The organism is Massilia sp. NP310 (assembly GCF_019443485.1).
Taxonomy (GTDB): domain Bacteria; phylum Pseudomonadota; class Gammaproteobacteria; order Burkholderiales; family Burkholderiaceae_D; genus Telluria; species Telluria timonae.
Window position 1 is genome coordinate 3609524 of sequence record NZ_CP080379.1, and the last position, 56775, is coordinate 3666298.

55 protein-coding genes (2 of these 55 only partly in view) are annotated in these 56775 nt (G+C 65.9%); 25 read left to right on the forward strand and 30 right to left on the reverse strand.

Features of this window, described 5'->3' with window-relative positions; all coding sequences use genetic code 11:
* A protein-coding gene (locus tag KY496_RS15850) for an oxygenase MpaB family protein (RefSeq protein WP_229520288.1) crosses the window boundary here: on the reverse strand, positions 1-557 show its 5' portion. Its footprint begins 268 nt before the window's first position; only the first 557 of its 825 coding nucleotides appear in the window; the start codon lies at positions 555-557; the stop codon falls past the left edge of the window.
* Positions 558-684: 127 nt separating this feature from the next.
* On the opposite strand from KY496_RS15850, the gene KY496_RS15855 reads away from it, so the two are divergent.
* A complete protein-coding gene (locus tag KY496_RS15855) occupies positions 685-2643 on the forward strand; it encodes a phosphatase PAP2 family protein (protein ID WP_219861477.1) in 1959 nt (652 codons plus the stop codon).
* 73 nt (positions 2644-2716) lie between these two features.
* Here the strand turns inward: KY496_RS15855 and KY496_RS15860 are convergent, their stop codons facing one another.
* From KY496_RS15860 to KY496_RS15870, 3 genes are all read right to left on the reverse strand, one after another.
* Positions 2717-3064: a hypothetical protein gene (locus KY496_RS15860; protein WP_005665014.1), complete on the reverse strand. Its 348-nt coding sequence runs from the start codon at positions 3062-3064 to the stop codon at positions 2717-2719.
* A 35-nt stretch (positions 3065-3099) separates the two neighbouring features.
* Positions 3100-3534: a nuclear transport factor 2 family protein gene (locus tag KY496_RS15865; RefSeq protein WP_219861479.1), complete on the reverse strand. Its 435-nt coding sequence runs from the start codon at positions 3532-3534 to the stop codon at positions 3100-3102.
* 152 nt (positions 3535-3686) lie between these two features.
* A complete protein-coding gene (locus KY496_RS15870) occupies positions 3687-5966 on the reverse strand; it encodes a carbohydrate binding family 9 domain-containing protein (RefSeq protein WP_219861481.1) in 2280 nt (759 codons plus the stop codon).
* Positions 5967-6261: 295 nt separating this feature from the next.
* Between KY496_RS15870 and KY496_RS15875 the strand changes: the two genes are divergently transcribed.
* Positions 6262-8349, forward strand: a complete 2088-nt coding sequence (locus KY496_RS15875) for a bifunctional diguanylate cyclase/phosphodiesterase (RefSeq protein ID WP_229520289.1) — start codon at positions 6262-6264, stop codon at positions 8347-8349.
* Between the two features lie 50 nt (positions 8350-8399).
* Here the strand turns inward: KY496_RS15875 and KY496_RS15880 are convergent, their stop codons facing one another.
* The 11 genes from KY496_RS15880 to KY496_RS15930 all read right to left on the reverse strand — a co-directional run bounded on the left by KY496_RS15880 (position 8400) and on the right by KY496_RS15930 (position 19534).
* The gene (locus KY496_RS15880; RefSeq protein WP_219861484.1) at positions 8400-9083 is read right to left on the reverse strand and encodes an OmpW family protein; all 684 of its coding nucleotides are present in this window, start codon (positions 9081-9083) and stop codon (positions 8400-8402) included.
* Between the two features lie 54 nt (positions 9084-9137).
* Positions 9138-10499: an SGNH/GDSL hydrolase family protein gene (locus tag KY496_RS15885; RefSeq protein ID WP_219861486.1), complete on the reverse strand. Its 1362-nt coding sequence runs from the start codon at positions 10497-10499 to the stop codon at positions 9138-9140.
* Positions 10500-10758: 259 nt separating this feature from the next.
* Positions 10759-11790 carry an L-threonylcarbamoyladenylate synthase gene (locus KY496_RS15890; RefSeq protein WP_005665005.1) on the reverse strand — a complete coding sequence of 344 codons (1032 nt, stop codon included), beginning with the start codon at positions 11788-11790 and terminating at the stop codon, positions 10759-10761.
* A 1-nt stretch (position 11791) separates the two neighbouring features.
* Positions 11792-12976 (reverse strand): 5-(carboxyamino)imidazole ribonucleotide synthase, encoded by a 1185-nt coding sequence (locus tag KY496_RS15895; protein WP_219861488.1) that lies wholly within the window; start codon positions 12974-12976, stop codon positions 11792-11794.
* A 5-nt stretch (positions 12977-12981) separates the two neighbouring features.
* The gene (gene purE / locus KY496_RS15900) at positions 12982-13479 is read right to left on the reverse strand and encodes a 5-(carboxyamino)imidazole ribonucleotide mutase (RefSeq protein WP_184236645.1); all 498 of its coding nucleotides are present in this window, start codon (positions 13477-13479) and stop codon (positions 12982-12984) included.
* Positions 13480-13483: 4 nt separating this feature from the next.
* Positions 13484-14380, reverse strand: coding sequence for a phosphoribosylaminoimidazolesuccinocarboxamide synthase (locus KY496_RS15905; RefSeq protein WP_005664999.1), 897 nt, complete (start codon positions 14378-14380; stop codon positions 13484-13486).
* Positions 14381-14493: 113 nt separating this feature from the next.
* Positions 14494-15558, reverse strand: a complete 1065-nt coding sequence (gene fba / locus KY496_RS15910) for a class II fructose-bisphosphate aldolase (RefSeq protein ID WP_005664998.1) — start codon at positions 15556-15558, stop codon at positions 14494-14496.
* Positions 15559-15682: 124 nt separating this feature from the next.
* A complete protein-coding gene (gene pyk / locus KY496_RS15915) occupies positions 15683-17131 on the reverse strand; it encodes a pyruvate kinase (RefSeq protein WP_071361259.1) in 1449 nt (482 codons plus the stop codon).
* Positions 17132-17190: 59 nt separating this feature from the next.
* Positions 17191-18393, reverse strand: coding sequence for a phosphoglycerate kinase (locus tag KY496_RS15920; protein WP_219861490.1), 1203 nt, complete (start codon positions 18391-18393; stop codon positions 17191-17193).
* A gap of 51 nt (positions 18394-18444) precedes the next feature.
* On the reverse strand, positions 18445-18789 hold the full coding sequence (locus KY496_RS15925) for an AzlD domain-containing protein (protein WP_005664992.1): 345 nt from the start codon (positions 18787-18789) through the stop codon (positions 18445-18447).
* On the reverse strand, positions 18782-19534 hold the full coding sequence (locus KY496_RS15930) for an AzlC family ABC transporter permease (protein ID WP_005664991.1): 753 nt from the start codon (positions 19532-19534) through the stop codon (positions 18782-18784). Before KY496_RS15930 ends, KY496_RS15925 begins: the two co-directional genes overlap by 8 nt.
* Positions 19535-19791: 257 nt before the next feature.
* Here KY496_RS15930 and KY496_RS15935 point away from each other — a divergent pair, with 257 nt between their 5' ends.
* From KY496_RS15935 to KY496_RS15945, 3 genes are all read left to right on the forward strand, one after another.
* On the forward strand, positions 19792-19986 hold the full coding sequence (locus KY496_RS15935) for a zinc-finger domain-containing protein (protein WP_005664989.1): 195 nt from the start codon (positions 19792-19794) through the stop codon (positions 19984-19986).
* 83 nt (positions 19987-20069) lie between these two features.
* The gene (locus KY496_RS15940) at positions 20070-21062 is read left to right on the forward strand and encodes a YheT family hydrolase (RefSeq protein WP_219861492.1); all 993 of its coding nucleotides are present in this window, start codon (positions 20070-20072) and stop codon (positions 21060-21062) included.
* Positions 21063-21650 (forward strand): DUF2946 family protein, encoded by a 588-nt coding sequence (locus tag KY496_RS15945; RefSeq protein WP_184236639.1) that lies wholly within the window; start codon positions 21063-21065, stop codon positions 21648-21650. It abuts the gene before it with no gap.
* A gap of 1 nt (position 21651) precedes the next feature.
* Here KY496_RS15945 and KY496_RS15950 read toward each other — a convergent pair whose 3' ends face one another.
* Entirely contained in the window at positions 21652-23223 is a 1572-nt protein-coding gene (locus KY496_RS15950) for a M48 family metalloprotease (protein WP_219865125.1), read from the reverse strand.
* Between the two features lie 101 nt (positions 23224-23324).
* On the opposite strand from KY496_RS15950, the gene moaC reads away from it, so the two are divergent.
* From moaC to KY496_RS15970, 4 genes are all read left to right on the forward strand, one after another.
* Positions 23325-23831: a cyclic pyranopterin monophosphate synthase MoaC gene (gene moaC, locus KY496_RS15955; RefSeq protein ID WP_005664981.1), complete on the forward strand. Its 507-nt coding sequence runs from the start codon at positions 23325-23327 to the stop codon at positions 23829-23831.
* A 117-nt stretch (positions 23832-23948) separates the two neighbouring features.
* The gene (locus KY496_RS15960) at positions 23949-24284 is read left to right on the forward strand and encodes a hypothetical protein (RefSeq protein WP_005664979.1); all 336 of its coding nucleotides are present in this window, start codon (positions 23949-23951) and stop codon (positions 24282-24284) included.
* A 33-nt stretch (positions 24285-24317) separates the two neighbouring features.
* Complete coding sequence (locus KY496_RS15965) at positions 24318-24713, forward strand: VOC family protein (RefSeq protein ID WP_005664977.1); 396 nt, start codon at positions 24318-24320, stop codon at positions 24711-24713.
* 182 nt (positions 24714-24895) lie between these two features.
* Positions 24896-25606 carry a flagellar brake protein gene (locus tag KY496_RS15970; protein WP_184236636.1) on the forward strand — a complete coding sequence of 237 codons (711 nt, stop codon included), beginning with the start codon at positions 24896-24898 and terminating at the stop codon, positions 25604-25606.
* Here the strand turns inward: KY496_RS15970 and KY496_RS15975 are convergent.
* Positions 25603-26535 (reverse strand): MerR family transcriptional regulator, encoded by a 933-nt coding sequence (locus KY496_RS15975; protein WP_157225439.1) that lies wholly within the window; start codon positions 26533-26535, stop codon positions 25603-25605. The genes KY496_RS15970 and KY496_RS15975 overlap by 4 nt on opposite strands.
* Positions 26536-26759: 224 nt before the next feature.
* Here KY496_RS15975 and KY496_RS15980 point away from each other — a divergent pair, with 224 nt between their 5' ends.
* Positions 26760-28829, forward strand: a complete 2070-nt coding sequence (locus KY496_RS15980; RefSeq protein ID WP_219861496.1) for a S9 family peptidase — start codon at positions 26760-26762, stop codon at positions 28827-28829.
* 70 nt (positions 28830-28899) lie between these two features.
* Here the strand turns inward: KY496_RS15980 and KY496_RS27300 are convergent, their stop codons facing one another.
* From KY496_RS27300 to recA, 6 genes are all read right to left on the reverse strand, one after another.
* Positions 28900-29391 (reverse strand): prepilin-type N-terminal cleavage/methylation domain-containing protein, encoded by a 492-nt coding sequence (locus KY496_RS27300; protein ID WP_219861498.1) that lies wholly within the window; start codon positions 29389-29391, stop codon positions 28900-28902.
* 292 nt (positions 29392-29683) lie between these two features.
* On the reverse strand, positions 29684-30565 hold the full coding sequence (gene sucD / locus KY496_RS15990; RefSeq protein ID WP_005664967.1) for a succinate--CoA ligase subunit alpha: 882 nt from the start codon (positions 30563-30565) through the stop codon (positions 29684-29686).
* Positions 30566-30583: 18 nt separating this feature from the next.
* Entirely contained in the window at positions 30584-31753 is a 1170-nt protein-coding gene (sucC, locus tag KY496_RS15995; protein ID WP_219861500.1) for an ADP-forming succinate--CoA ligase subunit beta, read from the reverse strand.
* Positions 31754-31821: 68 nt separating this feature from the next.
* Positions 31822-32385 (reverse strand): DUF2889 domain-containing protein, encoded by a 564-nt coding sequence (locus KY496_RS16000; RefSeq protein ID WP_005664964.1) that lies wholly within the window; start codon positions 32383-32385, stop codon positions 31822-31824.
* Positions 32386-32926: 541 nt separating this feature from the next.
* A complete protein-coding gene (gene recX / locus KY496_RS16005; RefSeq protein WP_005664963.1) occupies positions 32927-33388 on the reverse strand; it encodes a recombination regulator RecX in 462 nt (153 codons plus the stop codon).
* Between the two features lie 72 nt (positions 33389-33460).
* The gene (gene recA, locus KY496_RS16010) at positions 33461-34537 is read right to left on the reverse strand and encodes a recombinase RecA (protein WP_005664962.1); all 1077 of its coding nucleotides are present in this window, start codon (positions 34535-34537) and stop codon (positions 33461-33463) included.
* Between the two features lie 202 nt (positions 34538-34739).
* Between recA and KY496_RS16015 the strand changes: the two genes are divergently transcribed.
* The 5 genes from KY496_RS16015 (at position 34740) to KY496_RS16035 (ending at position 41553) form a co-directional block, all read left to right on the forward strand.
* Positions 34740-35474 (forward strand): response regulator transcription factor, encoded by a 735-nt coding sequence (locus tag KY496_RS16015; protein ID WP_005664960.1) that lies wholly within the window; start codon positions 34740-34742, stop codon positions 35472-35474.
* Positions 35471-37054, forward strand: coding sequence for a sensor histidine kinase (locus tag KY496_RS16020; protein ID WP_083415269.1), 1584 nt, complete (start codon positions 35471-35473; stop codon positions 37052-37054). The genes KY496_RS16015 and KY496_RS16020 overlap by 4 nt, the downstream gene beginning before the upstream one ends.
* Positions 37032-37355, forward strand: coding sequence for a DUF4212 domain-containing protein (locus tag KY496_RS16025; protein WP_071361243.1), 324 nt, complete (start codon positions 37032-37034; stop codon positions 37353-37355). Before KY496_RS16020 ends, KY496_RS16025 begins: the two co-directional genes overlap by 23 nt.
* Complete coding sequence (locus KY496_RS16030; RefSeq protein WP_219861502.1) at positions 37352-39412, forward strand: sodium:solute symporter family protein; 2061 nt, start codon at positions 37352-37354, stop codon at positions 39410-39412. Before KY496_RS16025 ends, KY496_RS16030 begins: the two co-directional genes overlap by 4 nt.
* 110 nt (positions 39413-39522) lie before the next feature.
* Positions 39523-41553, forward strand: a complete 2031-nt coding sequence (locus KY496_RS16035; RefSeq protein WP_005664952.1) for a S9 family peptidase — start codon at positions 39523-39525, stop codon at positions 41551-41553.
* A 59-nt stretch (positions 41554-41612) separates the two neighbouring features.
* Here KY496_RS16035 and purM read toward each other — a convergent pair whose 3' ends face one another.
* Positions 41613-42656 (reverse strand): phosphoribosylformylglycinamidine cyclo-ligase, encoded by a 1044-nt coding sequence (purM, locus tag KY496_RS16040; RefSeq protein ID WP_184236618.1) that lies wholly within the window; start codon positions 42654-42656, stop codon positions 41613-41615.
* Positions 42657-42835: 179 nt separating this feature from the next.
* Between purM and hda the strand changes: the two genes are divergently transcribed.
* The 7 genes from hda to thpR all read left to right on the forward strand — a co-directional run bounded on the left by hda (position 42836) and on the right by thpR (position 47870).
* Positions 42836-43519 carry a DnaA regulatory inactivator Hda gene (hda, locus tag KY496_RS16045; protein WP_219861503.1) on the forward strand — a complete coding sequence of 228 codons (684 nt, stop codon included), beginning with the start codon at positions 42836-42838 and terminating at the stop codon, positions 43517-43519.
* Positions 43516-44190 carry an HAD family phosphatase gene (locus tag KY496_RS16050; RefSeq protein WP_184236615.1) on the forward strand — a complete coding sequence of 225 codons (675 nt, stop codon included), beginning with the start codon at positions 43516-43518 and terminating at the stop codon, positions 44188-44190. Before hda ends, KY496_RS16050 begins: the two co-directional genes overlap by 4 nt.
* Entirely contained in the window at positions 44183-45574 is a 1392-nt protein-coding gene (pcnB, locus tag KY496_RS16055; RefSeq protein WP_005664946.1) for a polynucleotide adenylyltransferase PcnB, read from the forward strand. Before KY496_RS16050 ends, pcnB begins: the two co-directional genes overlap by 8 nt.
* Positions 45571-46044 carry a 2-amino-4-hydroxy-6-hydroxymethyldihydropteridine diphosphokinase gene (gene folK, locus KY496_RS16060; protein WP_219861505.1) on the forward strand — a complete coding sequence of 158 codons (474 nt, stop codon included), beginning with the start codon at positions 45571-45573 and terminating at the stop codon, positions 46042-46044. Before pcnB ends, folK begins: the two co-directional genes overlap by 4 nt.
* 12 nt (positions 46045-46056) lie before the next feature.
* Positions 46057-46404, forward strand: a complete 348-nt coding sequence (locus tag KY496_RS16065; RefSeq protein ID WP_005664942.1) for a DMT family protein — start codon at positions 46057-46059, stop codon at positions 46402-46404.
* Positions 46405-46480: 76 nt separating this feature from the next.
* The gene (gene panB / locus KY496_RS16070; RefSeq protein WP_370659819.1) at positions 46481-47347 is read left to right on the forward strand and encodes a 3-methyl-2-oxobutanoate hydroxymethyltransferase; all 867 of its coding nucleotides are present in this window, start codon (positions 46481-46483) and stop codon (positions 47345-47347) included.
* Between the two features lie 10 nt (positions 47348-47357).
* Entirely contained in the window at positions 47358-47870 is a 513-nt protein-coding gene (gene thpR, locus KY496_RS16075; protein WP_219861506.1) for an RNA 2',3'-cyclic phosphodiesterase, read from the forward strand.
* Here thpR and KY496_RS16080 read toward each other — a convergent pair.
* Together KY496_RS16080 and KY496_RS16085 are read right to left on the reverse strand one after the other, a co-directional pair.
* Positions 47860-49008, reverse strand: coding sequence for an MFS transporter (locus tag KY496_RS16080; protein WP_005664937.1), 1149 nt, complete (start codon positions 49006-49008; stop codon positions 47860-47862). The genes thpR and KY496_RS16080 overlap by 11 nt on opposite strands.
* Positions 49005-49781, reverse strand: a complete 777-nt coding sequence (locus KY496_RS16085) for a DeoR/GlpR family DNA-binding transcription regulator (RefSeq protein ID WP_219861508.1) — start codon at positions 49779-49781, stop codon at positions 49005-49007. Before KY496_RS16085 ends, KY496_RS16080 begins: the two co-directional genes overlap by 4 nt.
* Before the next feature lie 177 nt (positions 49782-49958).
* On the opposite strand from KY496_RS16085, the gene KY496_RS16090 reads away from it, so the two are divergent.
* From KY496_RS16090 to KY496_RS16100, 3 genes are all read left to right on the forward strand, one after another.
* On the forward strand, positions 49959-51017 hold the full coding sequence (locus KY496_RS16090; protein ID WP_219861510.1) for a sensor histidine kinase: 1059 nt from the start codon (positions 49959-49961) through the stop codon (positions 51015-51017).
* A 3-nt stretch (positions 51018-51020) separates the two neighbouring features.
* Entirely contained in the window at positions 51021-51767 is a 747-nt protein-coding gene (locus KY496_RS16095; protein ID WP_005664932.1) for a LytTR family DNA-binding domain-containing protein, read from the forward strand.
* A gap of 128 nt (positions 51768-51895) precedes the next feature.
* Complete coding sequence (locus tag KY496_RS16100) at positions 51896-53356, forward strand: sodium:solute symporter family protein (RefSeq protein WP_005664929.1); 1461 nt, start codon at positions 51896-51898, stop codon at positions 53354-53356.
* A gap of 33 nt (positions 53357-53389) precedes the next feature.
* On the opposite strand, the gene KY496_RS16105 is transcribed toward KY496_RS16100, so the two are convergent.
* The 4 genes from KY496_RS16105 to can form a co-directional block, all read right to left on the reverse strand.
* Positions 53390-54760 carry a glutamine synthetase family protein gene (locus KY496_RS16105; protein ID WP_005664927.1) on the reverse strand — a complete coding sequence of 457 codons (1371 nt, stop codon included), beginning with the start codon at positions 54758-54760 and terminating at the stop codon, positions 53390-53392.
* Positions 54761-54840: 80 nt separating this feature from the next.
* Entirely contained in the window at positions 54841-55620 is a 780-nt protein-coding gene (locus KY496_RS16110; protein WP_005664925.1) for a gamma-glutamyl-gamma-aminobutyrate hydrolase family protein, read from the reverse strand.
* 328 nt (positions 55621-55948) lie between these two features.
* On the reverse strand, positions 55949-56317 hold the full coding sequence (locus KY496_RS16115; protein ID WP_071361229.1) for a nucleotide pyrophosphohydrolase: 369 nt from the start codon (positions 56315-56317) through the stop codon (positions 55949-55951).
* Positions 56295-56775: the 3' portion of a carbonate dehydratase gene (gene can, locus KY496_RS16120; protein WP_184236592.1), read on the reverse strand. It continues 218 nt past the right edge of the window; 481 of the gene's 699 nt are visible here — the last part of the coding sequence; its start codon lies off the right edge, out of view; the stop codon is at positions 56295-56297. The genes KY496_RS16115 and can overlap by 23 nt, the downstream gene beginning before the upstream one ends.

Below are 56775 nucleotides of genomic sequence, written 5' to 3' on the forward strand. Positions count from 1 at the left end.
AGCCCTGGCGCGGCCTGCGCCAGCATCGTCTCCCATTCCAGCCATGAACGCGGTGCGCCGGTCGCGCCATACAGGCGCGCTGCCGGCTCCGATTCGGCGAAGGCGGCGTCCTTCTCGACAGCGGACAACGATCGGACGTAGCGGTGATAGGCCTCGGTGAACCCGAACGAGGCGGTCGCCTGCACCCAGTCGAGCAGGCGCGGATCGTTGGCGTGGTAGGCGCGGCCGTCGGGCGTGCGGCCCTCGACCCGCCCGTGCATGCGCACCACGCGCGCGATCATCTTCTCGGCCTCTGAGCGGGGGCCATACACCGTCATCATCGCCGCGAAGCCGGTACGGCGCAGGCGCGTGCCCGGATCGCGCTGGAAGCTGCTGTGGTCCCATACGCCCGAGCGCACCGACGGTTCGGCCAGTTCGAGCAGCACCGCCGTCACCCCGCCCACGAACAGGGCGACCGGGTTGGCGAAGACCTGCCACGCAATGCCGTCATGCGGCGCCAGCGCCGGCTCGCCCGCGGGCTGGCTGAAATCGCAGGCCATGCCCGCAGGCGGTTTCATCAAGTCCCGTACCACATTCAACATCGCTGCCTCTCCTCTGATGCCCAGGTTCGTCACGAAGACGTCACACGGCATTCATATCATCCCTTCACTTTTTCTGCCTCACAATCCATTGAAGGGTTAGCCCATGCATTACGCCAGTCCACTGCGCCGCCTTCCGCTCGCCATCGCCATCGGCGCCATCCTCGCCCTGAGCGCCTGCGGCGGTTCCGATCACCATGACGATGCCGACGTCGTCGTCGTGCTTCCGCCGGCGCCGGCCGACCAGGGCGCGGCCGATACCGCGCCGGTCCCTGCCGTCACGGCCTTCGTGGACACCGTCGCCACCAACCAGCGCGGCGACGCCCGCTACGCCACCCTGGCCACGAATGCCGGCGTGCGCGTGCTTGGCGGCATGCTCGACGTCTGGAAGCCGCTCACCGAGATCGTCGACGCCGGCCAGGCAGCCCCGGCCGTGGAAGGCTTCCCCGCCGTCGTCGCCTCGAGCTGGACCGGCTTGCCGAACGACGGCACGCCCGGCGGCACGGTCGTCAACGCACAAGTCCACAACGCGAACATCGACTACGTGGTCAGGGCCACTGCGAGCCGCACGCCCGAACAGGCCTTGCTGGCCTACCTCGACGACCGGCGCGGCAAGGGCTACAGCACCGCCAGCGGCATGGGCCCACTCACCGACGCCTGGCGCAGCGCCGCGCGCCAGACCACCACCATCAACGACATGCCGCAGGACGCCGTCAGCGTCAAATACGAGGACGGCGGCAACAACAACGGCGTCGGCGGCGACGCCAATCCCGAGTTCGGCAAGGTGATCGACCTGGTCAACGCGATGGGCGCAAACGGCTCGACCGAGCCGGCCAAGCGCTTCTACAAGTACGCGCGGCCATACCGCTGGAGCAGCGCGGTGCAGGTGGTGCCGCAGCTGGAGCCGGCCAAGAGCTCCACGCCGGGCACCGACGGCGGCTTCACCAGCGGCCATTCGGCGGAAGCGACCCGCAACGCCGTCGCCATGGCCTATGTGGTGCCGGAACGCTTCCAGGAACTGGTCGGCCGCGGCCTGGAGCTCGGCGAAAGCCGCATCCTGGCCGGCATGCACTCGCCGCTGGACGTGATCAGCGGCCGCGTGCAGGCGCAGGCCGTCGCCGCGGCCAACCTGATCGCCGCCGGCGCCACCACCCGCGCCGCCGCCCGCGCCCAGGCGCAGACGACGCTGATGAAGCTGACCAGCACGACGCCGGCCACCTTCGCGAACTACGCCGCCTCGGGCCTGCCTGCCAATGACCGCTTCGCCGACTACGCGACCAGCAAGGCCAATTACCTGCGCCGCATGACCTATGGCCTGCCGCAGATCGGCTCGGCCACCGCGCCGGCGGTGGTGCCGAAAGGCGCCGAGGTGATGCTGGAAACCCGCCTGCCCTACCTGAGCGAAGCGCAGCGCCGGGTGGTGCTCAAGACGACGGCGATCCCTTCCGGCCACCCGGTGCTGGACGATCCTGAAGGCTGGGGCCGCCTCAATCTGTTTGCCGCAGCCGAGGGTTATGCCGTCTTCACCGGCAACGTGGTGGTGAACATGGACGCAAGCAAGGGCGGCTTCCATGCCGTCGACCGCTGGCGCAACGACATCTCGGGTAGCGGCAAACTGGTCAAGCAAGGCAGCGGCGTGCTGAAGCTGGGCGGCAGGAACAGCTGGAGCGGCGGCGCCCAGGTCGAGGGCGGCACGCTCGAAGCGCTGTCGATGACCGCCTTCGGCACCGGCGAGGTGTATGTCGCCGGCGGCGCCACGGTGGTCAACAATACGGCGGGCACGCTGGCGCTGGCGAAGGGGTACACCCAGCTCGCGGGCGCCGCGCTCGAAATGCGCGTCGGCGCGGTGACCCACGGCCACCTGAGCGTCAGCGGCGCGGTGACGATCGGCGGCGGCACGCTGCGCATCGTGTTCCAGAACGGCTACAAGCCGGCGGCCGGCGCGACGCTGAAGGTCATCACCGCGGGCAGCCTGAAGGGCAAGTTCGAGACCATCACCGTCGAGGGCTACACGGTGACGCCGACCTATACCGACACCGGGTTGGAACTGCGCCTGGGCGCATGATGGCGTGGGCGCGTGAGATCGTGACGCCGATGTAGAAAGGGCCGGGAGCGATCCCGGCCCTTTTCAGTCTGGCTTATTCGTCGAAGTCTTCGGCCAGGTTCTTCCAGCCGCGGCTCTTGGCGAAGGCCGCGAATTCCTCGGGCGCTTCGAGCACGATCAGGCGGCTTTCCTGCAGGCCCGGATCGCTGTGGCCGAAGTCCGGCCCCTTGTAGCCGACTGCGCGCAGGCGGTCGATGATCTGGCGCACCAGGACCGTGTCCTTGTAGGCGCCCGGTTCGAGCTTGGCCGCGAACTTCACGTACACGTCAATGATCCCGTAGCCCTCGTCGAAGATGGTGATGTTCTTCACGTCGAGGGTACGGCCTTGCCCATCCTTGGCCTGGAAGGCGCCGGACAGTTCGATATCGGATTCGGTAGTCATGGCGCCAGCATATCACCGGCGCGCACGGCGCGGCGTCAGTGATCGTAGCTGAGCACGCGCAGCAGCTTCCACGCGCCCTCTTCGCGCGCCCAGACCATCGAGAAACGGTAGACGCTGCAGCTTTCGGGCTCGCTGGGCGAGGGCTTGTTGCAGAAGCGGTGCTTGCCGATATGCATGGCATGCTCCGGCCCGGACGGGAAGATCTCGAAGGTGTCGAGCAAGGCTTCGCGCCGGATCCGGTTCGGCGCCGCGAAGTTCCTTTCGAAGACGGCGATATTCTCGTCGTACCCGGTCACGCCGCTGCGATCGTGATAGAACTCGAGGCGCCGGCTGAAGCCTTCCTTCATCGGCCCGATATCACGCACGTTCAGGCCGCCGAACAGGCGCGCGTCGGCGGCCGTGATCTCGGCCGCCAGGCGCGCCCGGTCCGGGCTCTCGTCGGCGCCCACCGCCATGGCGCTTGCCGCCATCAGGCATGCCGTAATCCATCCCTTGTTCATGTTCACCCCCGCTCCCTGGATGAGTGCACTATGCCAGCCGGAACTGCGAAGCGCCTGGCGGTTCCGATGGAACGACGAGGCGCGGGGTCGAATGGCTGCGTAGCCCGATGAACGGTCGATGCTCAGACTTCCCACTGCAGCTTGAAGGTGAGCGACCTGCTGCGCTCATCCACCAGCGGCAACTTGTCGTCGACGACCCCGAGCGATACCGTCCTGCCGACCCGCCACTGGTAGCGATACAGCAGCGAACGATGGACCTGGCGGTCGTTCCACGCCTCGAGCTGGGTCACGCCATCGTCGCGCCGCGCGGCCCAGGTGTTCTGGGCCAGCAGGCGCAGCGAATCGCGCGCGCTGAAATGCAGCATCGCCAGCCAGCGCCAGGCGGTGTCCGAGAAAGCCGGCTGGCCCAGCGTGCCCTGCACCCAGGCCCGGTTCACGTGATGGTCCAGCTCCAGCGACCAGCCGCGGCGCAAGGGGAAACGCAGTCCCACGTCCAGGATCACGTTGCCGCCCGGCCCCACGCGATCGGCGTCGACGTCGAGCTGGCGCCCCAGCGCGGCCTCCAGCGCGATCTTCGAGATCCATGGGGCCGGCGTGGTCTCGACGCCGAAGTTGACGACCCGGGTGTCGTGCAGGCGCCCGCCCGGCCCGGCGCGCTGGCGGTCGAAGCCCAGTTCGACCCACAGGCCGGTCTGCAGCGGCGCCGCCATCCACACGCCGGGACGGAGCTTCCTCTCGACGGTCTCGCCGCCGCGCTGGCCGGTCGTGGAGTCGGCCAGGGTGCGCATCTCGTGCACGATCAGATAGGTCTCGAACTCGTACAGCTCGAGCGAGCCGAGGGACTGCGGGCCCAGGATCCGGTTCATCGATCCCGTGATGCGGGCGATGCCGGCCTGCGGCACGAAGCCGTTGTCGTTCACGAAGCCGGGCGCGATCGCTTCCACCTCGGCCTCGTGCCACCAGCGCGCCGTCTTGTGCAGGTACTTGCCCCACAGGTAGCCGCCGGAGCGCTGGTCCACCTGCGCCGGCAAGTCATCTTCCGTGAAGCCGGCCGTGGTGCGCGAGGCCATCGCCACCCCGGACAGCTGGTGCTGCACGCCGCCGTCGGTCTCGCCGCGCCATTGCGCGTCGACGCCCAGCACCTCGTTGCTGCCGAAGCGGTGGTAGTCGCGCTGCGAGACGAAGGCGCCCAGCAGCAGGCCTTCCTGGTGCCAGCGCGCACGCGCCAGGCTGGCCATCGTGCGCCGGGTCTGTGCGTATTCCAGCGTTTCATAAGGACGCCCGCGCAGCACCAGGCCGCCCGGCTCGTCGCGCAGGCTCATCGCGGTGGCGTCCATGTGCGCGCCGCGCCAGGTCGCGCGCAGGCCATATTCGGGATCGTTCACGGTGCGTGAATAAAAGGCCGGCAGTGGCAGGCCCAGCACGTCGGCGCTCTCCAGGAAGAAGCCGCGCTTCTCGGGCAGGCTGAGCGCCACGTTGCTGGCGCCCTGCGACAACGGCTCGTCGATCTCGACCTGGGAAAAATCGGGATTGATGGTGGCGTTGAACACCCAGTCGGCGCGCGGCCGGGCATTGATCTCCAGGCCCAGCTCGGCCTGCTGGCCGCGCAAGCGCTGGCCCGGTGTCGCCGCGCGTTCGCTGCGCACGGTCAGCTCGGGCCGCAGCTCGACGAAGCCGCGGTCGCGTACCGTTTCGACGGTGGCGTCCATACCCGCGATCTCCTGCAGGAAGCTCAGGTGGCTCAGTGCGTCGATCCGGAACGGCGCGCTCACCAGCAACGCGCCGTCGGCGTGCGGGACGCTGCGCTCGACCATCATGCGCCAGTTGCGTCCATCCGCATACGGGAAACGCAGGTTCGACAGCGGCCAGCGCACTTCCATACTGTAGCCGTCGGGCAGGATCCTGACGGCAGTCTCGACCGGGAAATCCGGCCCAAGGTCGGATTCGTCGTCGTCGGCGCGGTGCATGCCGTCGCTGACCACGCCCAGGGTATTGATGCGCACGAACTGGGCCGAGCGGCCATGCCCGGCCGGGTCGATCCAGATGCCGATGAAGTCCTGGTCGGGGGCGACCTTGTCGCGCCGCGCCAGCTGGCCGCGGCGCAGCTCGGGCGCCGGATCCCAGGCGCGGATGCCGAATACCAGCGCGCCATCGTCGACCAGCAGCTGCACCGTGGTGCGCAAGCCCGCCGGAACAGGCTGCCCGTCGCGCGGCACATGTTTGTGGAAATCGTCGTATCGCGGCGCGCGCTGCCAGGCCGCCTCGTCGAGCACGCCGTCGATGGCCGGCGCCTCGGGCGCGGCGATACGCAGCGCGCGCAAGCCGTCGTGGTCGGCGGAAGCATGCGCGATGCCGGCAGCAAGGAGGACGGGGAGCAGGACAAGAAATCGGCGCAGGATCACGTAAGGGAATCGCTCGGGATGGGGGCCGGGCAGTCTAGCATGCGGGTTGTTAAAAAGAAAATGCAACCGACAGTCCATGCACCTTGGGTTGCGAGTGTGAAAGTGATTATTAGCCATGTCACATTCCGTGGTATGGCGTTCTCATTTGACAATCTTTAGCGCTATCGGCCTCGCGTCCACTCTGTGCGCGTGGATATTTACGCTACCATCAAATGCGCGATGCATGACGATCGTTTCGGTCTCTACTTCTTGAGCGTGAGAACAGATGAGTGCGCAGATGAGTACGACGCAGCCCATGCTTGATCCTTCCCTGCCCGAGCAGGCGGGCGCCCTGTCGCTCGACCTGCTGCTGAGTAACTTGCCGGGCGCGGTGTATCGCTGTCATAACGACCCTGACTGGACCATCGAATTCATCAGCGAAGGCGTCGAAAAGCTGACCGGCTACTCGCCGGCCGCCTTCACCGCGCGGCCCGGCCTGCCGTTCGGCTCCATCATCCTTCCCGAAGACCGCGTCCTGGTCGATGGTGCGATTGCCCTCGCGCTGGCCCAGGGCCGCGCCTACCAGGTGACCTACCGGATCCGCACCGCGAGCGGCGACGTGCGCTGGATCTGCGAACAGGGCTCGCTCAACCTGACAGGCGGCCCGCCCGGCATGCTGGAAGGGTTTCTCTCCGACTTCACGCGCCTGAAGAAGGCCGACCTCAAGATGCAGGAGCAGGCCTCGTTCCTGCAACGGGCGCGCGACGCCATCATCGCGATGGACATGCATTCCGTGATCACCTACTGGAACCATGGCGCCGAGCGCCTGTATGGCTGGAGCGCCCGGGAAGCGCTGGGCAAGCGCTTCTGCGACCTGTTGTGCGACAAGCCCGCGCTCTACGAGGCCGCCTTCAGGCAGACGCTCGAGTCAGGCGAGTGGGCGGGCGAGCTGGCCCATATCCGGAGCGACGGCTCGACGATCGACACCGATACCAGCTGGACCTTGCTGGGCCCGGACCAGGCCCTGGACGCCTGCCAGAAGATCCTGGTGATCGGCACCGACATCAGCGAGCGCAAGAGCAACGAAGCCAGGATCTTCCACCTGGCCTTCTTCGACCACCTGACCGACCTGCCCAACCGCGCCAACCTGCTCGACCACCTGCGCCGCGCCCTGCTCACCAGCACCCGCACGCGCAAGTGGGGAGCGCTGATGTTCTGCGACCTCGACAACTTCAAATTCCTCAACGACAGCCAGGGCCACGCGGCCGGCGACCAGCTGCTGCAGGCGGTGGCGCGCCGTCTCGAGCACTGCGTGCGCGAGGCCGACATGGTGGCGCGCCTGGGCGGCGACGAGTTCGTGGTGCTGATCCAGCCGGTGGAAGACGCGCGCGAACTGGCCGCGAACCAGGCCGAAATCGTCGCCGTCAAGGTCGTGGCGGCCCTGGCCGCGCCGTTCCAGCTGGGCGAGCTGAGTTACTCGGTGTCGGTCAGCATCGGCGTGGTCACGCTGTGCGGCGTCCATGACACGGTGGAGTCGACCCTGCGCCAGGCCGACGCCGCGATGTACCAGGCCAAGGCCGCGGGCCGCAACACCTTCCGCTTCCACGATCCGGCGGCGCAGGCCGCTTGGTCGGCGCGCGCCGAGCTCGAAGGCAGCCTGCGGCGCGCGCTGCAGCACGACGAGTTCGTGCTGCACTACCAGCCCCAGCTCGACCGCTCAGGCCGGGTGCTCGGGGCCGAGGCGCTGCTGCGCTGGCGCCTGCCCAATGGCCGGGTGCTCTATCCGGGCGAGTTCATCCGCGCCGCCGAGGAAAGCGGGATCATCGTCGAGATCGGCAAATGGGTGCTGCGCACCGCCTGCGCCGAGCTGGCGCGCTGGCAGCGCGTGCCCGAGACGGCCGGCCTGACCTTGTCGGTCAACGTCAGCGCGCGCCAGTTCAACCAGCCGGATTTCGTGCCCATGCTGCAGGGGATCTTCGAGCACAGCGGGGTGCAGCCCTCGAGCCTGAAACTGGAGTTGACCGAAAGCCTGGTCATCACCGACTTCACCCAGACCGCGCACACCATGGCCACGCTCAAGCGGCGCGGCCTGAGCTTTTCGCTGGACGACTTCGGCACCGGATATTCATCGCTGGCCACCCTGCGCAAGCTGCCGCTCGACCAGCTCAAGATCGACCACTCCTTCATGCGCGACGTGCTGACCGACCAGAACGACGCCTCGATCGTGCGCTCCATCATCGCGCTGGGCGACAGCCTGGGATTGCAGGTGATTGCCGAAGGGGTGGAGACGCCGGGGCAGCGCCAGTTCCTGTCGGATGCCGGCTGCCATCTCTACCAGGGGTTTCTTTACCAGAGCGCGCTCAGCGCCGAGCATTTCACGCAGTACGCGCGCGGCGTCCATTAATTGAAAAAGCCCGCACGCGGCGGGCCTTGGTCACGTGGCAAACGCCGCGTTCAGAATTTGTAGCCCACCGCCAGCACGATCGCCACCGGATCCAGCTTCATGAACTGGGTCTGGCCGGTCGAGAAGTGCACGTCGGTGCGCAGGCGGGTCTTGATGACCGTGGCGTCGGCGAACCAGCGCTCGTCGAAGTTCATCGCCACGCCGACTTGCGCGCTATAGGTCAGCTTGTTGTCGATCTTGAAGGTGGTCGGCACGTCGCTGCCTGGATTGGTGATCGCGGTCATCTTGGCCGAGCCGCGCTCCTTCATGAAATAGGCGTAGGTCGGGCCGACGCCGATGAAGGGACGGAAGGTCGAGGTCGGCGCGCCGAAGCGGTATTGCACGAAAGCGGTCGGCGGCAGCGCCTCGACCTCGCCCAGCTTGCCGGTGCCGGCGATTGCGCCGGCGCCGTAGATGCTGTGCTTGTACGGCGTGCCGAGCGCGCCTTCGACCGAGATATTGTCGGTCAGGCTGTAGGTGAGGATCAGCACCGGCTGCATGTCGTTGCCGACGTCGGCCTTGGTGCCCGGCAGCGCCGGCGCGCTGATGTCGCCGCTCTCGACCTTCGGCATCAAGCGGTTGAAACCGACCTTGGCCGTGATCTGGCCGGCCGATTGCGCGTATGCGCCGGACGCGAATGCCAGCCCGGCAGCCACACCCAGCACCTTGATCATGCTGTTGAAACGAACTTTCATGCTATCTCCTGATATGTGTGTGAGGACCCGTCACCTGGACGGGCCCGCCGCTGCTTACAGCCAGCCCTTGATGGCCATGTCCTTGAAGACATAGCGGGCGATGAGGTCGTTCTCGAACGGGGTCGGGTGGATCCCGTCGGCGAACATGTAGCGGCTCACATCACCGGCGACCGTGTTGTTCGCGGTGCAGATCAGCGAGGTCGTGCCCAGCGCGTTTTCGGCGCAGGCCGGGGCGCTGGTGTTGGTCAGGCCGTATGGACCGGGGTTCTTCACCTGGTCGTTGCTGACGGTGTACAGGTCGGTGTACAGCACGCGCGCATCGTCGGCGCCCAGGCCGGCTTTCAGCTGGGTGTTGAAGGCGTTGACCATGGCGGTCACCAGTTGCTGGATCGCCACAGGACGCGACTTGGCGGTCGGGGTGCTGGCTACGTCCGGCAGGTTGGCGACGATGACGTACTTGGCGCCCTTGGCCAGCAGTTCGTTCTTGACCAGGCCCGCCATCTGCGCGCCGGCGGTGCCGAGCGCGGTGACCATGGCGGTCGCGTTGGCGGTCGCGTAGGCGCCGGCCGCGGTGTTGCCGGCGGCGGTGCCGTCGGCCTGGGCGGCGGCCACGATCGGACCATAGACGGCCGGCTGGGCGACGGCCTGGTTACCCGGCTGCATTGCGGCGGCGCGGACGGCTGCCTGCACCACGGTCTGGTCGGTCTTGCCTGGACGTGCGTTCTCGGTGGCGATCGCCGCGCCGATGGCTTGCGCCGCGGCTTGCGGGCTGGTCGCGCCGGCCGCGAGGCGGGTGGCCAGGGCGGTGGCGAAGGCTTGCGCGCCGGCGGCGGTGCCGGCATTGGTCACGGCGGCCAGCTGCATCAGCACGTCATTGCCGCCCGACAGCACGGTCACCAGTTCGGTGCCGCTGAACTTGTTGCCGGTCTTGGACAGGTGGTTCGCGATCTGGGTGACCATCGGGGTGGTCATTTCGCCGATCGGCGAGCCGGTCGCGGCATTGCCCGGACCGATCGGATTGATCACGCGCGAACCGCCCTGCGCGTAGTTGAAGCAATTCGGGTGGTTCACGATCGGCACGTTGAAGCCGAGCGAGGCGTCGCCCTGCAGGCCGGTCTGGGCGGCGCACGGGGCCGGCAGCTTGAGCTGGGCGGCCATGAAGTCGAGCCAGATCTTGCCGTTCAGGTCGACATTCTTGGCGCTGCTGTCGCCATTGATGGTGAACTTGCCGCCGCCGGCCGCCGCCACGGCGCCGACACGGTAGGTGCCCACGTCCGACAGGCTGTCGCCGAACGACACCATATTGGTGAAAGTGAGCTTGGTGGTCTGGTCGCCGCCGGCAGGGCTGGTGCCGCCGCCGCATGCGGTCAGGAGCGCGGCCGTCAGAACGGCCAGCGCGAATTTGGTATGACGCATTGTGTCTCCTGGATAGAAATTATCGTGAAACGAACGCCCGTGCTATTCGCATCATGAACACTATGCCAGCGATCAAACCGCTTGTATAGCAAATTCCATTGCGCGTAGGCATTTGGCTACCACACCTATTAAAAGAGATGGGGTCGCTTGCGGGATCGGATTATAACCAGCGTTTTCTATGCAGAAAGAGACGAATTTGTAACGGACGAGAACGAAATGCGGGGCGTTTGCGCCCCGTCATTTGCTTCATTGATATAAATTAAACTTTCGCCTGCGCGTTGAGCAGGCCGTGCACAATGCCCGTCGAACCGTGCGCCGCGCGGCGCAGGCGGTCGTTCACACCCAGCCAGTCGCCACCCTGCGGCGGCGCTTCGACCAGGATCACGTCGGCGCCCTGCCCGTCCATCGCGCGCAGCGCGGCGTACAGCGCGTAGGCGAAGCCGTCGGGCGCCGCCGGCAGGCGCAGTGCGGCGTGGGTCGCCGGCATGTCGCTCATGTGGATCAAAGCCACCTTGCGGCCGGCGCCATGCAGCGCGGCCAGGCTATCGAGCAGGGTCGCGTGCTCCTGCATCGCCACCGGCGTGTGCGGCGCGTAATGCGATTCAAGCGTGCCCGAGGCGCGCGGCGCGGCAGCGTCCGGCGCGGCCGGCAACTGGTCGATCACGGCGGCGATCGCCTCGGCAGAGATCTGGCCGGGACGCAGCAGCACGGGGCCGTGCGACTCCAGGCGCGACAAATCGACGATGGTCGATTCGATGCCGACCTGCGAGGGGCCGCCGTCGAGCACCATCGCCACGCTGCCGTCCGCCCCGAATTCATCGCGCACATGCTCGGCCAGGGTCGGGCTCACATGACCGAATTTATTCGCCGACGGCGCCGCGACGCCGCCCTTTCCTCCCTTGAAGGCGCGCAGCAGCGCCAGCGCCACCGGGTGCGCCGGACAGCGCAGGCCGACCGTGTCCTGGCCGCCGCTGACGGCGTCCGGGATGTTCGGGGCGCGCTTGAGGATCATGGTCAGCGGACCGGGCCAGAAGGCGTCGGCCAGCGCATGCGCCTGCGGCGGGATGTCGCAGGCCCAGTAGTCGAGCGGCGCTTCGGGAGCGAGATGCACGATCACCGGGTGGTCTTGCGGGCGGCCCTTGGCGGCGTAGATGGCGGCGACCGCCGCCGGGTTCTCGGCGTCGGCGCCCAGGCCGTACACGGTCTCGGTCGGGAAGGCGACCAGCTGGCCGGCCTCCAGCGCGCGGGCGGCGGCGTCGATCGCCGCCGGGTCGAACTGCTGCGTGTCCATCTTACGGCTCGATTCCCAGGATGGCGCAGGCGGCGCGCAGATTGCCCTGCGCCGCGGCGAGCGTCGGCGCCACGAAGGTCACATGGCCCATCTTGCGGCCGCGGCGCGGGTCGTTCTTGCCGTACAGGTGCAGGTTGGCGCCAGGCAGCGCCAGCACCCGGTCCCAGGCCGGTTCGCGCGCATCGTCGCTCTCGCCTTCGAACCATGCATCGCCCAGGATGTTGAGCATGACGGCGGACGAATGCTGGCGCACGTCGCCCAGCGGCAGGCGCGCCATCGCACGCACCTGCTGCGCGAACTGGCTGGTGATGCAGGCATCCATCGTGTAGTGGCCGCTGTTGTGCGGACGCGGCGCCATCTCGTTGACGACCAGGGCGCCGTCCTCCAGCACGAAGAACTCGATGCACAGCACGCCCACGTAACCCAGCTGGGCGACGATGGCGCGCGCCGCGTCCTGGGCCTGCTGCGCGCAGGCCGCGGACACGTTCGGCCCCGGCACGGTGGTGGTGAACAGGATGCCGTCGCGGTGCACGTTCTCGGCGATCGGGTACACGACGGACTCGCCGTCGTGGCCGCGCGCGGTCAGCACCGACACCTCGTAGGCCAGCGGCAGCATTTTTTCGAGCAGGCAGGTCACGCCACCCATGCTGTCGAAAGCGGCGCGCACGTCCTCGCGCGAGCGCACGCGGACCTGGCCCTTGCCGTCGTAGCCCATGCGCACGGTCTTGAGAATGCCCGGCAGCAGGTCGTCCTTGACGTCGTCGATGTCGGCATGCGAGGCAATGGTCTTGTGCGGGGCCGGCATCACCTTCGAGGCCGGCGCGCAGTCGACGAAGAACTTCTTTTCGAGGATGCGGTCTTGCGCGATCTGGACGCAGGAGCTTGCGGGTGCGACGAAACTATCGGCGGCCAGCAGCGCCAGGCTGTCGGCCGGGACGTTCTCGAATTCGGTGGTGACGGCCGAGCACAAGGCCGCCAGCTCGCTCAGCGCGCCGCCATTGGTGTAGCCGCCTTCGATGGTGCGATCGGCCACCTGGCCGGCCGGGCAATCGGCGCTCGGCTCGAGCACGGCGACCTTGTAGCCCATCTCCTGGGCGGCGTGGGCGAACATGCGGCCGAGCTGGCCGCCGCCCATCACGCCGAGCCAGGTCGACGGATCGGCGGAGGGAAGAAACGGATTATTCATCGCACTTACACAGGAAGAGTCATGGCCTGGGCGGCGGCGGTCTGGTCGCGGCGGAACTGCTCGAGCTTGTCGGCCAATGCGTCGTCGCCCGCGGCGATGATCGCCACCGCGGTCAAGGCCGCATTGGCGGCGCCGGCTTCGCCGATGGCGAAGGTCGACACCGGCACGCCCTTCGGCATCTGCACGATCGACAGCAGCGAATCCTCGCCGCGCAGGTATTTCGACGGCACCGGCACGCCCAGCACCGGCACGATGGTCTTGGCGGCCACCATGCCCGGCAGGTGGGCCGCGCCGCCGGCGCCTGCGATGATGGCGCGCAGGCCGCGCGCGCGCGCCTGTTCGGCGTAGGTGAACATCTCGTCCGGCATGCGGTGGGCCGAGATCACCTGGGCTTCGAACGGCACGCCGAACTGCTTCAGGATGGCCACGGCATGCTGCATCACGTCCCAGTCCGAGGACGAGCCCATGATCACACCCACCAGAGGTTTTGCTTGTTCGGTCATCCTGTTACGCCTTCAGCTTCTCGCCGGTCAGGCGTTCGATGGCTTCGAAATACTTGGCCTGGGTTTTTTCGATGACGTCCGCCGGCAGCGCGGGCGCCGGTGCGGTCTTGCCCCAGTCGGTCAGGGTTTCCAGGTAGTCGCGCACGAACTGCTTGTCGAACGACGGCGGCGACATGCCCGGCGCGTACGAGTCGGCCGGCCAGAAGCGCGACGAGTCGGCGGTCAGGACTTCGTCCATCAGGTGCATCACGCCGTTTTCATCGAGGCCGAATTCGAACTTGGTGTCGGCGATGATGATGCCGCGGGTAGCGGCGTATTCGGCGGCGGCGGTGTACAGCTTGATGCTGACTTCGCGCATCTTCGCGGCCAGCTCGGCGCCGATGCGCTGTTCCATCTCGGCGAACGAGATGTTCTCGTCGTGCTCGCCGAGTTCGGCCTTGGCGGCCGGGGTGAACAGCGGTTCCGGCAGCTTGTCGGCCTGGCGCAGGCCGGCCGGCAGCTGGATGCCGCAGATCGCGCCGCTTTGCTGATAGTCCTTCCAGCCCGAGCCGATGATGTACCCGCGCACGACGGCTTCGACCATGATCGGCTTGAGGCGCTTGGCCACGACGGCGCGGCCGCGCACTTGCTCCACCTCGTTCTCGGCGACCACGCTCTCCGGCGCCACGCCGGTCAGGTGGTTCGGCACGATGTGGCCGAGCTTCTCGAACCAGAAATCGCTCATCTGGTTCAGCACCATGCCCTTGCCCGGGATCGGCTCGTTCATGACCACGTCGAAGGCCGACAGACGGTCGGTGGTGACGATCAGGATCTTGTCGTCGCCGACGGCGTAGTTATCGCGCACCTTGCCGTGACCGAGCAGTGGCAGGGACTGGATGGAGGATTGGTAGAGGCTGTTCATAGATGGGCTATCAGGAAAGCGGAAACCGGCGACAAAGGCCGCCGGTTGAGAAAGTCAGGCCGTATAGGCCTGTGCAATGCGATATTTTACGTCAAAAAAGCCGGCTTTCCGACTTATTGGACGATCTGGGCCAGTTCGCCGGCCTTGTAACGCTCGGCCATCTTCTCCAGCGGGATCGGCTTGATCTTGCTTGCCTGGCCTTCGCAGCCAAACGCCAGGAAGCGCGCCTTGCACACTTCCATCGCCGCTTCGCGCGCCGGCTTCAGGTAGTCGCGCGGGTCGAACTTCGACGGATTCTGGAACATGTATTTGCGGATCGCGGCCGTCATCGCCAGGCGGATGTCGGTGTCGATATTGATCTTGCGGACGCCGTGCTTGATGCCCTCTTGAATCTCTTCGACCGGCACGCCGTAGGTTTCCTTCATGTCGCCGCCGAATTCGCGGATGATGGCCAGCAGTTCCTGCGGCACCGACGACGAGCCGTGCATCACCAGGTGCGTGTTCGGGATGCGGGCGTGGATTTCCTTGATGCGGTCGATCGCCAGGATGTCGCCGGTCGGCTTGCGGGTGAACTTGTAGGCGCCGTGCGAAGTGCCGATTGCGATGGCCAAAGCGTCGCACTGGGTGCGCTTGACGAAGTCGGCCGCCTGGTCGACGTCGGTCAGCAGCTGTTCGCGGGTCATGGTGCCGTCCGCGCCGTGGCCGTCTTCCTTGTCGCCCTTCATGGTTTCCAGCGAGCCCAGCACGCCCAGCTCGGCTTCGACGGTCACGCCGATCGAGTGCGCGAACTTGACCACTTCTTTCGACACTTCGACGTTGTACTCATAGCTGGCGACGCTCTTGCCGTCGGCCTCGAGCGAACCGTCCATCATCACCGACGAGAAGCCCGAACGGATCGCGGCCATGCAGACGGCCGGCGACTGCCCGTGGTCCTGGTGCATGACGACCGGGATGTGCGGGTAGGCCTCGACGGCGGCGTCGATCAGGTGACGCAGGAAGGCTTCGCCCGCGTACTTGCGTGCGCCGGCCGAGGCTTGCATGATGACCGGGCTGTTGGCAGCGTCGGCGGCGGCCATGATGGCCTGCACCTGCTCCAGGTTGTTGACGTTGAATGCCGGCAGGCCGTAACCGTTTTCGGCGGCGTGGTCCAGCAATTGACGCAATGATACGAGTGCCATGGTTGTACTCCAAAACAATAAAGAAACTTGTCCGGGAATCCCGAATGCCGAGCGCGGCGCCGTCCGTCCTGGACAGCGCCGGGCAAATGCCGCTACTGCGCCTCAGGCTACTCGTTGATTCCCTTTAATCAAACTCGCCAACGCGCACGATCTTGAGCGCATTGGTGCCACCGGCCTGCCCCATCGGCGAGCCCCAGGTGACGACGATCAGGTCGCCCTTGCGTACGAACCCTTCTTTCATCAAGAGTTCCTCGGCCTTGCGCAGCACCGCGTGGCTGCCGCCTTCCTGCGGCAGATTGAATGCTCGCACGTTGCGGTACAGCGACGCCTTGCGCTGCGTCGCCTGCAGCGGGGTCAGGGCGAAGATCGGGGTGTCGATGCTGTGACGGCTCATCCACAGCGCGGTCGAGCCCGACTCGGTCAGCGCCACGATCGCCTTCACGGCCAGGTGGTGGGCGGTGAACAGCGTGCCATAGGCAATGGTCTGGTCGATGCGGGTGAACTGCTTGTTCAGGAAGTCGACGTCGATCTTGTTGTATTCGGACTGCTCGGCTTCGACGCAGATCGCGGCCATCATCTCGACGGTCTCGATCGGGTACTTGCCCGATGCGGTCTCGGCCGAGGTCATGACGGCGTCGGTGCCGTCCAGCACGGCGTTGGCCACGTCCGACACTTCGGCGCGGGTCGGCACGGCGTTGACGATCATCGACTCCATCATCTGGGTCGCGGTAATCGCCAGCTTGTTCGAGTCGCGCGCCATGCGGATCATGCGCTTCTGCAGCGCCGGCACGGCGGCGTTGCCGACTTCGACCGCCAGGTCGCCGCGGGCGACCATGATGCCGTCCGACGCGTCCAGGATCTCTTGCAGCAGCGGAATCGCTTCGGCACGCTCGATCTTGGCGATCATCATCGGCTTGTGGCCGTACGGCTCGCCGGCGATGTTCGCCAGCTGGCGCGCCATTTCCATATCGGTCGCGCTCTTCGGGAACGAGATGGCGAGGTAGTCGGCCTGGAAGGTCATCGCGGTCTTGATGTCTTCCATGTCCTTCGAGGTCAGCGCCGGCGCGGTCAGGCCGCCGCCCTGGCGGTTGATGCCCTTGTTGTTCGACAGTTCACCGCCAACCTTGACCGTGGTATAGATCTCGTGGCCCACGACACGGTCGACGATCAGGACGATCAGGCCGTCGTTCAGCAGCAGCTTGTCGCCCGGCTTGACGTCGCGCGGCAGCGCCTTGTAGTCCAGGCCAACGCGCTCCTGGTTGCCCAACTCGCCGTTATCGCCCCACTTGGCATCCAGGATGAAGCGGTCACCATTGTTCAAGAAGATCTTACCTTCTTCAAACTTACCGACGCGGATCTTCGGACCCTGCATATCGGCCATGATCGCCACTTCGCGGCCGCACTCCTCGGCGGCGCGCCGGATCAGCGCAGCACGATCGATATGGTCCTGCGCCTTCCCGTGCGAGAAGTTCAGGCGCACGACGTCGACGCCGGCGCGGATCATTTTGACGAGAATATCGAAGTCGGTCGAAGCAGGGCCGATGGTTGCGACGATCTTGGTGCCACGGTACATGGATTGTCCTTGTATAAAAACAAAGCGCAGACTGGCTGCGCTAGGGTCTCAGGCTAGTTCTAGTGGACGCTGCGTTGCAGCAGGATGTCGACCGCTGGCAGGGTTTTTCCTTCCAAGAATTCCAGGAAAGCGCCGCCGCCGGTCGAAATGTAGCCGATCTGGTCGGCAATCTTGTATTTTGCAATCGCGGCCAGGGTGTCGCCGCCACCGGCGATCGAGAAGCCCTGGGACTGGGCGATGGCCAGCGCCAGGGTCCTGGTGCCCTCGGCGAACTGGTCGAATTCGAAGACGCCGACCGGACCGTTCCAGACGATGGTGCCGGCCTTGGCGACCTGCCCGGCCAGCATGGCGGCGGTTTTCGGGCCGATGTCGAGGATCATGTCATCGTCCGCCACGTCGGCGACGTCCTTGACGGTCGCGGCCGCGGTCGGTGCGAACTCTTTCGCGCACACGACGTCGACGGGAATCGGCACCTGCGCGCCGCGCGCGGACATTTTCTCGATGATGGCCTTGGCTTCATCGACCAGGTCGTTCTCGACCAGCGACTTGCCGATGTTCAGGCCGACGGCCTTCATGAAGGTATTGGCGATGCCGCCGCCGACGACCAGGTTGTCGACCTTGTCGGCCAGGCTTTGCAGGATGGTCAGCTTGCTCGATACCTTCGAGCCGGCGACGATCGCCAGCAGCGGACGCTGCGGCTGGCCCAGGGCCTTGCCCAGGGCGTCCAGTTCGGCGGCCAGCAACGGGCCGGCGGCCACGATCGGCGCGAACTTGGCGATGCCGTGGGTGGTCGCTTCGGCGCGGTGGGCGGTGCCGAAGGCATCGTTCACATACACGTCGCACAGCTTGGCCATTTTCTGCGCCAGTTCGTCGCTGTTTTTCTTCTCGCCCTTGTTGACGCGGCAGTTCTCTAGCAGCACGACCGAGCCCGGCGCGACGTCGACGCCATCGACCCAATCCTGTTTCAGTTCGACGCTCTGGCCCAGCAGCTCGGACAGGCGCGTGGCGACCGGCGCCAGGCTGTCTTCCGGCTTGAATTCACCTTCAGTCGGACGGCCCAGGTGGGACGTCACCATCACCGCCGCGCCGGCCTTGACGGCGGCCTGGATCGCCGGCACCGAAGCGCGGATACGCGTGTCTTCAGTGATATTGCCAGCGTCATCTTGAGGGACGTTCAGGTCAGCGCGGATAAAGACGCGCTTGCCTTGCAGCGCTTGTTGATCGATCAGGTCTTGCAGGCGGGTGAAACGGAGAGCGTCCATTTGGTCGGCGTGGCAATAGTGAAAAAACGTCATTGTACATTAGCAGGCCTGCTAGCCGGCGGGGCCGAAAACGTGCAGTACACGCAACAGTGTAAATACAAGCATGCCGAATAAAATCGTTAGCAACATGTTACGGCGCCACATATAAAAGACGAAGGCGGCGAGGCCGGCCAGCAGTTTCGGGTTCGCCAGCGTAAGTTGCACGTCGCCTTGCGTATCGATCAGGAAGTCGGGCCCGATGATGGCCGCCAGCGCGCAGGCCGGGGCGTAGCGCAGCATTTCCTGTACCCGCGGCGGGATCGTCACGCGGTGGCCGATCATCCAGAACGAACTGCGGGTGGCGGCGGTGGCCACGCACAGCACGCCGATCACGACCCAGATTTCCCAGTCAGCCACGGCGCACCTTCGCTTTCGCAAACGTTTCTTCGATCACCATCGCGGTGACCATTCCTACCAGTACCGCCAGCAGCAGCCCCAGCTTGTATGGCAAGTCGTAGGCCAGCACCGAGATCGCCCCCGCCACCAGCACGCCGCACAGGGCCGCGTTATTGATCATCAGCGGCACCATGATGCACAGGATGGCCAGGGTGCCGGCAAAGCCGAGGCCCCATTCGGCCGGCACCGCGCTGCCGAGGAAGATGCCGATGATGGAGCCGATCTGCCAGGCGAACCAGTTCGGATACATCAGCCCCTTCAGGTAAGACAGCTTGCCCGCCACCGGCGCCAGGGTCGGATAGCGCTGCAGGAAGAGCGCGACGGTCAGGTCGCCCGAGATATAACCAAGATAAAAGCGTTGCTTCCATGGCAGGTGGGCGAAATGCGGCCCCAGCAGCGCCGAAAAGATCACGAAGCGCAGGTTGACCACCAGGGCGGTGGCGAAAATGACCCAGATCGGGGCCTGGGCGGCGATCAGCGGCAGCGAGGCCAGTTGGGCGGAGCCGGCGAACACCAACAAGGTCATGCCCAGCGATTGCGGCACCGACAGGCCGCTCTTGACCATGGCGATGCCGACTACCAGGCCCCAGGCGGCGATGCCGAACAGGGTCGGCAGGCCGGTCTTGAAACCTTCGTTCCAGGCGTCGCGGTTCGGCGCGTCGCCGATGGAGGCGGGAAGCTGGCCCGGATCGTCGGCCGCGCTCATGCAACAGACCGCGGCGCGTTCAGCACAGACATATCTGTGGCATTCTTGCAACGGCGGACGGGGATGTCGGCGAAGGCGGAAGGCTTGAAACGGTCGGGCATGAAACGCATGTATGGATGTGGCATGGTTGGACGCTCAATATAACAGGCGTCGATCATGCTCTTTATGCTGAACGCATTATTTTACGGTCATTTCGACAATAGAGCGAATCCGTTAAAATCCAGTCTTTGCCCAACTTGCCTGACGGAGAGAAACAGATGAATCAAAAGACGATGCCTGTGGTGGAGCTCACGGCCAAGGACCTGCCGGCCTATTGCCCCAACCCGGCAATGCCGCTGTGGTCCTCGCACCCGCGCGTCTTCCTCGACTTCGACCACCACGGCGAGGCCAAGTGCCCCTACTGCGGCACCCAGTACCGTCTGGCGCCGGGCACCGTGCTCAAGCACCACTGATTTTCTTTCCATGCGGCACGCGCGTCGTTACCTCCACTGGAGGTAACGACTTCCCGCGAAGGCGGGAACCCAAGTTCTTCCTAATGCACTACCCCGCTCCTTCGTGGCTGCCCGGCGGCCACCTGCAGACCATCTATCCGGCGACCTGCATCGCCAAGCCGCCGGTCGCCTACCGCCGCGAACGCTGGCACAGCGCGGACGGCGACTTCGTCGACCTCGACTTCGTGGACGGCCGGCCCGGCCAGCCGCTGGTGGTGCTGTTCCATGGCCTGGAAGGCAGTTCGAACAGCCATTACGCGCGCGGCCTGATGGCGGCGCTGGCGGCGCGCGGCTGGTCGGGCGTGGTGCCGCATTTTCGCGGCTGCTCCGGCGAAGCCAACCTGGCGCCGCGCTTCTATCACTCGGGCGACGCGAGCGAAGTCGACTGGATCGTGCGCAAGCTGCGTGCCTCCCACCAAGGCGCGCTGTATGCGGCCGGCGTCTCGCTGGGCGGCAATGCGCTGCTGCGCTGGCTGGGCGAATCGGGCCATGGCGCCGGGATCGTCGATGCGGCCTGCGCCGTGTCGGCCCCGCTCGACCTGGCGCGCGGGGGCGAAGCGCTGTCGTCCGGCTTCAATATGCTGTACACCCGGATGTTCCTGCAGACCCTCAAGCCGAAGTGCCTGGCCAAGCTGGAGCAATTTCCCGGCCTGTTCGACCGCGCCGCCCTGCTCGCCGCGCGCGACCTGTACGCCTTCGACAATGTCGTCACGGCGCCGCTGCACGGCTACCGCGACACCGACGACTACTGGCACCGCGCCAGCGCCCGCCATGTGCTGCACGACATCACGGTGCCGACACTGGTGCTTAATGCCCGCAACGATCCCTTCTTGCCGGGCATTCACCTGCCGACGTCGGCCTCGAACGCGGTGACGCTCGAGTATCCGGCGCAGGGTGGACACGTCGGCTTTGCCGTCGGCCCGTTCCCGGGACGGATCGACTGGCTGCCGGAACGTATCCTGCACCATTTCGACGCCGCGCAGGGCACGCAGGGCACGCGCGCGCTGGCGCCGGCCGAACCGTGCGATGCTGCCTGAATGGACGATATCGTAAAACAGGCAATGGCCAAGTGGCCGAACGTGCCCCACTGCTACGGTTGGCTCGCGCTCGACGCGCGCGGCGGCTGGCGCATGCGCGACGACGCGGCCCAGCGCGCCAACGCGGCGGGCGATCGCTTGAACAATCCGGCGCTGGTGGGTTTCATCAACCGCAACTACCTGCACGACGAGCGCGGCAACTGGTATTTCCAGAACGGGCCGCAGCGCGTGTACGTGAACCTGGAAGCCACGCCCTTCATCGCGCGCACCGATCCGCAGCAAGGGCTGGTGCTGCAGACCGGGCAGGCGCTGGCGGAGGTCGAGCGGGTCTGTCTGAGCGATGCCGGCGCGCTGGTGTTCGTGGCGGGCGAGACGGTGGCGCAGCTGGACGACCGCGACGTGGCCCAGGTGCTGGGCCTGCTCGAGCTCGACGGCGCCGCGGCCTCGGACGAGGCGGTGATGGCGTGGCTGCAAAATGGCGACGGTCGCCTGGTGCTGCCGTGGAACGGCAGGCCGCACGAAGTCGAACGGATGGCGGCCGACGACATCGCGTCCAGGTTCGGCTTCAACCGGACGCCGATGCCTTGAATCACTCCTCTTCGGCCTCTTCCTTCGCTTTCTTCTGTTTCTCCTGCAGCTCGCGCACGCGCGCATCGATGACCGCCTGGTCGTAGAACGACGCATCGCTGGCCTTGCGCGCCAGTTCGAGCTGGGCCATCGCCGCCGGCACGGCGCCGGCCAGCACGTACGATTCCGCCAGCGCCATGTGCTGCAGCGCGATCTTGCCCTGCTTGGCATAGGTCCTGGCCAGCATGTCGTGCAGCTTGCGTTCCTCCCGATACTGCTGGGCCTGGTCGCGCAGGAACAGCGCCGCCTCGTCGAACCGCTCGGTCGCGATCAGGGCCTGCGCGTACTGGTGCACGAGCGAGCGCGACAGCGGGAAGCGCTGGCGCGCCGCATCGGCGTCCTTGACCGCCTCTTCCAGCACGGACCTCGGCTGGCCCGGCGCCATCTTGATCTCCAGCGCCAGCCCGGCGAACATGGTCGCGCCATCGCCCACATTCGACGGCGCCACCGACAGCACCCCTTCGCGCGGCTTCATGGTCTCGAGCGCCTTGTCGAGCCAGCGCTGCGCGCCGGCCAGGTCGTTCTCCTTGAGCGCCAGATAGGCCAGGCCGTACTGGGCTCCGGCCTGCCACTGGCGGTGGGGCTGCTCCTTGAGCTGGGTCTCGAAGGCGGTGCGCGTGTCGCGCCGGCCCTGCTCGCTCCCGTCCTGCAGCACGCGGGTGCGCGCGCGCACCAGATGAAAATCGAGGCTGTCGATGCGCTGCTTCTTGGGAATCTCGCGGATGCGCGCCTGCATGTCGGTGATCCGATCCTGGGTCAGCGGGTGGCTGCTCAGGCTGGCCAGGCCGGGAGGCAGGTCGCCATACAGCCTGGAGGCGGCCTGCAGGCGCCGGAAGAAAGCGACGATGCCGGTGGTATCGTAGCCGCCCGCCTCCATGATCTGGAAGCCGACGCGGTCGGCCTCGCGCTCGGCGTCGCGGCTGAAGTTCAGCTGGCGCTGGACGGCCAGGCCCTGGCCTCCCATCAGCACGCCCATGGCCGCATCCGAGCTGGCCCGGGCCGCCAGCGCCGCCAGGATCATCGACGCCAGCGGCAGCAGGACGTCCTGGCGCTGCTGGCCCAGCCGGCGCGCGATATGGCGCTGGGTGACGTGGCCGATCTCGTGCGCCATCACGCCGGCCAGTTCCGATTCGGTCTGGGCCGCGATGATCAGGCCCGAGTGGGCGCCGATGAAGCCGCCCGGCATCGCGAACGCATTCAGGGCCGGATCGCGCACGGCGAAGAAGTGAAAGTCGGCATTGGTCTCGCCGCGCGCGCCGGGCACGGCGGCGACCAGGCCATTGCCGAAATTGTTCAGGTATTCGGAGATCGGCTCGTCGTCGAGGTAATCGCGATCGCGCCGGACGTCGCGCATGAATTCCTCGCCCAGCTTGCGCTCGACGACGGGCGACAGGTCGCCGCGCGCGGTGTCGCCGAGCGTGGGCAGGCGGGTCGAATCGGGCCGCCTGAACACGTCGGACTGCGCTGCAACGGGGAAGGCGGTCGCCATGCACAAGGCCATGACGGACAGGGAGGAGCGCCAGCGGCGCGTCATTGCTGGACGGACGACGGATTTCACGGTGCTATCATACCTGCATCCGCGCACATCTTGCTGCTCAGCGAACCATTTTGTAACCAGAACGTATTAACCGAGTAATGACGAATCCGATCCCGACCGCAGACCATTTGACCCACTTCGACGCCACCGGCCAGGCCCATATGGTCGACGTCGGCGCGAAACAGGACACGCACCGCACCGCGGTGGCGGCCGGGACCATCCGTATGAAGCCGGAGACGCTGGCCCTGATCACGTCGGGCAGCGCCAAGAAGGGCGACGTGATCGGCATCGCCCGCATCGCGGCGATCATGGCGTCCAAGCGCACCAGCGACCTGGTGCCGCTGTGCCATCCGCTGCCGATCACGCGCGTGACGGTGGATTTCGAGATCGACGAGGCGGCCAACAGCGTGCATTGCCGGGCGCAGGTGGAAACCATCGGCAAGACCGGGGTCGAGATGGAAGCACTCACTGCGGTGCAGGTGGGCCTGCTGACCGTGTACGACATGTGCAAGGCGGTCGATCGGGGGATGGTGATGACCAATGTGCGGGTGATGGAGAAGCACGGGGGCAAGAGCGGGGACTGGACCGCCGATATCGACGCCTGACCGGTTCGACAACTTGCCCAATGCTGTAGACAACGTCCATACTCGGCCTATACTGATGGGCGACGCCCAAAGCGTCTTTCCCCACTCCAACCTGCTATCTGCCCGAGAGGATGTGTCATGACGACCGCATACCCGCAGTTCACCGCAGCGACCGCCCAGCTGAACGCCCTGCCCTATCAAGATGCATTCCTGAAGATCGCTAATGTCTACGCGGATTCGACCCGCGCCAGCCTGGAGCAGCTCTGGATCAGCTCGTCCAAGATCATCATGGAAGAGACGATGAAGGCCTTCATCGCCGCTTCGCAGTCGTGCGCCGAAGCCTTGACCAGGAATGCCGTGTCGGTCCAGCAGCAGTCATTCGGCCGGCTCATCAGCGCCAACCAGAAGGCGGTCGAGATCATGGGGCAGAGCTTTGCCGACGCCATGGCGTCCGGCTGGAAACCCGCGCGCTGAGCACCGCGCTCCATCACTCGATAGGAGTCGACGATGGCAAGCAGCATCACTCCATTCCTGATGTTCGAAGGTTCGGCCGAGGAAGCGATGCGTTTCTATGTCTCGCTGTTCGCCCGCTCCGAAGTCAAGCAGATCGAGCACTACAAGAGCGGCGAAATGGGCCCCGAAGGGACCGTCAAGCGGGCCGATTTCTCCCTCGCCGGCCAGCCCGTGATCTGCATCGACAGTCCGGCCAAGCACGCGTTTACCTTCACACCATCCATGTCGCTGTTCGTGGAGTGCCAGGACGAGGCCGAGTTCGACACCGCCTTCGCCCGGCTAGCGGACGGCGGCAAGCTGCTGATGCCGCCGGATAATTATGGGTTCAGCCGCAAGTTCGGCTGGCTGAGCGACCGCTTTGGCGTTTCATGGCAGCTCAACCTGACCTGACTCGAGGGGGCTCGTTTTTCTTCTCTGGTCATCGGAGCCGGCAGGCGAATACGGCCGCCATTGACTTATTGCTACCAGCTGTCGGAAGCAAGCAGTGACATTAAGATACATTCCAGAGGTAAAGCTGCTGCTATCATGCCGGCTTTTCTCTGCGGCAATGGCCGCCCGCTTGTTTTACCGATATGAACAGCGCCCAAGCCCATGAGCTGAAGCCCCAGGAATACGAATTCGAAACGCTGAACATGCAGGTCGGCGTCCGCCTGCAGCTCATCACGCACCGGCGGCTCAAGCCGGTCGCGCATTTTTCCAGCCTCATCGGCTACGTCAGGGACGAGTACCTGATCCTCAAGATCCCCTTCGAGGACGGGGTGCCGATCGGACTGACCGAAGGCGAGCGCGTGACGATCCGGGTGTTTTCGGGCGTGAAAGTGTGTTCGTTCGCCTCCACGGTCGAGCGCGTTTTCAGCCGTCCCCTATTCTACGTCCATCTTTCATTCCCGACCTCGATCCAGGGCACCAGCCTGCGCGGCGCGATGCGGGTGCGCGCTGACCTGCCGGTGCGGGTGGCCGGCATGAAGGTCGCGGCGCCGATGGATTGCCAGCTGGCGAACGTGTCGGTGACGGGCGCCCGCATCGATTCGTCGCAGCCCTTGCCGCCCGATGAAGACATCGTGGATCTGCGGTTCGCGCTGATGGTCCCGCCCGACAACCGGGAAACCCAGGTGCGCACCCGGGCCAGCATCCGGAACCTGGCGGTCGGCAAGCCGGCGGACGGCCAGGCCGAGATGTACAGCTATGGCGTGCAGTTCATCGATCTCGATCCGGTCCACTACACGCTGCTGCAGAACATGACTTACGAGGCGCTGCTGGCCGACCGCGGCAAGATCGTCTAGGCCCAGCCTTTCGGCAACGGCAATCCTTCCTCGATCGCCAGCCTTTCCATCGCCGCCTCCAGCACCACCCGCGCGCGGCCCGATGCCAGCGCCAGCTCGGCGTGCAGCGCCGCGTCTTGCGGGTTGCGCGAGGCGCACTGCTGGCTGTAGCGCTCGAAGCTTCCCACCATCAACAGCAGGTCCGACAGGTGGCGCGGACACTCGCAGGTCAGGCGATTGCCGGCCGCCGTGATATTGGCCAGGTCTTCGTCGGCGAAGCGCGGCGGCGCCACGGCCGCCGTCAGCGGCTCCTGCAGCGGCGGGCGATGACCGGTCAGGGCCGACTGGCACAGCAGCGCCAGTTCATTCAGGTCGGCCGGAATGCGCGCCACCAGGCAACCTTGCGCGCGCAAGGCGCGAATGGTGGCGCTCGAGCAGAAGCGGTACAGCACGACGACCGCCCCGACGCCGGCCGCATCGCGCGCGGCGGCGATGGCCGGCAGCGCCCGTTCGTCGAGTTCGGATTGTTCGATCACCAGCACGTCGGCGCCTGCATCATCCTGCAACATGTCCGCCGCCTGCGCGAGGTCGGCGCAATGGCCGCGCACGTCCAGCCCCAGGGCGCCCTGCCCCATGGCGGCCACGCGCCGCGCCAGCATGGCGCCGACCAGCAGCACCCGCACCGGGGCCGCCGCCACGGCCCTGGCCTGGCCGTCCAGGCCCAGCATCGATTGCAGCTGGTCGCGGTTGAGGCCGGCGAGCACGCCGATCGAATGCCCCTGGTCGACCAGCTGCTTGAGCAGGCCAAGGCGCGTCACCTGTTCGGCCGAGTACAGGCGCTGGCCGCGCTCGGAGCGCTGGGCATCCGACAGGCTGTAGCGGCGCTCCCATACGCGCAGGGTTTCCACCGGCAGACCAGCCAGCCGGGCGGCGGCGCCGGTGCGGTACATGATCCTTTCTTGTCCCGTTTTAAGAAAATCCGTCATTACACGTCCCGAAGTTGAACCATATTTTTGAAACCGCATGGTGTCATAGAATCGAAAAAAATGCATTTCCAGTACTCAACAGTGTCTGGGCCGGCTTTCCAGTAGCGCTTCACATGCCTGTAATGCAACGTGGTAAATTGCCAGCTTGCATGCGGCACCCTGCCGCGGCACTGATCGACGAGGATGGAATGACATTTCGCTTGCTGACGATGGCGGCGGCCCTGCTGGCCGCCACCACCGCAACGGCCGCGCCGCGCGGCTTTACCGTGGAAGACCTGGTCAATATGGAACGGGTCGGCAGCCCGGCCGTGTCGCCGGACGCCACGCGCGTGATCTATACCGTGCGCAGCACGGACATGGAAAAAAACCGCGGCAATACCCAACTGTGGATGGTCGACCTGCGCGCCGCCAAGCCTGCGCCGCAGCGCCTGACCCAGCATGCGTCCAGCAGCAGCGACCCGGAATGGTCGCCTTCGGGCGACGCCGTCTATTTCCTGTCGGCGCGCTCGGGTTTGTCGCAGGTATGGCGCCAGTCGGTCGCCGGCGGCGAGGCGGTGCAGGTGACGAACCTGCCGCTGGACGTCGACAACTTCCGCCTCGCGCCAGGCGGCGACCGCCTGGCGTTCAGCCTGGCCGTGTTCCGCGACTGCACCGACCTGGCCTGCACCAAATCGCGCCTGGATGCCAAAGAGAAGGACAAGACCACCGGCAAGGTCTATGACCGCCTGTTCGTGCGTCACTGGGACACCTGGAACGACCACCGCAACGCGGTGCTGTTCTCGGCGCCGCTGGGTGCCGATGGCAAGGTCGGCGGCGAACCGGTCAGCCTGTCCGGCTCGCTCGACGGCGACGTGCCGTCGAAGCCATTCGGCGACCGCGAGGAGTACCGCTTCAGCCCGGACGGCAAGACCATCGTTTTCTCGGCGCGCATCGCCGGCAAGACCGAAGCCTGGTCGACCAACTTCGACCTGTACAGCGTGCCGGCCGCAGGCGGCGCGGCGCCGCGCAACCTGACCCAGGAGAATCCGGCCTGGGATACCAAGGGCACCTTCTCGCCGGATGGCCGCACCCTGGCCTATCTCGCGATGGCGCGTCCCGGCTTCGAGGCCGACCGCTACCAGGTCATGCTGATGGACGTGGCCACCGGCCAGAAGCGCAAGCTGGCGGCCGACTGGGACCGCTCGGCCGGCAACCTGGTGTGGCGTGCGGACGGCAAGGCGCTGATCGTCGATGCCGAAGACATCGGCCAGCACCGCCTGTTCTCGATCGATGTCGCCAGCGGCAAGGTGACGCCGCTGACCGACAAGGGTGCAGTGGGCGCCTATGACTTGCGGCGCGACACGCTGGTGTACACCCACGCCAACCTGCAGTCGGGCGCGCAGCTGTTCTCGATGAAGCTGGGCGGCAAGCCGAAGCAGCTGACCGATCTGAACACGGAACGCTTGAAGGACGTGCGCTTTGGCGAGTCGGAGCAGTTCTCGTTTGCCGGCGCCAATGGCGAGACCGTGTACGGCTACGTGATGAAGCCGTGGAATGCGCAGCCGGGCCAAAAGTATCCGGTCGCCTTCATCGTCCACGGCGGCCCGCAGGGCAGCTTCGGCAACAGCTGGAGTTATCGCTGGAATCCACAGGTGTATGCGGGCGCGGGTTATGCGGCCGTGTTCATCGACTTCCATGGCTCGACCGGCTATGGCCAGAAGTTCACCGATTCGATCAGCAACGACTGGGGCGGCAAGCCGCTGGTCGACCTGCAGAAGGGCTATGACGCGGCGGTGCAGAAATTCCCGTGGCTCGATCGTTCACGCGATTGCGCGCTGGGGGCGTCGTATGGCGGCTATATGATGAACTGGATCGCGGGTAACTGGTCGGATGAGTTCAAGTGCATCGTCAACCATGATGGCGTGTTCGATACGCGCGGCATGGCGTACTCGACCGAGGAGCAGTGGTTTACCGATTGGGAGAGCGGCGGGCCTTACTTCAAGGTGCCGGAAAACCATGAGCGCTTCAATCCGGTTCATCATGTGAACAAGTGGAAGACGCCGATGCTCGTGATTCAGGGGGATCTGGACTTCCGGATTCCTACCGCGCAGGCGCTGGGGACCTTTACTGCGCTGCAGCGCATGGGTGTCGAGAGCAAGCTGCTGGTGTTCCCGGATGAGAATCACTGGGTGCTCAAGCCGGCGAACTCGGTGCAGTGGCATCACACTGTGGTGGGGTGGTTGGATCAGTATTTGAAGACGCAGCCTGCTACGAAGTAAGGCTGGAATGTAAAAAGCCCGCTGTGAAGCGGGCTTTTTTACTATGCGGAACCCTGATTAGCCGCCATTATTACTCGGTTTCAGTAGTATCCGGCGGATTGTTCTTCGTAATCACGTCAAGTGCAGCCGCGTTGGTGATGTTCGTGACCGAATTGGTCCAGATAACGGTCGCGTCGCTCACGTCCGGGGTCATAACAATGGCGGGATCAGTACCGAAGTCGGAGCCGATGCCATCTTGCAGTCCAATAGTGATCGTACCAGCAGCAACGTTCACGCTGGCGACTTCGTTCGTTGGGGTGAAATCTGCAGCCGCAATAATGTTGTTCGAGCCGCTGTTGCAGTTAGTTTCCACGCCGCCGTTTTCTTGGATGCAAACGCCAACGGCAGTCTTAACCGACGAAACACTCGCAAGCGCTGCAGTAACTTTCGAGCGGACGGTGTAATTGCTGTACTGGGGAATTGCAACAGCTGCCAAAATGCCGATAATCGCAACGACGATCATCAGTTCGATCAGGGTGAAGCCGCCTTGGGCGTTTTTGCTTGGCATTTGCTTGAAGTTCATTTTTCTCTCCAGGAATGGTATTTCAAAAAGGTTGACTACGAATCTTGTACTGCTCAGCTGCTACGCTTTCCTATATGCAAGCGGCGTGCCAGCTCCGAAGTACCAAGAAACGGTCGATTTTATGAATAAGGAGATAACAAAACGCTGTGCCACGACAAAATTTGGCGGCTCAGGTGACAAAATTTGTCAGTGAAGCACGGCAATTTTTGTCAGGCGACGAAAAATGGAAGCTCAAGTGGAAACGGGGAGCCGAAGCTCCCCGTCCTAGCTGTCGATCAAGAGATCGTCAGAATTACAGCATCGCCTTCAGCAGACGCGCCATTTCCGACGGGTTCTTGGTGACCTTGATGCCGCAGGCTTCCATGATTTCCAGCTTGGCTTGCGCGGTGTCGGCGCCGCCCGAGATCAGCGCGCCGGCGTGGCCCATGCGCTTGCCCGGAGGCGCGGTCACGCCAGCGATGAAGCCAACCACTGGCTTCTTCATGTTGTCCTTGATCCAGTGAGCGGCGTTCGCTTCGTCAGGACCGCCGATTTCGCCGATCATGATGACCGCGTCGGTGTCAGGATCGTCGTTGAACATGCGCATCACGTCGATGTGCTTCAGGCCGTTGATCGGGTCACCGCCGATGCCGACTGCCGACGATTGGCCCAGGCCCAGCGCGGTCAGCTGGCCGACTGCTTCATAGGTCAGGGTGCCCGAACGCGACACGACGCCGATACGGCCCTTCTTGTGGATGTGGCCCGGCATGATGCCGATCTTGATTTCGTCAGGGGTGATCAGGCCTGGGCAGTTCGGGCCCAGCAGCAGGGTCTTGGAACCGGCTTTCGCCATGCGATCCTTGATTTCCATCATGTCGCGGACAGGGATGCCTTCGGTGATGCAGATTGCCAGGTCCAGCTCGGCTTCAACGGCTTCCCAGATGGCGGCGGCTGCGCCTGCCGGTGGGACGTAGATGACCGACACGGTGGCGCCGGTTTCCGACTTGGCTTCCTTGACCGATGCGTAGATTGGAATGCCTTCGAAATCTTCACCGGCTTTCTTCGGGTTCACGCCTGCGACGAAGGCTTCCTTGCCGTTCGCGTAGTCGCGGCACATACGGGTGTGGAATTGGCCGGTCTTGCCGGTGATGCCCTGGGTGATGACTTTGGTGTCTTTGTTGATCAGAATCGACATTTTTATTTCCTTAGCGAATTAGGCTTTACCAGCGGCGGCGGCGACGACCGACTTCGCTGCGTCTTCCATCGTGTCTGCGGCGATGATTGGCAGACCCGAGTCAGCCAGCATCTTCTTGCCCAGGTCTTCGTTGGTGCCCTTCATGCGCACGACCAGCGGCACTTGCAGCGACACGGCTTTCGATGCGGTGATCACGCCTTCGGCGATGACGTCGCAACGCATGATGCCGCCGAAGATGTTGACCAGGATGGCCTTCAGTTCCGGGTTCTTCAGCATGATCTTGAAGGCTTCGGTCACTTTCTCGGCCGTGGCGCCACCGCCCACGTCCAGGAAGTTGGCCGGCTCGCCGCCGAACAGCTTGATGGTGTCCATGGTGGCCATGGCCAGGCCGGCGCCGTTCACCAGGCAGCCGATGTTGCCGTCCAGCGAGATGTAAGCCAGGTCGAATTTCGATGCTTCGACTTCGGCTGGATCTTCTTCGTCCAGGTCGCGGTAGGCGACGATCTCTGGGTGACGGAACAGCGCGTTGGCGTCGAAGTTGAATTTCGCGTCCAGGGCGATGATCTTGCCCGAGCCGGTCACGATCAGCGGGTTGATTTCTGCCAGCGATGCGTCGGTATCCCAGTAGGCTTTGTACAGGCCTTGCAGGTTGGCGCGTGCGTCGGCGATCGAGCCCTCCGGCACGCCGATCTTGGCGGCGATGCTGTCGGCGTCGGCGTCGGTCAGGCCGACGGCCGGATCGATCACGACGTTGTGGATTTTTTCAGGATTGCTGTGCGCGACTTCTTCGATGTCCATGCCGCCTTCCGACGACGCCATCAGCACGACCTTCTGGGTCACGCGGTCGGTGACCAGCGAGACGTACAGTTCCTGCTTGATGTCGGCGCCTTCTTCGATCATCAGGCGACGCACTTTCTGGCCTTCCGGGCCGGTCTGGTGGGTCACCAGCTGCATGCCCATGATCTGGTCAGCGTATTCCTTGACTTGTTCGATCGACTTGGCGACCTTGACGCCACCGCCCTTGCCACGGCCACCAGCGTGGATCTGGGCCTTGACCACCCAGACCGGACCGCCCAGTTCTTCAGCTGCCTTGACAGCCTCTTCCACCGACATGCACGGAATGCCGCGCGGAACGGTCACCCCGAATTTTCGGAGGATCTCTTTGCCCTGGTACTCATGGATCTTCATGCTGGCTTCCCTTCTTCTATTACTGAATTAGAAATACGGTTGAACTACAAAAAATAAAACGACGAACGCTAACCCGAGACGGCCTTGATCGACCAGCGTGGGTAGTATTTGGCCACGGCAGGGCCGTCGCTGCGCAGGGCGTGGCAACGGTCGAGCTCAAATGGACGGTCGGTTGACGAGCCGCCGAGCCCGCCTGGGGCATCGACATTGTCGTCAGCAAAGGCTTGCAAGGCTGCGGTTGGCAGCACCTGGGCCAATTCGGTCAAATGGGTGCAGCCGAGCACGCCGGATAGGCGGTCTTTCAGATGCAACCGGAAATGGTTCACGAGCGAGAGCCCGATCAACTTCTTGTAGGCAGGGCCGATGGTATCGCAATAGCCCGGATACGGGACGGCATCGGATGCGGCTTCGGCATCGACGATGTTGAGGTCGCGGTCAATGGTCACGCGCAGCTTGAGGTCGTGCACCGGCGTGCCGCCGGGCCGTTCGCCGGAAGCAAGCGCGACAGTACGCGTCTTCACATCGCGGATGCTGGCATCGAGGTCCCACAAGCCATCGTCGCGCGCGAACGCTTCGACTGTGATGGCGCGCGTATGCCGGAGCGAGCGCGATACGGGAGGTGACAAAGGCATAAATACCAGTGCCGTCGAGACGGCGGTTAGTGATGCAGCCGGTGTGCTTCGTGCACGTTGCCGCAGCTTCTGCGACAACAACCGCTCATGCGGCGCTGCTTAAACCCGCAAAGTTTAGCACAGCGTCCACAGCGGCGCATGGGAAAGAAAGGTTAGTAAGGGATACTACGAGGAGATGAAGGGACTTCGGGGGAATATGACGGCGCGTTTGCCGCTTATATTATTCGCCCGTCTTTAATGCGAGTCGCCAAGCCATTCACGACGTGAATGAAAGATATGTGGTTGGGATAGGATCAGTCAGTGATCGGACGGTCAGGCGTAACAAAGCGCCAGCGTGCAGCGCCATCGCCCGTTGAGGAATATGCCCTAGGCATATCGGGAGATGGCGCTCCACGCTGGCGCCTGGAGAGGTATGGCCGCCAGATCAGCGTCACGGACATGAAGTCCTTCGAGGCACGCTGTAATGACGTACATCTTAGTCAAAGGCACGCTGTAATGACGCATATTGTAGTTGAACGCGTGGACGGAAAATCCGTCCACCCTACGACAACTCGTCGTCCGCAGGGCTACCTTGCATTGCCACCCGCGCCGCGCGCTGGGAAAAGCCGCGCTGCAACAGGAAGCGCATCTGCTTGGCCCGCATTGCCGCGTCGGTGGCGACGGTGCCGAACTTGCGCTGCCAGACTTCGACGGCGCGCGCGGTCTCGCTGTCGGACAGCCCAGCCTTGATCTCGACCAGTGCATCGCCGGTGACGCCATGGCTTTGCAGCTCCGCCACCACACGGCTGTTGCCGTAGCGGCTGGCCTTACGGTTGATCAGGGACTCGGCAAAACGTTCTTGCGACAGCCAGTTATTCTTTTCAAGGAAATCCAGGAGGGCGTCGACGTCTTCGTCTTCCTGGGCATACTTGGCCAGCTTGCGCCGCAACTCGAACCGGCTGTGCTCGCGCTGCGACAGATAGCGCAGCGCGCGCGCCTTGAGGCTCAGTACGGGTGCTGGCATGGCAACACCATCGTCGACAACATGGCGCGAACAGCCACGGCGCTACCTTGCCGCGCCGCCCTCGCCAGACGATTACTCACCAACAGCCTGCAGCTTCGGCTTGTCGTCGCCACCGGCTGCCACCGGCGGCAGTTCACGCACGCCCAGGGCGGCGCGGACCTTGTTTTCGATCTCACGCGCCAGGGCTGGGCGATCCACCAGGAACTGACGGGCGTTGTCCTTGCCCTGGCCGATGCGCTCGCCGTTATAGCTGTACCACGAGCCCGATTTCTCGACGATCTTGTTGTCGGCGCCCAGGTCCAGGATTTCGCCTTCGCGCGAGGTGCCTGCTCCGTACAGGATGTCGAAGTGGGCTTCCTTGAACGGTGGCGCGATCTTGTTCTTGACGACCTTGACCTTGGTTTCGTTACCGATCACTTCGTCGCCCGACTTGATCGAACCGGTACGACGGATGTCCATGCGCACGGAGGCGTAGAACTTCAGTGCGTTACCGCCGGTGGTCGTCTCTGGGCTGCCGAACATGACGCCGATCTTCATGCGGATCTGGTTAATGAAGATCACCAGCGTGTTGGTGCGGTTGATCGAACCGGTCAGCTTGCGCAGTGCTTGCGACATCAGGCGCGCCTGCAGGCCCGGCAGCGAATCGCCCATGTCGCCTTCGATCTCGGCGCGCGGGGTCAGTGCCGCCACCGAGTCGATGACCACCAGGTCGACGCTGCCCGAACGCACCAGTGCGTCGGTGATTTCGAGCGCCTGTTCGCCGGTATCCGGCTGCGAGATCAGCAGGTCGCCCAGGTTGATGCCCAATTTTTGGGCATAGGTCACGTCGAGCGCGTGCTCGGCGTCGATGAAGGCGCAGGTGCCGCCCAGTTTTTGCATCTGGGCGATGGTCTGCAGGGTCAGGGTGGTTTTACCCGACGATTCAGGGCCGTAGATCTCGACGATACGGCCGCGCGGCAGGCCGCCGACGCCCAGCGCGATGTCGAGGCCCAGCGAGCCGGTGGAAACAGTCTGCACTTCCTCGACCGGTGCGCTGGTGTCCATGCGCATGACCGAGCCCTTGCCGAACTGCTTTTCGATTTGCGCCAGGGCGGCTGCCAGCGCCTTGCCTTTTTCAGAGGCGTTCAATGCGGATTTTTTGTCGTCCATGGTGTACTTTCAATCGTGGAGTAGGCAAGGTGTGGGCGCGCACGCGCACTTCAAGAGTCACTACTGTATAAAAATCCAGTGGTTTTTGCAAGCACTAATACGTGGCCATCTTGTCAAGAAATGGGGCCAGGCTCGCATTGTTGCGACAAATCAAACACAATACGGGTCTGAGTTTGTCTAACGCGATAACCGAGGTGCCATTATGCGAATTCTGCTCGCTGAAGATGATAGCGTACTTGCCGACGGCCTGACGCGATCCTTGCGCCAGTCCGGCTATGCCATCGATTACGTCAAGAACGGCCAGGATGCCGACACCGCCCTTTCCACCCAGGAGTTCGACCTGCTCATCCTCGACCTCGGCCTGCCGAAGATGTCGGGGCTCGAGGTGCTGCGCCGCCTGCGCGCCCGCGCCTCGCTGCTGCCGGTCCTGATCCTCACCGCCGCCGATTCCGTCGAGCAGCGCGTGGAGGGCCTCGACCTGGGCGCCGACGACTACATGGCCAAGCCGTTCGCCCTGTCCGAACTCGAGGCGCGGGTGCGCGCCCTCACCCGCCGCGGCGCCGGCGGCGGCCCGACCGTGGTGCGCCACGGCCCGCTGGTCTACGACCAGGTCGGCCGCAGCGCCTACATCAACGACCAGATGCTCGACCTCTCGGCGCGCGAGCTCGGCCTGCTCGAAGTGCTGCTGGCGCGCACCGGTCGTCTGGTATCCAAAGAACAATTGGTTGACCACTTGTGCGAATGGGGCGAGGAAGTTTCGAACAACGCGATCGAGGTCTACGTGCACCGCCTGCGCAAGAAGATCGAAGTCGGCGGCGTGCGCATCGCCACCGTGCGCGGCCTGGGCTACTGCCTCGAGAAATTCTCCGAGGCCGCCGCCAGCGCCTCCGCCGAGCGCAGCGCTGCAACCGCAACGGCAACCGTCGCCGACAGGTGAACGAACGCGACGCCGGCTTGACGCCCTGGCCCGAGCACGGGTCGGCTTCTGCCCCGGCCGCGCCGGCCGAGCCGACCTACGTCCCGCCGAATCCCGAGCCGGACGAGAACATCCGCCATTCGCTGTTCGGCGAGATCCTCGACTGGATGCTGGCCCCGCTGCTGCTGCTGTGGCCGATGAGCATCGCCATCACCTATCTCGTCGCCAAGTCGATCGCCAACCAGCCGTTCGACGACGCGCTCGAAGACCGGGTCACGGTGCTGGGCCAGCAGATCCGCAGCGTGGCCGGCAAGGCCGCCGGCCAGCTGCATCCGTCCGGCCGCGACATCCTGCGCGCCGACGACGTCGACAGCGTCTATTACCTGCTGGCCGGGCCCGACGGCGAGCTGCTGGACGGCGACCGCGACCTGCCGCGGCCGCGGATGAACGCCGACGACGAGCATGCGCGCAGCGGCGCGGTCGAGTTCCGCAACGACAGCATCCACGGCACGCCGATCCGGGTCGCCTACACCTACATCAACCTCGACCCATTGCACGAGCGTTCCCCGCAGCCGCCGCTCGAACCGCCGCTGGCCCTGGTGCAGGTGGCCGAGACGCTCGACAAGCGCGCGCACCTGGCCGGCGAGATCATCAAGGGCGTGATCCTGCCCCAGTTCATCATCCTGCCGGTGATCCTGGCGCTGGTCTGGTTCGCGCTGTCGCGCGGCCTGACCCCGCTGGCCGAGCTGCAGCAGCGCATCCGGGCGCGGCCCCAGGACGACCTGTCGCCGATCGATCCACGCCAGGTGCCCGAAGAAATCTCGCCGCTGGTCGGCTCCTTCAACGACATGCTCGAGCGCCTGGGCGAATCGGTGGCGATGCAGAAGCGCTTCATCGCCGACGCCGCGCACCAGATGAAGACCCCGTTGGCCGGCATGCGCATGCAGTCCGAGCTGGCCCTGCGCCAGCTCGACCCGGCCGAGATCCACCGCTCGCTGGAACAGCTGGCCAAGAGTTCGGAGTCGGCCACGCGCCTGGTGAACCAGCTGCTGGCGCTGGCGCGCGCCGAAAACCAGCCGCAGGCCGGCCTGGCCTTCGCCGAGATCGACCTGCCGCGCCTGGCCCGCGAGACGGTGCAGGACTGGGTGCAGGCCTCGTTCGCGGGCGAGATCGACCTGGGCTTCGAGCCGCCCACCGCCGACGAAGGCCCGGTCGTCATCGCCGGCCAGCCGCTGATGCTGCGCGAACTGCTGTCGAACCTGATCGACAATGCGCTGCGCTACACGCCGGCCGGCGGCAGCGTCACGGTGCGCGTGCGGCGCGACGGCGCCGGCGGACCGGCCCTGCTCGAGGTCGAGGACACCGGCCCCGGCATCGCCCCGAGCGAGCGCGAACGCGTGTTCGAGCGCTTCTACCGCATCCTGGGCAGCAATACCCAGGGCAGCGGCCTGGGCCTGGCGATCGTGCGCGAGATCGCGCGGCAGCACGGCGCCGAGATCGACATCTTCAACAACCCGCGCAGCCACTCCGCGCGCTTCCCGGGCAGCCTGTTCCGCCTGACCTTCCCTCCTCCGCTCCATGAACCCGACGCCGCCCCTTGACCCCCACCATGACGCCGCGGCGCGGCGCCGTTGCGCCAACGCCATGCACTGGGAGCGCACCCGCAAGATGACCCTGCTGCTGCTGGCGCTGTGGCTGGCGACCGGCTTCGGCACCGTGTTCTTCGCGCGCGAGCTGGCGCGCTTCGAGGTGTTCGGCTGGCCGCTGTCGTTCTACATGGCGGCGCAAGGCGCCTCGCTGGTGTCGCTGGCCATCATCGGCTTCTATGCCTGGCGCATGCGCCGGCTCGACCGCGACGCTGCGGCCAATACTGCGGCGGGCGCCGGGGATGCGCCACGATGAGCGGCAAACCGCCTTATTTCAGCAAGCTGGCGCGCTACTACCTGTGGTACACCGGCTGCTTCGCGCTGTTCCTGGTCGCCGTCGCCCTGCTCGAGCAGGAAGGCATGCCGCGCCTGTGGATCGGCCACCTGTTCATGTTCGCCACCATCGCCCTGTACGCGATCATCGGCGTGATCTGCCGCACCTCGAGCGTCACCGAATACTACGTCGCCGGGCGGCGCGTGCCGGCCATGTTCAACGGCATGGCCACCGCCGCCGACTGGATCTCGGCGGCCAGCTTCATCAGCCTGGCCGGGGGCCTGTATCTGCAGGGCTTCGACGGCCTGGCCTTCATCATGGGCTGGACCGGCGGCTTCGTGCTGGTCGCGCTGCTCATCGCGCCCTACCTGCGCAAGTTCGCGCAGTACACCGTGCCCGACTTTTTGGCGGCGCGCTACGGCGGTGGAAGTGGGGACAAAGGCGGAGGCCGCGGCGCCCCGGTGCGCGCGCTGGCGGTCGGCGCCACCATCCTGGTCTCGTTCACCTACGTGGTGGCGCAGATCTACGCGGTCGGCCTGATCGCCTCGCGCTTCACCGGCGTCGACTTCTCGGTCGGAATCTTCCTGGGCCTGGCGAGCATCCTGGTGTGCTCGTTCCTGGGCGGGATGCGCGCCATCACCTGGACCCAGGTGGCGCAGTACATCATCCTGCTGGTCGCCTTCCTGATTCCGACCATGTGGCTGTCGGCCAAGCACGCCGACAATCCGATCCCCGCGGTGGCGTATGGCTCGCTGCTGCCCAAGCTGACCGCGCGCGAAGCCGAACTGGCGCGCGACCCGCGCGAAGAACAGGTGCGCGCCGAGTTCCGCCGCAGGGCCGATGAATACGCGGCGCGGCTGGACGCGCTGCCCGAATCGTGGGAGACCGGCAAGCTGGACGCCCAGCGCCAGCTGGCGGCGGCGCGCGCGCGCAACGCCTCGCTGACCGAGGTGCGCCAGGCCGAGCGCGCGCTGGCCACCTATCCCAACTCGGTGGATGAGGCGCGCTCGCAATGGAGCGAGCGGCGCGACGCCAACCTGGCGCGCGCCCGGCCGCCCGAGCCGCACGCCGAGCCCTTCCCCGGCGCCACGAAGGAAGAATCGGACGAGCGCCGCAATAACTTTTTGGCGGTGGTGTTCTGCCTGATGTTCGGCACCGCGGCGCTACCCCACATCCTGATGCGGGCCTACACCACGCCGTCGGTGAACGACACCCGGGTTTCGGTGTTCTGGACCCTGTTCTTCATCCTGCTGGTGTACCTGACGATTCCGGCGCTGGCGGTGCTGGCCAAGTACGACATCTATACCTCGCTGGTCGGCAGCGACTTCTCGGCGCTGCCCACCTGGATCTCGTACTGGGCCAACGTGGACAAGGCCAATCCCCTGGTGAGCGTGGCCGACATCAACGGCGACGGCATCGTGCAGCTGGCCGAATTCGCGATCGACGCCGACGTGCTGGTGCTGGCCACGCCCGAGATCGGCGGCCTGCCCTACGTGATCGCGGGCCTGGTCGCGGCCGGCGGCCTGGCGGCGGCGCTGTCGACCGCCGACGGCCTGTTGCTGGCGATCTCCAACGCGCTGTCGCACGACGTCTACTACAAGATGGTCAACCCGGGCGCCTCGACCCAGAAGCGGGTGACGATTTCCAAGCTGCTGCTGCTGGGGGTGGCCTTCATCGCCGCCTACGTGGCCTCGCAAAAGCCGGCCGACATCCTGTCACTTGTCGCGGCGGCGTTCTCACTTGCTGGTTCGACGCTCTTTCCGGTGCTGGTGCTGGGCGTGTTCTGGAAGCGCGCCAATCACCAGGGGGCGATCGCCGGGATGCTGGTCGGGTTCGCGGTCTGCCTGTACTACATGCTGCGCGCCAGTCCGGCGCTGGGCGGCAACCTGGGCGATGCCTGGTTCGGCATCCTGCCGATGGCGGCCGGCGTGTTCGGGGTGCCGGCCGGGATGCTGACGGTGGTGGTGGTCAGCCTGCTCACCGCGCCGCCCGGCCGCGGCAGCGAGGGCATGGTCGACTACATCCGGGCGCCGGAGTGACTTCAAGGTGAGAATTGAGTAGATTCCGGCCGGGCTCCGGATGATATCGTGATTCGTGCAGGTCGCCTCGCCGCGGCCGCTACGACAATAACGATCTCAGACGGAAAACCATGACTGCATTGACCCGCGCATTGCGCGCCGCCTCGCTGGCGGCGCTGGTGCTGTGCGGCGCGGCCCAGGCCCAGGCCCCGGCCCCGGCCACCACGTCCGCCGCACCGCCTCCCCTCTCCGCCTTCTTCGGCAACTCCCCATTCGGCGACGCCAAGCTCTCGCCCACGGCACGCTACCTGGCCGTGCGCGCCAGCGCCCCCGGCCAGCGCGACTTCCTGATGGTGATCGACCTGGACACCAAGGCCGGCAAGATCATCGCCAACTACAGCGATGCCGACGTCAACGGCTTTTACTGGATCAACGACACGCGCCTGGTCTTCGACACCCACGAAAAAGGCGTGGGGCCGGGCGACCAGCGTTTCGCGCCCGGCCTGTATGCAGTGGACCACGACGGCGGACGCTTCGTCGAACTGGCCAGCCGCACCGGCAGGTCGGCCAACGAGGGTTCGCGCACGGCGCGCAAGCTGCTGCCGGTCCAGAGCCGGATCGCCGGCAATATGCCGTGGGAAGGCTCGGACTACACCTATGTGGCGTCGGCGGTCGGCAACATGAAGGGAGAGATGAGTCACGTCGACCTGCTGCGCGTCAATACCGTCACCGGCCAGTACAGCACCGTGCCGCGCCCGGGCAATACCTTTGGCTGGCTGCTCGACCACAAGGGGGAGCCGCGCCTGGCGATCACCCACAAGGACCTCACCAGGACGATCCAGTATCTCGACCCGGCCACCGGCGAGTGGCGCGCGCTGGCCAGCTCCCCGATTTTCCAGGAAACCGCCGACACCATCGAGCCGCTGGGCTTCGGCCCGACCGGCAACCTGTTCGTCGTGGCCCGCGGCAAGACCGGCCTGAAGGCGCTGCACACCCTCGACGTTGCCACCGGCAAGCGCGATCCGCAGCCACTGCTGTCCGCCCCCGGCTACGATTTCGACGGCGGCCTCGTGGTCAACAGCGACAAGGTGCTCGGGGTCCTGTTCCGGACCGACGCGATGTCGAACGAGTGGTTCGATCCCGCCATGAAACAAGTCCAGCAGGACGTCGACAAGCTGCTGCCCACGACCGTCAACCTGGTCTCGGTGCCGGGGCACGCGACGTCGCCGCTGGCCGTGGTCACCGCGTATTCCGACGTCGTCGCCCCCATCTTCTTCCTGTACGACACCCGGACGAAAGCGCTGAACAAGATCGGCGAAGCGCGCCCCGGCCTGCAGCCGGCGCAGATGGGACGCCAGCAATTCTTCCGCTACAAGGCGCGCGACGGCATGGACATCCCGGCGCTGCTGACGCTGCCGCCGGGCGCGCAACGCAGCGGCCTGCCCCTGGTGGTCATGGTGCATGGCGGCCCCTACGTCCGCGGCGCCTCCTGGGGCTGGTCGCCCGTGTCGCAATTCCTGGCCTCGCGCGGCTATGCGGTGCTGGAACCGGAATTTCGCGGCAGCCAGGGCTTCGGCTCGCAGCATGAGCGCGCCGGCTACAAGCAATGGGGCCTGGCGATGCAGAACGATATCGCCGACGGCGCGCGCTGGGCGATCGACAAGGGGATCGTCGATCCCAAGCGCATCTGCATCGCCGGCGGCAGCTATGGCGGCTACGCCACCCTGATGGGCCTGGTCAACGATCCGGACCTGTACAAGTGCGGGATCAATATCGTCGGCGTGACCGATATCGGCCTGCTGTTCGACAATGGCTGGAGCCTGAGCGACGACGTCTCGCGCGACACCAAGGAACACAGCATGCCTGAAAAGATCGGCGATCCGGTCAAGGACGCGGCCCAGTTCAAGGCCACCTCGCCCATCCAGCAGGCCGCGCGCATCACCCAGCCATTGATTCTGGCCTATGGCGGGGTCGACCGGCGCGTGCCGATCAACCACGGCACCGCGTTCCGCAACGCCGTCATGCGCACCAACAAGAACGTCGAGTGGATCGAGTATCCGGAAGAAGGCCATGGCTGGTCGCTGGAAAAGAACCGCCTCGACTTCTGGGGCCGGGTCGAGACCTTCCTCGACAAGCACATCGGCAGCGGCGCGGCGCGCTGAGCGGCCGGATGTGAAAACGGGCGCCCCGGGCGCCCGTCTCGCGTGCGAAGATCCGCCGCTTACAGCACGACGGTCTGCGCCTGGCCTTCTTCGCGGGCGCGGATCTCGCCGATGCGGTACACGGTCTCGCCAGCCGCTTCCAGCTGGGCAAACGCCGCATCCGCGTTTTCTTTCGAGACGATCACGGTCATGCCGATGCCGCAGTTGAACACGCGGTGCATCTCGGCATCCGCCACGCCGCCATGCTGCTGCAGCCACTTGAACAGCGGCGGCATGGTCCACGACGACGCGTCCAGCACGGCGGTCAGGTTATCCTGCAGCACGCGCGGGATGTTCTCGACCAGGCCGCCGCCGGTGATGTGCACCAGGCCCTTCACTTCCATCGAGGCCATCAGGGCCAGCAGCGGCTTGACGTAGAGGCGGGTCGGCGCCATCAGCACGTCGGCCAGCTTGCGGCCGTGGAAATCGGCCTCGAGGTCGGGGTTGGCGACGCTGATGATTTTACGCACCAGCGAGTAACCATTGGAGTGGATGCCCGACGAGGCCAGGCCCAGCACCACGTCGCCCGGCACGATCTTGCTGCCGTCGATGATCTGCGACTTCTCGACCGCGCCGACGGCGAAGCCGGCCAGGTCGTATTCGCCGTCCGGGTACATGCCCGGCATTTCGGCGGTTTCGCCGCCCAGCAGGGCACAGCCCGACTCTTCGCAGCCCTTGGCGATGCCCGAGACCACGGCGGTGGCGGTTGCCACGTCCAGCTTGCCGCAAGCAAAGTAGTCGAGGAAGAACAGCGGCTCGGCGCCCTGCACCAGGATGTCGTTGACGCTCATGGCGACCAGGTCGATGCCGACGGTGTCGTGGCGGTTCAGCTCGAACGCCAGCTTGAGCTTGGTGCCCACGCCGTCGGTGCCCGAGACCAGGACCGGTTCCTTGAACTTCTTGCTGATCTCAAACAGACCGCCGAAGCCGCCGATCCCGCCCAGCACGCCTTCGCGCATGGTGCGCTTGGCGAGCGGCTTGATCGCTTCGACCAGGGCGTCGCCGGCATCGATATCGACACCCGCGTCGCGGTAAGAGAGAGAAACATTAGATGGTTGGCTCATGGTATTTGGCAGCGGAGGCGGTAAAATAGGAGGCGACCGGCAAAACTGGTCAATCCACTATTTTAGCAAAACGGTTCTCCCCATAACCGTTTGACGAACTAATTTGATTAACAGCGCAGCGGAAATCACCTTACTGGCATGCCATTTTCCCTTACCGCGGGCATGAACCGACGAACGCCATGAAACAGCTGGTGCTCGATTTAGGCGCCGAGCCGGCGCACAGCCTCGACACCTTCCAGGTGGGGGAAAATGCCGAACTGGCGCACCTGATGCACCTGTTCGCCGAGCGCGTCTCGCGCGAGCACTTCGCTTATCTGTGGGGCGATACCGGCGCCGGCAAGACCCACCTGCTGCAGGCGCTGGCAGCCAGCCCGGCCTCGCGCTACATCGCAGCAAGCGCGCCTGCCGAGCAGTTCGTGCACGCGCCCGAGGTCACGCTGTACCTGCTGGACGATTGCGACCGCCTCAGCCCGCGACGCCAGATCGACGCCTTCGCGCTGTTCAACCAGATCCGCGAGCACGGCGCCTACATGGTCTGCACCGGGCCGGTGCCGCCGGCCGTGCTGCAGGTGCGCGAAGACCTGCGCACCCGCATGGGCTGGGGCCTGGTGTACCAGATCCACGGCCTGTCGGACGACCAGAAGATCGAAGCGCTGACGCACGCCGCCGAGGCGCGCGGTTTGACCTTGTCGGCCAGCGTGTTACCCTATTTGTTGTCTCATTTCAAACGCGACATGCGTTCCCTGTCGACCATGCTGGACGCGCTGGACCAGTATTCGCTCGAAACCCAGCGCCCGGTCACGCTGCCCCTGCTGCGCGACCTGCTGTTGCAAGAGAATCTGCCGCTTGAACCCAAAGAATGAAAAACCTTGCCCTGTTTGACCTCGACCACACCCTGCTGCCGCTCGATTCGGACCACGAATGGGGAGAATTCCTGGCGCGGGTCGGCGCGGTCGACGGCGACGCCTACCGCGCCCGCAACGACGCCTTCTTCGCCCAGTACAACGCCGGCGTGCTCGACCCGGTCGAATACCTCGAGTTCGCGCTCGGCACCCTGGCGAGCTTTTCCCGCCTGGAGCTTGAATCCCTCCATGCGCGCTATATGCGCGAAGTGATCGAGCCGGCCATCAAGCCGCAGGCATTGAAGCTGGTGCGCGAGCACCAGGACGCCGGCGACCTGGTGGCGATCATCACCGCCACCAACCACTACATCACGGCGCCGATCGCGGCCGCCTTCGGCGTCGAGCACCATATCGCGGCCATGCCCGAACGCGACGCCGCCGGCAACCTGACCGGACGCCTGGCCGGGACCCCGACCTCGGGCCCGGGCAAGATCACGCACATGCACGCCTGGCTGGATCGCCTGGGGCAGCCGTTCGGCAGCTTCGGCCGCAGCCATTTCTACAGCGATTCGCACAACGACATTCCGCTGCTGTCCATCGTCTCCCATCCGGTCGCGACCAATCCGAGCGCCGCGCTCGCGAGCCACGCGCAGCAACAGGGCTGGCCAACCATCCAACTATTCAATGATTAAAAAATTCATCCGTAAAATCCTGGGTGTGAAAGACCAGCGCGACGCCACCGAACCGACCATCCTCGGCCCGGCCGAACACGGCATCGACCCCAAGAACGTCTCGTCCAACGCGATCCGCGTCACGCAGACCCTGCAGGAAGCCGGCTTCAAGGCCTTCGTCGTCGGCGGCGCGGTGCGCGACCTGCTGCTGGGCGTGAAGCCCAAGGACTTCGACATCGCCACCGACGCCACGCCCGAGCAGGTCAAAAAACTGTTCCGGCGCGCCTTCATCATCGGCCGCCGCTTCCAGATCGTGCACGTGATGTTCGGCCAGGACCTGCTCGAGGTGACCACCTTCCGCGGCAACGGCAGCGACAACGCGCCCAAGGACGAACACGGCCGCGTCCTGCGCGACAACAGCTTCGGCCCGCAGCACGAAGACGCGGCGCGCCGCGACTTCACCATCAACGCGATGTACTACGATCCGGCCACCCAATCGGTGCTGGACTACCACGGCGGCATCGAGGATATCCGCGCCAAGACCTTGCGCATCATCGGCATGCCCGAGGCGCGCTACCGCGAAGACCCGGTGCGCATGCTGCGCGTGGTGCGCTTCGCGGCCAAGCTGGGCTTCACGATCGAGCCGACCACGCGCGCGCCGATCCCCGTCATGGCGCCGCTGATCGACAACGTGCCGGCGGCGCGCGTGTTCGACGAAATGCTCAAGCTGCTGCTGTCGGGCCACGCCCTGGCCTGCCTCAAGGAGCTGCGCTCGGCCGGCCTGCACCATGGCTTGCTGCCCCTGCTCGACGTGGTGCTGGAGCAGCCGATCGGCATGAAGTTCGTGACCCTGGCGCTCGATTCCACCGACTCGCGCGTCAAGGCCGGCAAGGGCGTCTCGCCCGGCTTCCTGTTCGCCTCGCTCCTGTGGCACCAGGTGCTCGAAAAATGGACCGCCTACCGCGCCGCCGGCGAGGCGCCGATTCCCGCGCTGCACCTGGCGGCCGACGCCGTGCTCGAGACGCAAACCGAGAACCTGGCCCTGCAGCGCCGCATCGCCACCGATATGCGCGACATCTGGGCCATGCAGCCGCGCTTCGAGCGCCGCGCCGGCCGCGCGCCGTACAAGCTGCTGGAACACCCGCGCTTCCGCGCCGGCTACGACTTCCTGCTGCTGCGCTGCCAGTCGGGAGAACTGCCTGCCGAGGTGGGCGAATGGTGGACCGAGTTCTATGCGGCCGAAGGCGGCGACCGCGAGCGCCTGGTGGCTGCGGCCAACACGCGCGAGCGCGAAGGCGGCGCCACCAATGGCGCGCCGAAGAAGCGCCGTCCACGTCGCGGCCCGCGCAAGAGCAGTGGCGAGGGCGGCGCGGCACCGGCAGCCGCGGCCGGATCGGAAGAATGAAGGCCTGGGTCGGGATCGGCGCCAACCTGGGCGACGCGCAGGCGAACGTGCTCGACGCGCTGGCGCGCCTGGCGCGGCTCGACGGCAGCACGCTGCTGCACACCTCGAGCCTGTACCGCACCGCCCCGGTCGATTCGAGCGGCGACGACTACATCAATGCCGTGGCCTGCCTCGACACCACGCTGGCGGCGCACGACCTGCTTGCCGCGCTGCAGGACATCGAGCAGGCCCACGGCCGCGAGCGGCCCTACCGCAACGCGCCGCGCACGCTCGACCTCGACCTGCTGCTGTACGGCGACGAGGTCATCGCCAGCCCGACCTTGACGGTGCCGCATCCGCGCATGCATGAACGCGCCTTCGTGCTGCAGCCGCTGCTCGAGATCGCTCCCGACATCGACATTCCCGGCCACGGCCCGGCGCGCAATTTCGCGGCGCTGGTGGCCGGCCAGACCATCGCCAAGCTCGCGTAGGAAAGCGCACCCATGAACCTGCCCGTCTGGGCCCAGACCACGGGCCTCCTGATCCTGTCGAACGTCTTCATGACCTTCGCCTGGTACGGCCACCTGAAAGGCCTGCAGCACCGCGCCTGGTACGTGGCGGCCCTGATCAGCTGGGGCATCGCGCTGTTCGAATACCTGCTGCAGGTGCCGGCCAACCGCATCGGCCACACCCAGTTCTCGCTGGCGCAGCTGAAGATCATGCAGGAGGCGATCACCCTGACCGTGTTCGTGCCGTTCGCGATGTTCTACATGAACGAACCGTTCAAGCTGGACTACGTCTGGGCAGGCCTGTGCCTGGTCGGCGCGGTGTATTTCATCTTCCGGTCCTGACCATTTGCCTGCAGGTTCGCGGGCGCCGCATTACACTACGCGGATCTGGACGTTCCAGTTTTACCAAAGGATTTGTATGAGCTCTTATTTGCAGGGTAACGATATGGCCACGACCGGCGCCGCCACGGCGCCGGCGCCGGCGCCCGCGTTGCCGAAGGCCGTGACCGTTCCCGCGCTGCTCGCCAAGCGCGCTGCCGGCGACAAGATCGCGATGCTGACCTGCTACGACGCCAGCTTCGCCTCGCTGATGGACCGTTGCGGCGTCGAGATCCTCTTGATCGGCGATTCGCTGGGCATGGTGTGCGCCGGCCACGATTCGACCCTGCCGGTGACGGTGGCCGACATGGTCTATCACACCGCGTCGGTCGCGCGCGGCAACAAGAACGCGCTGGTGCTGGCCGACATGCCCTTCGGCAGCTACGGCAACCCGCAGCAGGCCTACGACAGCGCGGTGCAGCTGATGCGCGCCGGCGCCCACATGGTCAAGATCGAGGGCGGCGCCTGGCTGGCCGACACCGTGCGCCTGCTGGTCGAGCGCGGCATTCCGGTGTGCGCCCACATCGGCCTGACCCCGCAGTTCGTGCACCAGCTGGGCGGCTTCAAGGTGCAGGGCAAGACCGGCGAAGGCGCCGAGCGCCTAAAGAACGACGCGCTGGCGCTGCAGGCGGCCGGCGCCGCCGTGGTGCTGCTCGAGGCGGTGCCGGCGGCCTTGGGCCGCGAAGTCACCGAGCTGCTGTCGGTGCCGACCATCGGCATCGGCGCCGGTCCCGACTGCTCGGGCCAGGTGCTGGTGATGCACGACCTGCTGGGCGTGTTCCCGGGCCGCAAGGCGCGCTTCGTAAGGAACTTCATGGATGGCCAGACCAGCATCGACGCGGCGGTCATGGCCTATGTGGCGGCCGTGAAGGACGGCAGCTTCCCGGCGCCGGAACACTGCTTCTAAGGTAAGCATCATGGGCCAGCAAAAGACATCGCGTCTGTTCCTGGCCCTGTGGCCCTCGGCCACGATACGCGCGCAGCTGCGCGAGCGGCGCGATGCCTGGCAGTGGCCACGCGGCGCAACGCCGGTCCATGCCGACAAGCTGCACCTCACCCTGCACTTCCTGGGCGACGTTCCCTCCGAACGCTTGCCCGAACTCCTCGCTGGATTCGCGGTCCCGTTCGAAACGTTCCGGCTCGATCTCGGCAAACCCGTGCTGTGGCCGCATGGAATCGCGGTGCTCGAACCCTTCGCAGAGCCACCCGCACTGCTGGCCCTGCACGCGCGGCTGGCGAATGCGCTGGTCGGCCTCGGCCTGCAGCCGGAGCAGCGCAGCTATCGGCCGCACGTCACCATGGCGCGCCGCGCCGGCGGCGTCGCCGTGCCGCAGGATGGTCCGCCGATCGCCTGGCAGGCCGACAGGTATGCGCTGGTCGAATCGCAGGGCGGCGTCTACACCGTGCTGCGCGAGTACATCAGCGCTTGAGCACCCGCGCGCTCAGCGCGATCACGATCCCCGACAGCGACAGCGCGCCGAGCGCCACCATCACGCTCGAGTGCACCGCCACCCAGCCCAGCACCGGCGGCGCCAGCAACAGGCCGCCATAGCCCAGCGTGGCCACCGCCGCCACGCCCGCGCCGGGATGCATGCCGGGGATGCGCGCGGCGGCGCCGAACAGCAGCGGCACCACGTTCGCCGCGCCCAGGCCGACCAGGGCGAAGCCGCAGCTCGACAGCACGAAATTGGTGCTGAGGACCGCCAGCGCCAGGCCGGCGAACATGGCCAGGCCGCCGATCACCATCACGCGCATCGCGCCGACGCGCAGGATGATGCGGTCGCCGGCGAAGCGGCAGGCCGCCATCGCGATCGAGAACGCCGAGTAGCCCAGCGCCGCCGACGCCGGCGAGGCGCCGGTGCGCTCCTCGAGCAGCAGCGCGCTCCAGTCGACCAGCGCGCCTTCGACCGCGAAGCACAGCAGCGCCAGCAGGCCCAGGCCGAGGGCGGCGCCGCGCGGCAGCATGAAGTGGCTGCCGCTCGCGTGCGCCGCGAAGCCCAGCACGCGCGGCGCCGTCAGGGCCAGCGCCACGGCGGTCGCCAGCGCCACCATCAGCGCGCCTTCGCCATGCCCCAGGCCCTGGCCGACCAGCACCCCGCCCAGGCTCGCGCCGAACAGGCCGCCCAGGCTGAAGAAGCCGTGGAACGACGACATGGTGGGCAGGCCGCGCGCGGTCTCGACCTCGCTGGCGTTGGCGTTCATGGCCACGTCCAGCGCCCCGTTGGACACACCAAACAGGAAGGCCGCCACGAACAGCAGTGGCAGGTTCGGCATGCTCATGATCACGGCCGTCATCAGGGCGAAGGCGAAGCCCGACAGCAGCACCATGCGGCGCGTGCCCCAGCGCCCGGTCAGGCCGCCCATCAGCGGCATCGCCATCAGGGCGCCGCCGGCAATCGTCAGCAGCACCAGGCTGAGCATGCCGGTATCGATGCCCATGCGCGCCTGCACGGTCGGCACGTGGGCGGCCCACAGGCCGATGCCGGCGCCGTTGAGCAGGAAGACGGTCGAGATGGCCCAGCGGCCGGCTTCAATGCTGCGTCGTTCGATGGTGGAGACGTGGGTCATGCCGGGGCCTTGTCGGTGAGTTTGATGTCGAGCGCGGGATGGCGTTCGCGCAGCGAGGCGATGGCGGCAGGCGGCGCATCGGCCTCCAGCACCAGGTGGTCGATCTGGTCCAGCGCGCCGAACAGGAAAGGCGCGCGGTCGTCGAAGCGTTCGTTGAGGACGGCGACCGCGCGCCGCGCACTCGCGGCCAGCATGGCCCCCTTGAGCGCCGCTTCCTCGGGATTCGAGGCAGCCAGGCCGCGCGCGGGGTCGAGCGCGCACACGCCCACCACGCCCAGGTCGGGCCGCAGGCGCTGGACCCCGGCCAGGGTGGCGGCGCCGATCACCGCGCCCTCGTTCGGATGATAGGTCCCGCCCAGCAGCACGATGCGGGTGCGCTGGAAACCACCCAGCGCCAGCGCGATCTGCGGGCTGTTGGTGACGATGGCGGCGCAGCAGCCGTCTTCGAGCAGGCGCGCCAGCGCCAGGTGGGTCGAGCCGGCGTCGATCAGGACCGTGTCGCCGGGGCGGATGCACTCGCGCAGCCCCTGCGCCAGCTGCGTCTTGCGCGGCAGGTCGCTGGCGGCGCGCTGCTCGAAACTGGCGGCCGGACGCAGGCGGATCGCGCCGCCGTGCACGCGCCGCAGCAGGCCGGCCGCATCGAGGTCGCGCAGGTCGCGCCGGATCGTGTCTTCGGACGTCGACAGGCGTAGCGCCAGCTCGGCCGCCGAGACCCGTCCTTCACGCTCGACCGCGTCGGCGATCAGTTGGCGTCGTTCTTCCGGCAATTGCATGTATTCGCTCCAGTTCGCTTGATGCGCCACTGTACACAAACATGCAGCTTCATGCAACAACATGCAAAAACATGCATCACTACTCGTCGTCGCATCCAGGCCGCAACTCGTGCCGTAATTCCTGCAACTGGGCGCATGGCATGGCGCAAGCGATGCAATCTCGACGATACTGAATAGATGAACCTGATCAAGTCCATTTCCCTGACCCCGATGTGGCGCGGCTATATCGCCATCTGGCTGGTGTACATCGTACTGATCGCGGTGGTGCTCCAGACCGACACCCTGCTGACCGGGAACTTCGACCCGGCGATGATCTTCTTCGCCTTCGTGAGCATCGCGCCTTCGGCAATCGTGCTGACGCTGGTCTGGCCGCTCACCGGCTGGTTCGAGCGGCGCGGCGTGGGGCTGGGGTTGCGCTGCGCGATCCACTTCACGGCGGCGCTGGCGTTCGCCTTCGGCGCGCACATGGTGCTGACGCTCCTGCAGGAGCCTCTCGAGCGCGGGATCGAGTGGCATGTCTGGCCGTTCCTGTACAACGTCATGAGCTATACCGTGGTGGCCGGCCTGTTCCATACGATGCGCGCCACTGCCGCCGCCCAGCGCCAGGCGCTTGCAGCCCAGCAGGCGCGCACCCTGCTCGTTGCCGCCGAACTCGGCGCGCTGCGCAGCAAGCTCAATCCGCACTTTCTCTTCAATACCCTGCACTCGATCATCGCCCTTACCCAGCGCGACCCGGCCGCCGCCGAGACGGCGCTGTTCCAGTTCTCCGACATGCTGCGCTATGTGCTCGATACCGAGCGCGCCGGCGCCGACCGCGTGACGCTCGACGCCGAGCTGCAATTCTCGCGCGACTACCTGGAGCTGGAGCAGCTGCGCCTGGGATCGCGGCTGCAGGTGCACTGGGATCTCGATCCCGACACCGGCGACCTTCTGCTGCCCGCCCTGACCTTGCAGCCGCTCATCGAAAACAGCATCAAGCATGCCTTCAATCCCTATACCCGGCCCGGCCTGCTGCGCATCGAGAGCCGGCGCGACGCCGATGCGGGCCTGCTGCGCCTGACCGTGCGCGACGACGGCCCGGGCGCCGCCCAGGAAGCGATCGCCGCTTCGCCCGGCCTGGGCATCCGCACCATCGGCCGCCGCCTCGAACTCGACTACGCCGGGCGCGCGGCCCTGGAAATCGATTCGCGTCCCGGGGCCGGCTTTGCCGTCTCGGTCACCCTCCCCTGCACCTGACACATGAACACCAAGACCGTATTCTTCGCCGAAGACGAACCACTGGCGCGCGACGTGCTGCGCGACGCCATCTATGCCCATCCCGCCCTGCGCCTGGTGGGCGAAGCCGCCGATGGCGCCAGCGCGCTCGAACGCATCGGGCAGCTGCGCCCCGATGTCGTGTTCATGGACATCCAGATGCCCGAAATGACCGGCCTCGAGGTGCTGCGCCGGCTCGACTACCTGCCGCAAATCGTGTTCACCACCGCCTACGACCAGTACGCGGTGACCGCCTTCGAACTGCACGCGGTCGACTACCTGCTCAAGCCGTTTACCAGGGCGCGCTTCGCGGCCAGCGTGGCGCGCCTGCTGGACGGCGCCGAACCGCAGCAGGATCGCGCCGGCCTCGAGGACGCGCTGGCGCGCGCGGCGAGCGGCCCGGCGCGGCTGGACCGCATCCTGGTGCGCGACCGCGGCCGCATCTTCCCGCTCGCGGTGGGCGAGATCGAATACATGAAGGCCGATTCGAAGTACACGGTGATCGTGGCGCGTGGCCAGCATTTCCTGGTGCGCATCGGCATCTCGGAACTGGAGACACAGCTCGACCCGCAGCGCTTCATCCGCGTGCACCGCTCGGCGCTCGTGAATCTCGACTTCGTCGAATCGATGCGCGCCGACGAGCAGTCGCAGCTGCAGATCTTCATGCGCGACGGCGCCTGCATTGGCGCCAACCGCGAAGCTTCGAAGCTGCTGCGTGAGATGGCAATCTGAGTGAATTTACTTTCAGGAAACATTGACTGGCAAATCGGCGCAAAGTTGCACTTACCGCCGGGTTCTGCCTTTATAATCGCGAATTTTCCGCCCGATAATAATTCCTGGCCTTCGGAGCACTCACCAGCATGAATATCACCCTGATCTCTTTCGTCGTGCTCTACCTGTTGGGTACGCTTGCCCTGGGCATGTGGGCGGGCACACGGATCAAGAACACCAGCGACTTCGCCGTCGCCGGCCGCAGCCTGCCGCTGATCATGGTGATCACCACCACCTTCGCCACCTGGTTCGGCGCCGAGACCGTGATGGGCATCCCGGCCAAGTTCGTGCAGGGCGGCCTGAACGCGGTGGTCGAGGATCCGTTCGGGGCCGGCATGTGCCTGATCCTGGTCGGCATGTTCTTCGCCGCCCGGCTCTATAAACTGAACCTGCTGACGATCGGCGACTACTACCGCCAGCGCTACGGCAAGGGCATCGAGGTGTTCTGCTCGGTGGCCATCATCCTGAGCTACCTGGGCTGGGTCGCGGCCCAGATCACGGCGCTGGGCCTGGTGTTCTCGGTGCTGACCGCCGGCGCCATGTCGCCGGCGGTGGGCATGATCGTCGGCACCCTTACGGTGCTGATCTACGTGGTGGTGGGCGGCTTCCTGGCCGTGGCCGTGACCGACTTCATCCAGATGATCGTGCTGGTGGTCGGCATGAGCGTGATCGCCTGGTTCGCCGCCGACCTGGCCGGCGGCGCCGGCAATGTGCTGGCGATGGCCCAGCAGGCCGACCTGTGGCGCTTCCTGCCCGAGCCCAGCCTCAAGGACGTGATGTTCTTCATCGCCGCCGCCGTCACGATGATGTTCGGCTCGATCCCGCAGCAGGACGTGTTCCAGCGCGTGATGTCGGCCAAGGACGCGCCGACCGCGCGCACTGGCGCCATCGTCGGCGGCGCCAGCTACATCGTGTTCGCCTTCGTGCCGATGTTCATCGTGGCCGCCGCCGTGGTCGTGATGGGCAGCACCGCGCTCGACCTGGCCCAGAACGACTACCAGCGCCTGCTGCCGACCTTCGTGATGACGCAGATGCCGCTGTTCATGCAGATCCTGTTCTTCGGCGCCCTGCTGTCGGCGATCAAGAGCACTTCGTCGGCGACCCTGCTGGCGCCGTCGACCAGCTTCGTGGAAAACATCCTCAAGAACCTGCGTCCGGGCATGACCGACCGCGAACAGCTGTTCGCGATGCGCATCTCGATCGTGGTGTTCGCGGCCCTGGTGCTGCTGTACGCGATCGCGATGGAAGGCACCTCGATCTACGAGCTGGTCTCGGGCGCCTACCAGGTGCCGCTGGTCGGCGCCTTCATTCCGCTGGTGATGGGCCTGTACTGGAAGCGCGCGACCACCCAGGGCGCCATGTTCTCGATCGGCGCCGGCCTGTTCACCTGGATCCTGTTCTTCGAGCAGATCACGTCGCTGGGCGAGCACTTCCCGGGCCAGCTGGCGGGGCTGATCGCCGCCTTCATCGGCATGGTGGTGGGGTCGCTGGCGCCGCAGGTGTTCAAGAATCGCGGCGAGGCGCAGCAGGTGCTGGAGGCGCGAGCCTGACGAGCGGTCGCTCGTCAGGCGCGCGCCTGCCGCTCAGACATGCAGCAGCAAATGCTCCCGTTCCCACGGGCTGATGACCTGCATGAACTCGCGATGCTCGAGCTCCTTCACCGCCGTGTAGACGTCGATGAAGCGCTCTCCCAGCACGTCGCGCAGCCGGTCCTCGCGCCGCAGCAGGGTGATCGCCTCCGACAGGCCCTGCGGCAGCTCCACCGGCATATCGTAGGCATTGCCTTCGACCATCGGTGACGGTTCGATCGCTTCCGTCATGCCCAGGTAGCCGCAGGCCAGGGTGATCGCCAGCGCCAGGTAAGGATTGGCGTCGGCGCCGATCACGCGGTTCTCGACCCGGCGATCCTGCGAACCCGACACCGGCACCCGGAAGCCCACCGTGCGGTTGTCGATGCCCCACTGCAGGTTGATCGGCGCCGCCGTTTCGCGCACGATGCGGCGGTAGGAATTCACATAAGGCGCGACGATCGCCATCGCCGACGGCATGTAGCGCTGCAGGCCGCCGATGTACTGCTGGAACAGCGCCGAGGGCGAACCGTCGTCGTTGCTGAAAATGTTCTTGCCACTCTCGGCATCGACCACGCTCTGGTGCACGTGCATCGCCGAACCGGGCTCGCCCGCCATCGGTTTGGCCATAAAGGTGGCGTACATATCGTGCTTGAGCGCGGCCTCGCGCAGGGTGCGCTTGAAATAGAAGACCTTGTCGGCCAGGCCCAGCGGTTCGCCGTGCTGGAAGTTGATCTCCATCTGGCCGGCGCCGATCTCGTGGATCAGGGTGTCGACGTCGAGGTTCATCATCTCGCAGTAATCGTAGATGTCCTCGAACAGCGGATCGAATTCGTTGACGGCGTCGATGCTGTACACCTGGCGGCTGGTCTCGGCGCGGCCGCTGCGGCCGATCGGGGCCGCCAGCGGCAGGTCGGGATCGATGTTCTTGGCGGTGAGATAAAACTCGAGCTCGGGCGCCACCACCGGCTTCCAGCCGCGCTGCTCATAGAGCTTGAGCACGCGCCGCAGCACGCTGCGCGGGGCGAAATCGACCAGCCGGCCGTCGGCGTAATAGCAGTCGTGGATCACTTGCGCGGTGGGGTCGGCCGCCCACGGCACCATGGTGATGGTGGTCGGGTCGGCGCGCAGGATCATGTCGCGGTCGATGCTCGAGATGGCGCGCTCGTAGGCGTCATCGCGCTCCGGCGTGTTGCCGGTGACGGTCATGCCCAGCACCACCTCGGGCAGGCGCATGCCACGGTCGTCGGCGAATTTTACGCGCGGCAGGATCTTGCCGCGCGCCACCCCGGTCAGGTCGGGGACCAGGCATTCGATCTCGGTGACCCGCTTTGCATCGAGCCACTCTTCCATATCGGTATAGCTGAACTTTTCGCGAATTGCCATGTAGTTGCCTCACTGTCGTTGAAGGGTGCAGCAGGCAGGAGAGTCGGGGGGCCGCGATCCCGGCCCCTTGGTAGAGGCGCTCATGCGGCGCTCCGGCGCCGGTCATGATTTTCGCAGCGCCGCTCATGGTACTCGCGGCACGCCTGGCCGAAGGCCCCGAACATCTTCATCGAGTACGGATTGTGCTGGATGCGCCACTCGGGGTGCCACTGCACGGCCAGCGTGAAGCCGGGCGCGTTCGACACCGTGAATGCCTCGACCAGACCGTCCTCTGCCAAGGCTTCGACCGTCAGGCCGGGCGCCAGTTCGTTCACGCCCTGCCCGTGCAGCGAATTGACGGGAATCTCGGGCACGCCCAGGATGCGTTCCAGCAGGCCACCGGGGCACAGGCTGACGTTGTGGGCGTCGCCATACTGTTCGTCCATGCCCAGCTCGGGATTCTCGCGGTGGTCGAATTTGCCAGCAACGCTTTGCACCGCCTGGTGCAGGCTGCCGCCCAGCGCCACGTTCATCTCCTGGAAGCCGCGGCAGATCGCGATGATCGGCACGCCGCGCCGCACCGCCTCGCGGATCAGCGGCAAGGTGGTCTGGTCGCGCGCCGGGTCTTGCGGCAGCGAGGGATCGAGCACTTCTTCAGAGTAATAACTGGGATGCACATTCGATGCCGAACCGGTCAGCATGATGCCGTCGATGGTGCCAAACAGGGTGTCCAGGTCCAGCGACGCACCGAGCGACGGCAGGATCAGGGACGCGCAATCGGCGCCGAGGGTGACGGCGTCGACGTACTTGTGCTGGGCCGCGTGGTACGGGTGTTCGCCGAAATCACGCGTGCATGCGGGAACGATGACGATGGGGCGCATGGTGTCTACCTTGTGTTCGAGCGCGCGAGACCATGGTACGGGCAATCCGGTCCTGCGCGAGGGCCTTTAATCCAGATCAAGCGCCATGGGATCCACGGCGGCGGCTCTCCTGCCGATCTGCTCAAAAACTGCTATTCCAATGTCAAAAGTTTAATGTCATTCGACAAAGAAGGCCCACACGTTTCTGGCTGTCACGAAATCTTTATGAAGCAATTGTGGGATGCAAGGATAGGGGCAAGCGCCAGGGGATGGCGATCGCGGTACCGCTGGAGGGGTGGGGCGTCGGCGGGATGCCGACGCCCGGTAAATGCATGAAGGCGAGGCCTTCCTACTTCTTGTACTCGTCGTACTTGCGCATATCGCCACGCACGAGCTCGGCCGGATACTTGGCGCGATTGAGCACCATCTTTTCTTCGACCGCCTGGAACAGATCGACGTCCAGCTTGTCGGCCAGCCGCACCAGGTAGACCAGCACGTCGGCCATCTCGTGGCGCACTTCCTTGAGCTTGGCAGCGCCGAGCTCCTCGGCGCGGCCCGTCTGCAGCCACTGGAAATGCTCCAGCAGCTCGGCCGCCTCGACGCTCAGGGCCGAGGCGAGGTTCTTGGGCGTGTGGAACTGGTCCCAGTCGCGCTCGTCCACGAATACGCGAACGAGGTCGCGCAGGCGCGCGAGATCACTGTCCGCGGCGTTCGTCACGCACTTCTCCGCCGTCCACGTAGCCGTTCAGCACGCGCTCGAGCTTCGGCGCGATTTCCTCGAAGCTGCTGATGGTGATGCCCAGGTCGCGCAACAGGCCGTCATGCACGCCGTACACCCAGCTGTGGATGGTCAGCGGCTGGCCGCGTTCCCAGGCGTCGCGCACGATGGTGGTGTGGGCCGTGTTCATGACCTGCTCGGCCACGTTCAGTTCGACCAGGCGGTTGGTGGCGGCGCGGCCGACCACGTTGCCCAGGTATTTGCCATGCTTGTCGCGCACGTCGCGCACGTGGCCGAGCCAGTTGTCGGCCAGGCCGACGCGGCCGTCGGTCAGCGCCGCATGCACGCCCGAGCAGCCGTAGTGGCCGCAGATGATGATGTGCTTGACCTTGAGCACGTCGATCGCGAACTGCAGCACCGAGAGGCAGTTCAGGTCGGAGTGCACGACCACGTTGGCG

Coding starts and splice junctions, on each gene's coding strand:
- KY496_RS15855 (WP_219861477.1), top strand. CDS start 685: ATGCATTACGCCAGTCCACTGCGCCGCCTTCCGCTCGCCATCGCCATC.
- KY496_RS15860 (WP_005665014.1), bottom strand. CDS start 3,064: ATGACTACCGAATCCGATATCGAACTGTCCGGCGCCTTCCAGGCCAAG.
- KY496_RS15865 (WP_219861479.1), bottom strand. CDS start 3,534: ATGGCGGCAAGCGCCATGGCGGTGGGCGCCGACGAGAGCCCGGACCGG.
- KY496_RS15875 (WP_229520289.1), top strand. CDS start 6,262: ATGCTTGATCCTTCCCTGCCCGAGCAGGCGGGCGCCCTGTCGCTCGAC.
- KY496_RS15880 (WP_219861484.1), bottom strand. CDS start 9,083: ATGAAAGTTCGTTTCAACAGCATGATCAAGGTGCTGGGTGTGGCTGCC.
- KY496_RS15885 (WP_219861486.1), bottom strand. CDS start 10,499: ATGCGTCATACCAAATTCGCGCTGGCCGTTCTGACGGCCGCGCTCCTG.
- KY496_RS15890 (WP_005665005.1), bottom strand. CDS start 11,790: ATGGACACGCAGCAGTTCGACCCGGCGGCGATCGACGCCGCCGCCCGC.
- KY496_RS15895 (WP_219861488.1), bottom strand. CDS start 12,976: ATGAATAATCCGTTTCTTCCCTCCGCCGATCCGTCGACCTGGCTCGGC.
- purE (WP_184236645.1), bottom strand. CDS start 13,479: ATGACCGAACAAGCAAAACCTCTGGTGGGTGTGATCATGGGCTCGTCC.
- KY496_RS15905 (WP_005664999.1), bottom strand. CDS start 14,380: ATGAACAGCCTCTACCAATCCTCCATCCAGTCCCTGCCACTGCTCGGT.
- fba (WP_005664998.1), bottom strand. CDS start 15,558: ATGGCACTCGTATCATTGCGTCAATTGCTGGACCACGCCGCCGAAAAC.
- pyk (WP_071361259.1), bottom strand. CDS start 17,131: ATGTACCGTGGCACCAAGATCGTCGCAACCATCGGCCCTGCTTCGACC.
- KY496_RS15920 (WP_219861490.1), bottom strand. CDS start 18,393: ATGGACGCTCTCCGTTTCACCCGCCTGCAAGACCTGATCGATCAACAA.
- KY496_RS15930 (WP_005664991.1), bottom strand. CDS start 19,534: ATGAGCGCGGCCGACGATCCGGGCCAGCTTCCCGCCTCCATCGGCGAC.
- KY496_RS15935 (WP_005664989.1), top strand. CDS start 19,792: ATGAATCAAAAGACGATGCCTGTGGTGGAGCTCACGGCCAAGGACCTG.
- KY496_RS15940 (WP_219861492.1), top strand. CDS start 20,070: ATGCACTACCCCGCTCCTTCGTGGCTGCCCGGCGGCCACCTGCAGACC.
- KY496_RS15945 (WP_184236639.1), top strand. CDS start 21,063: ATGGACGATATCGTAAAACAGGCAATGGCCAAGTGGCCGAACGTGCCC.
- KY496_RS15950 (WP_219865125.1), bottom strand. CDS start 23,223: ATGACGCGCCGCTGGCGCTCCTCCCTGTCCGTCATGGCCTTGTGCATG.
- moaC (WP_005664981.1), top strand. CDS start 23,325: ATGACGAATCCGATCCCGACCGCAGACCATTTGACCCACTTCGACGCC.
- KY496_RS15960 (WP_005664979.1), top strand. CDS start 23,949: ATGACGACCGCATACCCGCAGTTCACCGCAGCGACCGCCCAGCTGAAC.
- KY496_RS15965 (WP_005664977.1), top strand. CDS start 24,318: ATGGCAAGCAGCATCACTCCATTCCTGATGTTCGAAGGTTCGGCCGAG.
- KY496_RS15970 (WP_184236636.1), top strand. CDS start 24,896: ATGAACAGCGCCCAAGCCCATGAGCTGAAGCCCCAGGAATACGAATTC.
- KY496_RS15975 (WP_157225439.1), bottom strand. CDS start 26,535: ATGTACCGCACCGGCGCCGCCGCCCGGCTGGCTGGTCTGCCGGTGGAA.
- KY496_RS15980 (WP_219861496.1), top strand. CDS start 26,760: ATGACATTTCGCTTGCTGACGATGGCGGCGGCCCTGCTGGCCGCCACC.
- KY496_RS27300 (WP_219861498.1), bottom strand. CDS start 29,391: ATGAACTTCAAGCAAATGCCAAGCAAAAACGCCCAAGGCGGCTTCACC.
- sucD (WP_005664967.1), bottom strand. CDS start 30,565: ATGTCGATTCTGATCAACAAAGACACCAAAGTCATCACCCAGGGCATC.
- sucC (WP_219861500.1), bottom strand. CDS start 31,753: ATGAAGATCCATGAGTACCAGGGCAAAGAGATCCTCCGAAAATTCGGG.
- KY496_RS16000 (WP_005664964.1), bottom strand. CDS start 32,385: ATGCCTTTGTCACCTCCCGTATCGCGCTCGCTCCGGCATACGCGCGCC.
- recX (WP_005664963.1), bottom strand. CDS start 33,388: ATGCCAGCACCCGTACTGAGCCTCAAGGCGCGCGCGCTGCGCTATCTG.
- recA (WP_005664962.1), bottom strand. CDS start 34,537: ATGGACGACAAAAAATCCGCATTGAACGCCTCTGAAAAAGGCAAGGCG.
- KY496_RS16015 (WP_005664960.1), top strand. CDS start 34,740: ATGCGAATTCTGCTCGCTGAAGATGATAGCGTACTTGCCGACGGCCTG.
- KY496_RS16025 (WP_071361243.1), top strand. CDS start 37,032: ATGAACCCGACGCCGCCCCTTGACCCCCACCATGACGCCGCGGCGCGG.
- KY496_RS16030 (WP_219861502.1), top strand. CDS start 37,352: ATGAGCGGCAAACCGCCTTATTTCAGCAAGCTGGCGCGCTACTACCTG.
- KY496_RS16035 (WP_005664952.1), top strand. CDS start 39,523: ATGACTGCATTGACCCGCGCATTGCGCGCCGCCTCGCTGGCGGCGCTG.
- purM (WP_184236618.1), bottom strand. CDS start 42,656: ATGAGCCAACCATCTAATGTTTCTCTCTCTTACCGCGACGCGGGTGTC.
- hda (WP_219861503.1), top strand. CDS start 42,836: ATGAAACAGCTGGTGCTCGATTTAGGCGCCGAGCCGGCGCACAGCCTC.
- KY496_RS16050 (WP_184236615.1), top strand. CDS start 43,516: ATGAAAAACCTTGCCCTGTTTGACCTCGACCACACCCTGCTGCCGCTC.
- pcnB (WP_005664946.1), top strand. CDS start 44,183: ATGATTAAAAAATTCATCCGTAAAATCCTGGGTGTGAAAGACCAGCGC.
- folK (WP_219861505.1), top strand. CDS start 45,571: ATGAAGGCCTGGGTCGGGATCGGCGCCAACCTGGGCGACGCGCAGGCG.
- KY496_RS16065 (WP_005664942.1), top strand. CDS start 46,057: ATGAACCTGCCCGTCTGGGCCCAGACCACGGGCCTCCTGATCCTGTCG.
- panB (WP_370659819.1), top strand. CDS start 46,481: ATGAGCTCTTATTTGCAGGGTAACGATATGGCCACGACCGGCGCCGCC.
- thpR (WP_219861506.1), top strand. CDS start 47,358: ATGGGCCAGCAAAAGACATCGCGTCTGTTCCTGGCCCTGTGGCCCTCG.
- KY496_RS16080 (WP_005664937.1), bottom strand. CDS start 49,008: ATGACCCACGTCTCCACCATCGAACGACGCAGCATTGAAGCCGGCCGC.
- KY496_RS16085 (WP_219861508.1), bottom strand. CDS start 49,781: ATGCAATTGCCGGAAGAACGACGCCAACTGATCGCCGACGCGGTCGAG.
- KY496_RS16090 (WP_219861510.1), top strand. CDS start 49,959: ATGAACCTGATCAAGTCCATTTCCCTGACCCCGATGTGGCGCGGCTAT.
- KY496_RS16095 (WP_005664932.1), top strand. CDS start 51,021: ATGAACACCAAGACCGTATTCTTCGCCGAAGACGAACCACTGGCGCGC.
- KY496_RS16100 (WP_005664929.1), top strand. CDS start 51,896: ATGAATATCACCCTGATCTCTTTCGTCGTGCTCTACCTGTTGGGTACG.
- KY496_RS16105 (WP_005664927.1), bottom strand. CDS start 54,760: ATGGCAATTCGCGAAAAGTTCAGCTATACCGATATGGAAGAGTGGCTC.
- KY496_RS16110 (WP_005664925.1), bottom strand. CDS start 55,620: ATGCGCCCCATCGTCATCGTTCCCGCATGCACGCGTGATTTCGGCGAA.